This is a genomic window from Nodularia harveyana UHCC-0300, assembly GCF_034931085.1.
In the GTDB taxonomy this organism is placed as follows: Bacteria; Cyanobacteriota; Cyanobacteriia; order Cyanobacteriales; family Nostocaceae; genus Nodularia; species Nodularia harveyana.
The window spans coordinates 115,344-173,014 of the sequence record NZ_JAYGHG010000001.1 but is presented as its reverse complement, the minus strand read 5'-3'; the positions used below and the strand labels follow the sequence as shown (position 1 = coordinate 173,014).

54 protein-coding genes (2 of these 54 cut by a window edge) are annotated in these 57,671 nt (G+C 39.5%); 35 read left to right on the top strand and 19 right to left on the bottom strand.

From position 1 onward, the window contains the following. Positions 1-726: the 5' portion of a radical SAM family heme chaperone HemW gene (hemW, locus tag VB620_RS00790; protein WP_323194217.1), read on the bottom strand. It extends 456 nt beyond the left edge of the window; only the first 726 of its 1,182 coding nucleotides appear in the window; its start codon is at positions 724-726; its stop codon lies off the left edge, out of view. A 243-nt stretch (positions 727-969) separates the two neighbouring features. On the opposite strand from hemW, the gene VB620_RS00785 reads away from it, so the two are divergent. Beyond that, entirely contained in the window at positions 970-2,046 is a 1,077-nt protein-coding gene (locus VB620_RS00785) for a PIN/TRAM domain-containing protein (protein ID WP_323194216.1), read from the top strand. 6 nt (positions 2,047-2,052) lie between these two features. Continuing rightward, on the top strand, positions 2,053-2,235 hold the full coding sequence (locus tag VB620_RS00780) for a hypothetical protein (RefSeq protein WP_323194215.1): 183 nt from the start codon (positions 2,053-2,055) through the stop codon (positions 2,233-2,235). 73 nt (positions 2,236-2,308) lie between these two features. On the opposite strand, the gene VB620_RS00775 is transcribed toward VB620_RS00780, so the two are convergent. Continuing rightward, the gene (locus VB620_RS00775; protein ID WP_323194214.1) at positions 2,309-3,586 is read right to left on the bottom strand and encodes a vWA domain-containing protein; all 1,278 of its coding nucleotides are present in this window, start codon (positions 3,584-3,586) and stop codon (positions 2,309-2,311) included. Next, positions 3,583-4,839 (bottom strand): vWA domain-containing protein, encoded by a 1,257-nt coding sequence (locus VB620_RS00770; RefSeq protein ID WP_323194213.1) that lies wholly within the window; start codon positions 4,837-4,839, stop codon positions 3,583-3,585. Before VB620_RS00770 ends, VB620_RS00775 begins: the two co-directional genes overlap by 4 nt. Before the next feature lie 75 nt (positions 4,840-4,914). On the opposite strand from VB620_RS00770, the gene VB620_RS00765 reads away from it, so the two are divergent. The 5 genes from VB620_RS00765 to VB620_RS00745 all read left to right on the top strand — a co-directional run bounded on the left by VB620_RS00765 (position 4,915) and on the right by VB620_RS00745 (position 7,747). Further along, positions 4,915-5,067, top strand: a complete 153-nt coding sequence (locus tag VB620_RS00765; RefSeq protein ID WP_323194212.1) for a hypothetical protein — start codon at positions 4,915-4,917, stop codon at positions 5,065-5,067. A gap of 107 nt (positions 5,068-5,174) precedes the next feature. Then, positions 5,175-5,837 carry an ATP-dependent Clp protease proteolytic subunit gene (locus VB620_RS00760; RefSeq protein ID WP_323194211.1) on the top strand — a complete coding sequence of 221 codons (663 nt, stop codon included), beginning with the start codon at positions 5,175-5,177 and terminating at the stop codon, positions 5,835-5,837. Between the two features lie 81 nt (positions 5,838-5,918). Then, the gene (locus VB620_RS00755; RefSeq protein ID WP_323194210.1) at positions 5,919-6,512 is read left to right on the top strand and encodes an ATP-dependent Clp protease proteolytic subunit; all 594 of its coding nucleotides are present in this window, start codon (positions 5,919-5,921) and stop codon (positions 6,510-6,512) included. Between the two features lie 49 nt (positions 6,513-6,561). Further along, the gene (locus tag VB620_RS00750) at positions 6,562-6,720 is read left to right on the top strand and encodes a hypothetical protein (RefSeq protein WP_323194209.1); all 159 of its coding nucleotides are present in this window, start codon (positions 6,562-6,564) and stop codon (positions 6,718-6,720) included. A 343-nt stretch (positions 6,721-7,063) separates the two neighbouring features. Continuing rightward, complete coding sequence (locus VB620_RS00745; protein WP_323194208.1) at positions 7,064-7,747, top strand: phosphoribosyltransferase; 684 nt, start codon at positions 7,064-7,066, stop codon at positions 7,745-7,747. Here the strand turns inward: VB620_RS00745 and VB620_RS00740 are convergent. Further along, entirely contained in the window at positions 7,715-8,158 is a 444-nt protein-coding gene (locus VB620_RS00740) for a pyridoxamine 5'-phosphate oxidase family protein (RefSeq protein WP_323194207.1), read from the bottom strand. The two genes, VB620_RS00745 and VB620_RS00740, sit on opposite strands and share 33 nt — an antisense overlap. Positions 8,159-8,365: 207 nt before the next feature. Continuing rightward, on the bottom strand, positions 8,366-8,698 hold the full coding sequence (locus tag VB620_RS00735; RefSeq protein ID WP_323194206.1) for a LapA family protein: 333 nt from the start codon (positions 8,696-8,698) through the stop codon (positions 8,366-8,368). Positions 8,699-8,837: 139 nt separating this feature from the next. Between VB620_RS00735 and VB620_RS00730 the strand changes: the two genes are divergently transcribed. From VB620_RS00730 to VB620_RS00715, 4 genes are all read left to right on the top strand, one after another. Further along, positions 8,838-9,785 (top strand): PRC-barrel domain-containing protein, encoded by a 948-nt coding sequence (locus tag VB620_RS00730; protein ID WP_323194205.1) that lies wholly within the window; start codon positions 8,838-8,840, stop codon positions 9,783-9,785. Further along, positions 9,775-9,951: a hypothetical protein gene (locus VB620_RS20825; RefSeq protein WP_407674170.1), complete on the top strand. Its 177-nt coding sequence runs from the start codon at positions 9,775-9,777 to the stop codon at positions 9,949-9,951. The genes VB620_RS00730 and VB620_RS20825 overlap by 11 nt, the downstream gene beginning before the upstream one ends. 517 nt (positions 9,952-10,468) lie before the next feature. Further along, positions 10,469-10,714 carry a hypothetical protein gene (locus VB620_RS00720; RefSeq protein WP_323194204.1) on the top strand — a complete coding sequence of 82 codons (246 nt, stop codon included), beginning with the start codon at positions 10,469-10,471 and terminating at the stop codon, positions 10,712-10,714. 11 nt (positions 10,715-10,725) lie between these two features. Next, entirely contained in the window at positions 10,726-11,721 is a 996-nt protein-coding gene (locus VB620_RS00715; RefSeq protein ID WP_323194203.1) for a hypothetical protein, read from the top strand. Positions 11,722-11,787: 66 nt separating this feature from the next. Here VB620_RS00715 and VB620_RS00710 read toward each other — a convergent pair whose 3' ends face one another. The 4 genes from VB620_RS00710 to VB620_RS00695 all read right to left on the bottom strand — a co-directional run bounded on the left by VB620_RS00710 (position 11,788) and on the right by VB620_RS00695 (position 15,594). Then, complete coding sequence (locus tag VB620_RS00710; RefSeq protein ID WP_323194202.1) at positions 11,788-12,951, bottom strand: PAS domain-containing protein; 1,164 nt, start codon at positions 12,949-12,951, stop codon at positions 11,788-11,790. Positions 12,952-13,240: 289 nt separating this feature from the next. Further along, on the bottom strand, positions 13,241-14,455 hold the full coding sequence (locus VB620_RS00705) for a glycosyltransferase family 4 protein (RefSeq protein WP_323194201.1): 1,215 nt from the start codon (positions 14,453-14,455) through the stop codon (positions 13,241-13,243). Positions 14,456-14,740: 285 nt separating this feature from the next. Beyond that, positions 14,741-15,280, bottom strand: coding sequence for a transposase (locus VB620_RS00700; protein ID WP_323194382.1), 540 nt, complete (start codon positions 15,278-15,280; stop codon positions 14,741-14,743). A 2-nt stretch (positions 15,281-15,282) separates the two neighbouring features. Then, complete coding sequence (locus VB620_RS00695; protein ID WP_323194200.1) at positions 15,283-15,594, bottom strand: transposase; 312 nt, start codon at positions 15,592-15,594, stop codon at positions 15,283-15,285. Positions 15,595-15,829: 235 nt separating this feature from the next. Between VB620_RS00695 and VB620_RS00690 the strand changes: the two genes are divergently transcribed. Both VB620_RS00690 and VB620_RS00685 read left to right on the top strand, forming a co-directional pair. Further along, entirely contained in the window at positions 15,830-16,777 is a 948-nt protein-coding gene (locus VB620_RS00690) for a glycosyltransferase family 2 protein (RefSeq protein ID WP_323194199.1), read from the top strand. 245 nt (positions 16,778-17,022) lie between these two features. After that, entirely contained in the window at positions 17,023-18,999 is a 1,977-nt protein-coding gene (locus VB620_RS00685) for an ATP-binding protein (protein ID WP_323194198.1), read from the top strand. Positions 19,000-19,136: 137 nt separating this feature from the next. Here VB620_RS00685 and yidD read toward each other — a convergent pair whose 3' ends face one another. Next, the gene (gene yidD / locus VB620_RS00680; protein ID WP_323194197.1) at positions 19,137-19,415 is read right to left on the bottom strand and encodes a membrane protein insertion efficiency factor YidD; all 279 of its coding nucleotides are present in this window, start codon (positions 19,413-19,415) and stop codon (positions 19,137-19,139) included. Positions 19,416-19,478: 63 nt separating this feature from the next. Here yidD and VB620_RS00675 point away from each other — a divergent pair, with 63 nt between their 5' ends. Next, the gene (locus tag VB620_RS00675; RefSeq protein ID WP_323194196.1) at positions 19,479-20,180 is read left to right on the top strand and encodes a diacylglycerol/polyprenol kinase family protein; all 702 of its coding nucleotides are present in this window, start codon (positions 19,479-19,481) and stop codon (positions 20,178-20,180) included. Positions 20,181-20,323: 143 nt separating this feature from the next. On the opposite strand, the gene VB620_RS00670 is transcribed toward VB620_RS00675, so the two are convergent. Further along, positions 20,324-21,223, bottom strand: coding sequence for an alpha/beta fold hydrolase (locus VB620_RS00670; RefSeq protein ID WP_323194195.1), 900 nt, complete (start codon positions 21,221-21,223; stop codon positions 20,324-20,326). Between the two features lie 534 nt (positions 21,224-21,757). Here VB620_RS00670 and VB620_RS00665 point away from each other — a divergent pair. From VB620_RS00665 to frr, 3 genes are all read left to right on the top strand, one after another. Continuing rightward, entirely contained in the window at positions 21,758-22,312 is a 555-nt protein-coding gene (locus VB620_RS00665; protein WP_323194194.1) for a thioredoxin family protein, read from the top strand. Between the two features lie 69 nt (positions 22,313-22,381). Beyond that, positions 22,382-23,110, top strand: coding sequence for a UMP kinase (gene pyrH, locus VB620_RS00660; RefSeq protein WP_323194193.1), 729 nt, complete (start codon positions 22,382-22,384; stop codon positions 23,108-23,110). Then, a complete protein-coding gene (gene frr / locus VB620_RS00655; RefSeq protein ID WP_323194192.1) occupies positions 23,097-23,645 on the top strand; it encodes a ribosome recycling factor in 549 nt (182 codons plus the stop codon). The genes pyrH and frr overlap by 14 nt, the downstream gene beginning before the upstream one ends. Before the next feature lie 175 nt (positions 23,646-23,820). On the opposite strand, the gene VB620_RS00650 is transcribed toward frr, so the two are convergent. The 3 genes from VB620_RS00650 to VB620_RS00640 all read right to left on the bottom strand — a co-directional run bounded on the left by VB620_RS00650 (position 23,821) and on the right by VB620_RS00640 (position 26,209). After that, positions 23,821-24,048 (bottom strand): hypothetical protein, encoded by a 228-nt coding sequence (locus VB620_RS00650; protein WP_323194191.1) that lies wholly within the window; start codon positions 24,046-24,048, stop codon positions 23,821-23,823. Positions 24,049-24,137: 89 nt separating this feature from the next. Continuing rightward, positions 24,138-25,106: a DNA cytosine methyltransferase gene (locus tag VB620_RS00645; protein ID WP_323194190.1), complete on the bottom strand. Its 969-nt coding sequence runs from the start codon at positions 25,104-25,106 to the stop codon at positions 24,138-24,140. A gap of 5 nt (positions 25,107-25,111) precedes the next feature. Continuing rightward, complete coding sequence (locus VB620_RS00640; protein ID WP_323194189.1) at positions 25,112-26,209, bottom strand: HindVP family restriction endonuclease; 1,098 nt, start codon at positions 26,207-26,209, stop codon at positions 25,112-25,114. Between the two features lie 206 nt (positions 26,210-26,415). Here VB620_RS00640 and VB620_RS00635 point away from each other — a divergent pair, with 206 nt between their 5' ends. Together VB620_RS00635 and patX are read left to right on the top strand one after the other, a co-directional pair. Beyond that, positions 26,416-28,191, top strand: coding sequence for an FAD-dependent oxidoreductase (locus VB620_RS00635; RefSeq protein WP_323194188.1), 1,776 nt, complete (start codon positions 26,416-26,418; stop codon positions 28,189-28,191). A gap of 107 nt (positions 28,192-28,298) precedes the next feature. Further along, positions 28,299-28,532, top strand: coding sequence for a heterocyst-inhibiting protein PatX (patX, locus tag VB620_RS00630; RefSeq protein ID WP_323194187.1), 234 nt, complete (start codon positions 28,299-28,301; stop codon positions 28,530-28,532). A gap of 319 nt (positions 28,533-28,851) precedes the next feature. Here the strand turns inward: patX and gndA are convergent, their stop codons facing one another. Next, positions 28,852-30,282, bottom strand: a complete 1,431-nt coding sequence (gene gndA, locus VB620_RS00625) for an NADP-dependent phosphogluconate dehydrogenase (protein ID WP_323194186.1) — start codon at positions 30,280-30,282, stop codon at positions 28,852-28,854. Between the two features lie 286 nt (positions 30,283-30,568). Here gndA and VB620_RS00620 point away from each other — a divergent pair, with 286 nt between their 5' ends. Then, positions 30,569-31,330 carry a Ycf66 family protein gene (locus VB620_RS00620; RefSeq protein ID WP_323194185.1) on the top strand — a complete coding sequence of 254 codons (762 nt, stop codon included), beginning with the start codon at positions 30,569-30,571 and terminating at the stop codon, positions 31,328-31,330. Positions 31,331-31,661: 331 nt separating this feature from the next. Then, positions 31,662-32,438, top strand: a complete 777-nt coding sequence (locus VB620_RS00615) for a DUF5131 family protein (protein ID WP_323194184.1) — start codon at positions 31,662-31,664, stop codon at positions 32,436-32,438. Here the strand turns inward: VB620_RS00615 and VB620_RS00610 are convergent. Next, the gene (locus VB620_RS00610) at positions 32,428-33,555 is read right to left on the bottom strand and encodes a three-Cys-motif partner protein TcmP (protein ID WP_323194183.1); all 1,128 of its coding nucleotides are present in this window, start codon (positions 33,553-33,555) and stop codon (positions 32,428-32,430) included. The genes VB620_RS00615 and VB620_RS00610 overlap by 11 nt on opposite strands. A gap of 178 nt (positions 33,556-33,733) precedes the next feature. On the opposite strand from VB620_RS00610, the gene ileS reads away from it, so the two are divergent. The 5 genes from ileS (at position 33,734) to VB620_RS00585 (ending at position 41,894) form a co-directional block, all read left to right on the top strand. Further along, entirely contained in the window at positions 33,734-36,694 is a 2,961-nt protein-coding gene (ileS, locus tag VB620_RS00605; RefSeq protein WP_323194182.1) for an isoleucine--tRNA ligase, read from the top strand. Positions 36,695-36,977: 283 nt separating this feature from the next. Then, positions 36,978-37,784: an ABC transporter permease gene (locus VB620_RS00600; protein WP_323194181.1), complete on the top strand. Its 807-nt coding sequence runs from the start codon at positions 36,978-36,980 to the stop codon at positions 37,782-37,784. Between the two features lie 25 nt (positions 37,785-37,809). After that, positions 37,810-38,856, top strand: a complete 1,047-nt coding sequence (locus VB620_RS00595) for a class I SAM-dependent methyltransferase (RefSeq protein ID WP_323194180.1) — start codon at positions 37,810-37,812, stop codon at positions 38,854-38,856. Between the two features lie 150 nt (positions 38,857-39,006). Beyond that, positions 39,007-40,224 (top strand): FG-GAP repeat domain-containing protein, encoded by a 1,218-nt coding sequence (locus VB620_RS00590; RefSeq protein ID WP_323194179.1) that lies wholly within the window; start codon positions 39,007-39,009, stop codon positions 40,222-40,224. 161 nt (positions 40,225-40,385) lie between these two features. Continuing rightward, positions 40,386-41,894: an FG-GAP repeat domain-containing protein gene (locus tag VB620_RS00585; RefSeq protein ID WP_323194178.1), complete on the top strand. Its 1,509-nt coding sequence runs from the start codon at positions 40,386-40,388 to the stop codon at positions 41,892-41,894. Here VB620_RS00585 and VB620_RS00580 read toward each other — a convergent pair. Continuing rightward, complete coding sequence (locus tag VB620_RS00580) at positions 41,891-42,613, bottom strand: class I SAM-dependent methyltransferase (RefSeq protein ID WP_323194177.1); 723 nt, start codon at positions 42,611-42,613, stop codon at positions 41,891-41,893. The genes VB620_RS00585 and VB620_RS00580 overlap by 4 nt on opposite strands. A 60-nt stretch (positions 42,614-42,673) precedes the next feature. Between VB620_RS00580 and VB620_RS00575 the strand changes: the two genes are divergently transcribed. The 8 genes from VB620_RS00575 (at position 42,674) to VB620_RS00540 (ending at position 54,989) form a co-directional block, all read left to right on the top strand. After that, a complete protein-coding gene (locus VB620_RS00575) occupies positions 42,674-44,755 on the top strand; it encodes a glycosyltransferase (RefSeq protein WP_323194176.1) in 2,082 nt (693 codons plus the stop codon). 58 nt (positions 44,756-44,813) lie between these two features. Then, positions 44,814-45,545 carry an ABC transporter ATP-binding protein gene (locus VB620_RS00570; RefSeq protein ID WP_323194175.1) on the top strand — a complete coding sequence of 244 codons (732 nt, stop codon included), beginning with the start codon at positions 44,814-44,816 and terminating at the stop codon, positions 45,543-45,545. Positions 45,546-45,572: 27 nt separating this feature from the next. Beyond that, the gene (locus VB620_RS00565) at positions 45,573-46,733 is read left to right on the top strand and encodes a glycosyltransferase (protein ID WP_323194174.1); all 1,161 of its coding nucleotides are present in this window, start codon (positions 45,573-45,575) and stop codon (positions 46,731-46,733) included. Between the two features lie 21 nt (positions 46,734-46,754). Beyond that, entirely contained in the window at positions 46,755-48,197 is a 1,443-nt protein-coding gene (locus VB620_RS00560) for a glycosyltransferase (protein ID WP_323194173.1), read from the top strand. Beyond that, a complete protein-coding gene (locus VB620_RS00555) occupies positions 48,184-49,170 on the top strand; it encodes a glycosyltransferase family 2 protein (protein ID WP_323194172.1) in 987 nt (328 codons plus the stop codon). Before VB620_RS00560 ends, VB620_RS00555 begins: the two co-directional genes overlap by 14 nt. A gap of 399 nt (positions 49,171-49,569) precedes the next feature. Next, entirely contained in the window at positions 49,570-50,616 is a 1,047-nt protein-coding gene (locus VB620_RS00550) for a zinc-dependent dehydrogenase (protein ID WP_323194381.1), read from the top strand. Positions 50,617-50,737: 121 nt separating this feature from the next. After that, positions 50,738-52,075 (top strand): inorganic phosphate transporter, encoded by a 1,338-nt coding sequence (locus VB620_RS00545; RefSeq protein ID WP_323194171.1) that lies wholly within the window; start codon positions 50,738-50,740, stop codon positions 52,073-52,075. A gap of 616 nt (positions 52,076-52,691) precedes the next feature. Then, positions 52,692-54,989 carry an EamA family transporter gene (locus VB620_RS00540; protein WP_323194170.1) on the top strand — a complete coding sequence of 766 codons (2,298 nt, stop codon included), beginning with the start codon at positions 52,692-52,694 and terminating at the stop codon, positions 54,987-54,989. 104 nt (positions 54,990-55,093) lie between these two features. Here the strand turns inward: VB620_RS00540 and VB620_RS00535 are convergent, their stop codons facing one another. Next, positions 55,094-55,285, bottom strand: coding sequence for a hypothetical protein (locus VB620_RS00535; protein ID WP_323194169.1), 192 nt, complete (start codon positions 55,283-55,285; stop codon positions 55,094-55,096). A 641-nt stretch (positions 55,286-55,926) separates the two neighbouring features. On the opposite strand from VB620_RS00535, the gene hetR reads away from it, so the two are divergent. Then, on the top strand, positions 55,927-56,826 hold the full coding sequence (gene hetR, locus VB620_RS00530; protein WP_323194168.1) for a heterocyst differentiation master regulator HetR: 900 nt from the start codon (positions 55,927-55,929) through the stop codon (positions 56,824-56,826). A gap of 534 nt (positions 56,827-57,360) precedes the next feature. Here the strand turns inward: hetR and VB620_RS00525 are convergent. After that, positions 57,361-57,671 carry the 3' end of a hypothetical protein gene (locus VB620_RS00525; RefSeq protein WP_323194167.1) on the bottom strand. Its footprint extends 325 nt past the window's final position, so the window shows 311 of its 636 coding nt (coding positions 326-636); its start codon lies beyond the right edge, outside the window; the stop codon is at positions 57,361-57,363.

Genomic DNA, 57,671 nt, shown 5'->3' with positions numbered 1-57,671 from the left:
GGTCAAAACTTGCTGCGCCATTTTGTACATTTTCACCGTGGTTTCATCGGTGGGTAATGGCTTGTCTCCTGGTTTGTAGTAACGACCGAAAGCTGTACCGACTTCTATGGTAAGGTCATAGATGGAGATGTGAGTAGGCATCAGGCTGACTGCTTGTTTTAAAGAATCTTGCCATTGTTCCAAAGACTGATGCGGCAAACCTGAGATCAGGTCTAAGCTAAATTCGGCTATTCCTACTTGGTGAATTAAGTCCACAGATGTGAGAATATCTTCAACAGTATGCGATCGCCCCGCAAGCTGCAATAATTCCCCTTGAAACGCCTGTACACCCAAACTAACCCGATTCACGCCCACGCTACAATAGCCCGATATATGTGCTAAATCAAAGGTTCCTGGGTCTACCTCCATAGAAATCTCTGCACCAGCAGCGACACCAAAACGTTTTTCTACCGTTGCTAATATCCGTTGTAATTGTTCTATAGATAGTAAAGAAGGAGTACCACCACCAAAAAAAATCGTTTTCAGAGGTTCACCAGTGACCGCCATCATAGCAATTTCTTCACAGAGTACCTCAACATATTGAGAAATTGTACCAGATGTTTCACCCCGCGCGCGATCGCCCACCACAGAAACTGGAAAATCACAATAAAAACACCGCCGGCGACAAAAAGGAATGTGTATATAAGCAGAACTAGCAATTCCAAAACTATTAACTTGGTGATTCATTATGAGCCAGAATTTCAGAACTCAACTAAAGATTAAAAACAGCTAAAATAAGTAATTTTTTCCAAATTTTTAACGTTTGATCACAAAATCATGAAAAATATTAAGAGAAATCACTTTAGTTATAATATTTGCAGATATTCCCTGCTGCAACGCCTAGTGTAAGTCAATATTGATCAATCTCTCTTACCGATGAAAAATACTTGACTTTATAGGGTCACATAATCGCAGGAAAACTACAAAACTATGCTTGATGCCATTATCATTATCTCATTCATCCTCGCTGCTGCGGGAATAGGGTTCTATAGCATTGAACTACTACCCGGTGGTTCCCTAGATGGGGTGACCAACTTAGAAGCTTTACGCTTAGTTGTGGCTGTATTTGCCTCTATTATCGGCGGCGCAGTCGGCTTGACTTTCCAAACGTCCTATCGGCGCTTAGAGTCACAAGTCCGAGAAATGCCCCTAGAAATGATTTTGACTCGTGCCATTGGCTTGGTAATTGGGTTATTGTTAGCTAACTTAATGCTAGCCCCCTTATTTTTACTGCCTATTCCGCCGGATTTTGGCTTTATTAAGCCACTGGTGGCAGTTGTCGGCAGTATTATATTGTCTGTGACGGGGATGAATTTAGCAGATACCCACGGGCGGGGTTTATTACGATTTATTAATCCCAACAACGTAGAGACAATGGTGGTAGAAGGGATGCTAAAACCTGCTCATACTAAAGTTTTAGACACCAGTTGCATTATTGACGGTCGCATTGAATCCCTACTAGAAACCGGATTTCTAGAAGGACAAATTTTAGTCCCACAGTTTGTCTTGCAGGAATTGCAACAAGTCGCCGATGCGAGTAAAGACCAAAAGCGGGTCAGGGGAAGGCGGGGTTTAGAGATTCTCAACCGTATTAAGCAAGATTACCCAGACCGGATTTTAATTAACCCCGTTGACTACGAAGATACAGCCACAGTGGATGCCAAATTAGTCCGCTTTGCCCAGGAAATTAACGGGACACTACTGACGAATGATTATAACTTGTCTAAAGTCGCCAGTGTGCAGAAAGTCCCTGTTTTAAACGTTAATGACTTAGTGAATGCTGTGCGTTCTACTTACTTGCCTGGTGATAATCTTGACCTGAAAATTCTCAAGGAAGGCAAAGAACCCAGTCAAGGGGTAGGCTACCTCGATGATGGAACAATGGTTGTGGTGGAAGAAGGTAGTAATTATGTCGGTGGCGAGGTGCGGGTAGTGGTGACAAGTGCTTTGCAAACCACCGCCGGACGGATGATTTTTGCTAAACCCCAAGCTTCAGCATTGGCGTGAAAGTAAATGTCAGTGAAAAATCGAGTTAAAATTTGCGATCGGTGTAGTCAATCTGCACCGATTTTGTTTAGGGTGAAGTGGGAACAAGCAGGTAACTGGATTTTTGTTTGTCGTCAATGTTGGGCGGGTGTGAGTGAAAATAACCCGTTTTATATGTATGGCGGGACTTGGAAGGCTAGGAAAAAATAGCATTGTAAACGCTGGCTATACAAACAAAGTCCGCTTGCGCGGACTAACCAAAATCAAGGTTTTCAATCTGCATTTATTGCAACACTGTCTTGGATACCATGCGAGTTTTTTTCAGGTCGGCTTCCGAAAGTTCTTCCCCGGCTTGCAGACGAGTGGCGGAGGTTTGTAAGACTGTGGCTGCGGCTTGATCCCCGATTTGGAGGGCGGTGTTAGCAGCAGTTTGTAACATTGTAGCCGCACCGGTGCGATCGCCCTGTTGCAGTTTTGTTTCTGCTAACTGAGTTTGTCGATATTTAGCTAAGGTCAATGTAGACTGCTGCACTAAGGAATTAGGTGCTGGTTGATAATCTCTGACGATATCTGCATATACTGGAACCATTGGCGAAACTAAGTTCTGTTGATTCCCAGAGGGATCATCGTAGCGAATTTGCAAATGTCCGATGACCTGTTTACCTTCTGGTAATTGTCCCAGATAAATATTAGCCAAAACCACCCGTTCCATATCTTGCATCAAATCACCCAGGCGCACGGCAAAGCCGCCATGAGTTTCTGGTTGTATTGGTAACTCAATGGTGTCTGGGGAAACTTGGGCTATGGGTTTAAATTCTGCTAGACGGACATCAGGAACTAGAGATAGTAGCAAGTAGGCATTGGTGAGCCTCACAGACTGAACCCGCCGCAATAAATGCTGAAACTGATCTACTGCTTGTTCTGGACTTTCTATGTAGGCTAAAGTACCGCCACCGGCATCGGCAATTTTTTCTAATAGATCCTGATTCCAATCATTACCAAAACCCAGAGTGTTGATAGTGAGGTTGATTTTAGTGGCTTTATTTGCGAGTTTTAGGCAGCGCTGATTGTCATTTTTGCCAATTTGCAATTTCCAAATCCGCACACCATTTTCTCCATGACCATCTGTGAGCAGAAATGCTTGGGAAACGGCTCCTTTTGTGCCTTTCATCATTTCTGTGATTCCCAGTTCTAAGCCTTTGGCGATGGATGTGCCGCCGCTAGCTTTGAGTTTCTTGTGAATCTGGGCTTTAATCGCTTCCACGTCTTGGACTGTTTGGTGAGGAATAATTATTTGAGCAGACCCAGCAAAGGCTACAACCGAAATATGATCACCTGGTTGTAGCCTGTCTAATAATTGCTCTACTGCCTGAATTACTGTGGCGATGGGTTTACCGTGCATGGAACCACTCTTATCTAGAATTAAGCAGAGGTTGAGTGGTAAATGCTGGTGCAATTCATCAGGAACCGCCGAAATTGAAATAGATAGTTGACGTTGGTTGCTTTCTTGAGCCGCGTCAACATTATGATCATTTAAGGCACAGAGCAATTGAACTTTCATTGGGGAGGAGTATCTTGCAACACGGTTTTGGAGACAATTCTGGTTTTCTTGCGATCGCTCTCAGATAAGTCGCCACCGGATTGGAGTTGAGTGGCGTTGGTTTGTAACACTGTGGCTGCGCCTTGATCCCCCATTTGCAGAGCAGTTTTAGCCGCAGTTTGCAGCATTGTCGCTGCACCGGCGCGATCGCCCTGTTGTAATTTTGCCTCAGCTAGCTGGGTTTGTCTGTATTTAGCTAACGCCAAAATAGATTTCTGTACGCGAGCATCGATCTGTGGTTGGTAAGCAGCAGTGACATTGGCATAGACTGGAATATTCTCAGTCAATAAACCCATTTGATTTTGCGCCGGGTCATCGTAGCGGACTTGGACATTAGCGATCGCCTGTTTACCTTCTGGCAACTGTCCCAGATAAATATTAGCCAAAATTACCCGCTCTGCATCTTTCATTAAATCACCCAAGCGCACTGTAAAGCGTCCGTCTGCTTCTTGTTGCATAGGTATCTCAATGGTTTCTGGGGCAACTTGGGCAATGGGTTTGAGTTCCGCTAGCCGGATATAAGGTTTCAGGGAAATCAGCAAATAAGCATTAGTTAATCCCACCGTTTGCACCCGACTAAACAGGCGGTTAAACTCATCGGCGGCTTGTTCCGGTTTTTGGATGTGGGACAAACTACCTAAGCCAGCATCAGCAATTTTTTCTAAAATATCCTGATTCCATTTGTCACCAAATCCTAACGTGTTCAAAGTCAAATTATAGCCAGTTGCCAATTCAGCAAACTTCAAACAGCGTTGATTATCACCGTGTTCATTTTCGCCATCAGTTAATAAAAAGGCTTGAGAAACAGTTTCTTTTTTACCCTTGGCTAATTCCTCAATTCCCAAACGCAAACCTTCATCAATGGCTGTTCCACCCCCAGCAGAGAGGCTGTTAATTTGTTTTTTAATCTGTTCTGGATGAGCCATAGTTTGATTAGGGACTAAAACTGTAGCTCGGTGGTCAAAAGCCACAACACTCAGGCGATCGCCAGCCTTGAGTTGATCCACTAAACCAATAGCCGCACGCTTCACAGTTTCTAAAGGTTGTCCATGCATCGAACCACTGTGATCCAGAATTAGACATAGATTCAGGGGAATATTGCGGTCGGCAATTTCTGCGATCGCCGAAACGGATATTGATAACTGACGTTGACTGCTTGGTTGATGCGCGTCCAAATTAGCATCATTCAAAATAGGTTGTAAATTGACCTTCATAACCCAAAATTCCTAGTTAGCATATCTATATAAATAACTTCAAACCGCCACATCAGCACTACGGAAAAATTAGCAATGGGGAGTGTGGGGAGTGTGGGAGGTGTGGGGAGTGTGGGGAGTGTGGGAAGTGTGGGGAGTGTGGGGAGTGTGGGAGGTGTGGGGAGTGTGGGAGGTATGGGGAGTATTTTAGATCACAGTCTAATCCAAAATCTAAAATCTAAAATCTAAAATTGATTGACCAATAACTAATTAGCGAGAAATCCACACTTGATGTAGGTTAGCATCGCGTTAGGATGTATTACAGTTAACGGCATAGTTTCAGGCGATCAGTTGCTATGGACAATTCCCCAATCAAGGCTGTACAAGCCCCTTATCAAGGTGATAGTTTTTACCGGACACCGCCGCCAGATTTACCGTCCTTATTAATGAAGGAACGAATCGTCTATCTGGGAATGCCATTAGTGCCGGCAGTTACGGAATTAATTATCGCCGAATTGCTTTATTTACAGTCCGACGACCCCGAAAAGCCGATAAAAATCTATATCAACTCCACCGGTACTTCCGGCTACAGTGGCGAACCAGTTGGCTTTGAAACCGAAGCCTTCGCCATCTATGACACCATGAAATACATCAAGCCTCCCATCCACACCATCTGTATTGGTTCGGCAATGGGTATGTCTGCGATGTTACTCAGTGCTGGTACAAAAGGTTGTCGCGCGAGTTTGCCCCACTCTTCTATTATCCTGCACCAACCTAAGAGCTTCGCTCAAGGTCAAGCAACGGATATTCAAATTCGGGCTAGGGAAGTGCTAATTAACAAGACCTCTTTAGTAGATATTCTGGGTCAAACCACAGGACAGACCGCAGAAAAAATTACCAAAGATATGGATCGTTTGTTATACATGACTCCCTATGAAGCGAAGGAATACGGTTTGATTGACCGAGTGTTTGAAAAAGAAGAACTCGCCAATCCCCCATTACCTGCCAGTGTTCTCTAAGAACTGTGGATAGTCATTATGCTTGGGGAAATTCACCCATAACTAATGACTCATGACTAAATTACAAACGGAGTAACGAAGATGCCTATAGGTGTTCCTAAAGTGCCTTACCGGATGCCCGGAGGACAATATACAGATTGGATTAGTATTTATGATCGTCTTTCCCGCGAACGGATTATTTTCTTGGGACGAGACGTTGATGATGAAATTGCTAACCAAATTATCGCTGTCATGCTGTATCTGGATTCGGATGATCCAGGTAAGGATATTTATTTATACATAAATTCCCCCGGTGGTATGGTGACATCCGGCATGGCGATTTTTGACACCATGCAACACATCAAATCAGATGTGGTGACAATTTGTGTAGGTTTAGCGGCTTCAATGGGATCATTCCTGCTAGCAGCCGGCACCAAGGGTAAACGCATGGCTTTACCTCATTCTCGGATTATGATTCACCAGCCCTCTGGTGGGACTCGTGGACAAGCCAGCGATATCGAAATTGAAGCCAGAGAAATTCTGCGGATTCGTCATCAGCTTAATGGTATTTATGCTGAGAAGACTGGTCAGGATATAACGAAGATTGAGAAAGACATGGATCGTGACTTTTTTATGTCTGCTGCTGAAGCTAAGGAATACGGTTTGATTGACCGTGTAATTGAAGAACGTCCTTGACATACTCCCCACCCCAGAAGGGACAGGGATTCTAGGATACTGGCGGAAAATGCGGACTCAAGCCCGTCTAACTTTTCCTCTCCTACTGGAAAATGCCCTCACCAGTTGGATTATTCCAAACTACCAGAGTTGGTTTGGTAAAATTATGGGAATCAGGGGTAAAGAATTGCAAATTTATTCCTTCCCCATTTCTGAAACAAACTTTTAACACTCCCCCGATTAGGAAAATCAACTTAGCTAAATTTTCCTGGTTGGGGTTTTTTTTGTTCAAATTTTGAGGCAATTTTTGGGCAAATAGCGATGATCGCCAAGAACCTTATCCGAGTCTTAACCCAATCCCAAACTCCCCAAACTCCCCAAACTTCCCAGCTATATCCTCCATTAGATAGATCAGTAAATTGCTCATCTCGCCTCGTTAGTCAGAGGTTATCAAATCCAGGATTTTCTATGATCAATTTATAAACAGTAACAATATTTGTGAAAATTTTTACTTTTGTGTGAAGCGAGAAGAAAAAATCTTACTTGTTAGACAAATATCAGGAGAGGATACCATGCTATTTAAAAATCGCACAACAGGAGGTCAAAGGTTAGCCGAGGAATTAGCAAACTATGCTCATCGCTCAGATGTAATTGTCTTAGGTCTGCCCAGGGGTGGTGTACCGGTGGCTTTTGAAGTTGCTCAAGCATTAAAAGCTCCCTTAGATGTGCTGGTGGTGCGAAAACTAGGTGTACCGGATCAAAAAGAACTAGCAATGGGCGCGATCGCATCTGGTGACGTGCGGATTATTAATCAACATATTGTCAACTCATTGCATATCTCCAAGAAAACAATTATCAAAGTAGCGGCGCAAGAAGAACGAGAATTACAACGTCGGGAACATCTTTATCGAGGCGATCGCCCATTTCCTGATTTACACAAACGCACCGTCATCTTAGTCGATGATGGTTTAGCCACAGGTGCAACCATGTGGGCGGCTATAGCTGCCGTCAAAGGACAACACCCAGCCCAGATTGTCGTTGCTGTCCCTGTAGCTGCTAGCAGCACTTGCCAAAAGTTGCAAAGTGTGGCCGATCAAATCGTCTGTCCTGCCACACCCGACCCCTTTTGTAGCGTTGGTCTATGGTACGAAAACTTTCCCCAAACCACAGATGATCAAGTCCGTGAACTACTTTTTCCATCTCAAACCAGCCAAAACACTAAATTAAACTCCCCAGCTTTGGGGGTGAATACTTGATGGACTATCCCAATAATCAACTTTGTGAATATTCACTTTCAGTAACACCAGATTGGGTTCCTCTAGTCCTTGAGGTAACCAAGTCTGAAGTTCTGGCTGCCATTTTTCTTGCATTTGATCACGATCTTCAATCAGTTCGGCTGTACCTGATATAGAAATATATCGCTGCTGATGAGGTGAAGTAAAACTAATATTTACCTGCTGATTTTGTTTAATGTCATCCACCTTCTGAGTATTAACAGAACTAAAAAACCATATTCCCCCATCAAGGCTAATATCGCCAGTTTTGTGCATCGGACAACTATGCAAGCAGCCATTAGCATCTACCGTGGTTAACATTCCACATTTAATATCTGCACTCAGTTGACGCAGTTCTTGAATTTGTTGTTCGCGGTCTGTAGAAATTATCATTGTTTATTGGTTTATTCACACTTACCACATATCCTACTATTTTCTTAACTGGAGATTGATGCTACTAGAGATAGATTTAATTATGCTTTGAGGTAGATTGTCTATTAATTCATGAATGAAATGTCAAACTGCACATAATCATCAAATCCATTAATTCATCTGCCTTTACTTATTTTATTCAGAACTACTATGAGAACGAAATGACCTTTAGAGATTATTCTGTGAATTTATATGCTTTTCTAAGTTTTCAATTCTTTGACGTTGATGGGTGATTGTTTCTAAAGATTGATTCGCTTCATTCTCTAGTTCTCCCATTCTGGTCTTATGTTTAGCAATTTTCAAATTTCGTTTAACTATACTAGGAATTGACAGGAGTAAACCTATTAAAATTCCCATAGCCAGAGTCCAAATGAGGAGAATTGCTAGTGAAGCCTGAAAATTAATATTGAAAAATGTCAGGCTGATGGGAACGGCATTTTGAAATGCAAACATTACAGCTAATAAGGCGACCAAGACGGCAATCAGGGAAAATATCTGCATTGTTGATGACCTCTAGCTCTATTGAGTAGCTGGAAAATTATTTAACAGGCAATTATCTGAGCTTAATATAAAGACATCAGTATTAAATTGCGAGTACAATGTTATCATAAATCCTTAATCATTGGTAGGTGTTTTTAATATGTCTACGCTATCTCCAGTTTTAAAATACAGTGAGTTGTTAAACCGTTTAGTGCTTGACCGGGACACAGTTGCAGAAGTTGGTCGTGTCTCACGATTTTTACTAGATAGTCAGGCACAAAAAATTGTGGGTTTTATCTGTAAGTCAGGATGGCTGGGTAATCAACAAAAAACCTTCGCCTGGAAAGAAATTGAGGCTATTGGTGCTGATAGCGTGATCGTTAAACATCAGGATGAGCAGACTTCAGGAATCACCGAATCAGTTAACCCGGTGCTGGGAAGTGAGGTATGGACTAATAGTGGTAATAAAGTTGGTAAAATTATTGACTTGCTATTCCATAAAGAAACAGGAGATGTCGTGAATTATATGTTTTCTCCCAATGGTTGGCAGGGATTAATAGAAGGTACATATTTACTTGCACCAATTATGATTTCTAGTGTGGGTGATAAACGCATTATTATCTTAGAAAAAGCTGTAGAAAATCCCCAAAAATATACTGAAGGCTTGGGAGAGAAGCTTAGTCAAGCTACAGAATTTATTCAACAAGACTACGAACAAACTAAACAGAATTTGGAAGCTGCAAAACCAGGATTACAGAAGGCTGTTGATCAGGTAAAATTCAGTGAAAGAATTAGTCAAGCTAGAGAATTTATTCAACAAGATTATGAAAAAACTAAACAGGATTTGGAAGCGGTAAAACCAGGATTAGAGAAAGCTGTTGATCAGGTCAAACTCGGTGATAAAATTAGTCAAGCTAGAGAATTTATTCAACAAGACTATGAAAAAACTAAACAGGATTTAGAAGCGGTAAAACCAGGATTGCAAAAAGCTGTGGAGAAAGTTAAGGGATCTGACAAAATTAAGACCGATCAGGTAGAAGAAAATCCCTCTACCGCCGAGACGAAATTACAAGGAGAACCGCCGAAATCCATCGATAGTGGTAATTGATCAGATTTCTGTATTACCTCTAAGTTCTCGTTTCGCAGCTAGGCGATCGCAATATACAGCCCAGATAAATCCCAACAAACCACTAAGGGAAACGGCGATCGCAGCTGTCCCAGTAGCACTGACTGTCACTAAACCTAATTCGGCTAAAATTTCTACCAGACCCTGACTCGATAGGTCTTCCTGAAAATAAATCTTCCAAATGCTATATACATCAAGATATCAAGAATTGTCATAGACATATCTCAATATATATTTTTATCCGACATATTTAAATTCTATCAATGTCTAAAGGTTACTATCTCTGACTACTGTAATTTCAGAGACATTTGGCTATTAGATAATACGGTTTAATGAAATTATCACAGGCGGCCTTTGATCACATTGTCCAACCAGCATAAAAACCAATTAACTCCAGTGCATGATGAACAATCTAGAAAATTTGGCATAATTTTTTCTAAAAATATGTCTAACTTCTCTATTTAGTACCTCAGAGATATAGAAAAGAGAAAAACTTGAATAGTGATAGTTAACTATATGTATCTCCAATAGATACGCTATTGCTAATTTCCCAATTATTCTGATCCAAACTACTAATAGGAATAAAACTTACAGAAGATACACGGATCAGATTTGATTTGCTTGAATAGCTATATTGATAGGAATAAAATTCACTCTTTTGGATTATGCCTAGTAAAACCATTCATGTTAAGGAATATACTGTCCGGGCGCATAACAGACAGATTCATACTCGTGTGTTCCATTTTGTCTGTAAGCAATGCGACCAAACTACACAACGAGAAACTTTTGGGCCTCGTCCATTATATTGCGAACAATGCCGACCACCACAAGCACCGAAAAAATCCCATCAGTCATCTCCCAAAGCAAAACCTAGAGCCATGACTTACAAAAGTGATATAGATTTAGGATGATTTCTAGCTTAATGAATAATCTATTACCATTAGGAACTCCAGAAGCTTTTGTCTCTCCATTATTAGAATTAAGAGACTACTATACTAGCCTCGTTAAAGAGTATGAAAGCTTATACACACAGGCGCGTGAACAGCTAGATCATGTAGATGCGTTGTTATCTAACTCCTCTAGTTATGCAGATGCTTCCGCCTATCTGACAAAATTTAAGATGCTTCCAGAAGTATCTTCTTCATATCAAGAAGATTCGTTGTTATCCAGACCTGATCAATCTACCGACTCTCTGACTCCAGACTCAGATGATAGGGAAATAGATAATTCACCTGCTACGACTCCAGAGATTGCAGAACCGCCAACATCAGCGACATCTTTAAACAGTCAATATCGATCAAAGAAAGTCTCAGATGTTCCCATGTTACCTGAGTATCAATCTCAAAGTCGCATGACAGCGATCAAGCATTTATTAAAGTCCCATCTTGGTAGTGTTTGTCATATAGATTTTATCGTGCGATCGCTTTATGGAGATTTAGAGCCAACAATTTTTAAAGTTGTCAAAGCTAGAGTTCAATCATCCCTCACACAGGGTCGAGAAAGGGGTGCTTGGTGGGGTATACCTGACGAGCCTGGTTGTTATACTCTAGATTTAAGTTTAGTCACCTCCAACCACACTAAACGTTACTCTCAAAATGGGAAAAACAACAAGAAGAAAACACAGACAATCTCCCAGACAAATTTTATCCCTATGCTGCCAGAATTTGAGGGTAATTTTCTTATAGATGCTCTTTCTGATTTCTTAGAAAAACATTCAGGAACAGTTTTCAGTGTGGCGGAAATCATCACCGGTCTTTATGGAGAACTCGACGATCAGCAAGTGCGAGAAGTGAAAACTAAGGTGCTGAATGAACTATCTAGAGGGTATCGTACTGGGCGATTTTCTAGAGTACCTGACAAAATTGGCTTCTACACTTGGGATTCAAAGTTGATGTTAGCAGTTAGCCGCACAAGATAGATGGGGAAGTGGGGAGAATTAGTTTTTCTTGTTCTTCCTATTCCCTTATATAGCAATTCTTAAGTATTAATATTTTAAAATCAGATATTTTTTAGAGTCAAAACTAATTAAACCTTGTTGTTGAAATTTTCCCATCAATCGTGTGATTGTCACTCTGGTAGTACAGCAAGCACTAGCAATATCTTCATGAGTTAAACGCACAGTTAAGCGAGTTCCTTCTGCGATAGTTTCGCCAATTTGTTGTTTGAAAAGTTGTAATAAATGGTACAGTCTTTCTTCAACCCGACGTTTACCAGCAATCACTAATAAAGCTTCTGTTTGTTGTAAACGTTGATTGATTTTTGGTAATAAAATATGGCTCAATATGGGGTTTAATGTAATCTCTCCTACAGAAATTGAGAATAATTCCACATCTGAGAGGGCTGTGGCTTGATAAATTGGTAACGAAGTCATGTTAGAACCAAAAATCATATTTTGTGTTGCCAATCCGATCAATATTTCTTCGCCAGTTTCACAAAAAGTATTCAGCTTCACTAAACCTTGGCGAACATACCAAACTACTAATGGATTGAGGAGAATACTTTCTCCTTTAGTATGTTTATATATAGGGCGATCTTGAATCAGATCATTGTTATTATTAATTAATTCTGTTTGCTTTTGCTGACGGTCATAAATATTGCGCACCAGCCAACGCAAAGAAATGGCTTTACCTTGTTGATTACGTACTACGGCCACTGTAAAAGCTGCATCAAAAAACTCGCCATTATGTGCTTGCAAACGCACTATTAATTCTCTGACTTTATCAGACTGACTAAGCTGGCTGAGTTCACTGCGAAAGGGTTGTATCTCTTCCAGGCGGACAAAGTTAACTATGGATTGACCTATGAGTAATTGTCTGGAAACTTTGAGTAATTGCGCTGCGGCTAGGTTCGCTTCTTCAATTGTTCCGGCGGTATTAGTGACTAAATAGCCATCTGGTGCTAACTCAAATAAATCTTGGTAGTGTTGGCTTTCAGTTTCTAAATGGTTTTGTGTTTGAATTAGTTGTTCGTTTTGATTATAGAGTTCCTCAGCCGCTAATTGCACCATTTTGGAGGTGCTGTAGAGTTCCTTAAAGGCTTGGGGCAGCATTTCTGGCGGAATCCAAGGTAATACACTAGCTGTTTGGTATAAATCTGCTAAACGGCTGTGTAGTGCTTCTGTGCTTTGAATGAATTGTTCTATATTCACCTGAAATTCCTGCTACTTGCTTGCAGAGGTTTGGCAAAACAATCTACTAGATCAATAGTAGGTCAACTGTACCCATATTCAAAATATCCGATAATCAAACTCGGAATAAATCGCAACTGCTAGCTATAAAAATTAGGACTTACCCATAAGAGTTTATATTTAGTGATCAAAACTTATTTCTACCTTGGATGAGACTATATCGCAGACTTGGCTATATTTTACCTAGCGAAGATAGGAATTAATTCTAGGGAAATTTATAGCATGATGACAGTTAGTCACTCCTGTTTTTTCAATGATTTAATCCTGAACAAACTTGTTCGTAACGTTTTCCTGCGATCGCCCAAGTGAATTGGGTTTCTATCAGTTCTCTACCGTTTTGGGACAATTGTTGGCGTAGTTGGGGACTGTCAAATAGTTGGCTAATGGCGGTGACGTAATCCCTGGGTTGATTGGCGCGTAAGGCGCGGATGGGGGTATCTACGGCTAATCCTTCTAAACCGCGATCGCTGGCTACCACTGGGACACCAGCAGCCATTGCTTCTAAGGTTTTATTTTTAATCCCAAAGCCAGTCCGCATCGGCACAACACACACTGTTGATTTGTGTAAATAATCTACCATTGAAGGCACTTTTCTCGTGACATTAACTCCTGGTTGTTGTGTGAGTGCTAAAACTTCCGGCGCAGGACGAGAACCGACAATATCAAAAGTTGTTTGGGGATAAAGCTGTTGAATTTCTGGTAAAACTTGATTGGTGAAGAAGCAGACGGCATCAATGTTTGCTAAATTATCCATTGCACCGATAAATACTAATTTATATCCTCCGGGATCGGTAGTACGTTTGGGAAATAATTCCAAATCTACACCATTGGGTATAATTGTAATTTCACTATGAGGATGAAATTTTTCTAGTTGACTTTTATCATCTTCTGTAGTGACAACTAGTCCTGAAAATTTCGCGCCATATCTTTGTTCATAACGACGTAGAAGCGGCAAATTAATTCGATCTCGTAGCCTATTTTCGGAAACGCCTGTTGCTAACTGGTTCAGACAACTACCATAGACAGAACTATGAATATTGACTATGGTTCTGAGAGATTTCTGAAAATGCGATCGCACATAAATTTCATTGACGCTATGTTCGCAGGTAATGACATCACATTTTTGCTCTTGGACAAAGTTATCAATCCATGCTTGCATCTGGACTGAGTAGCGGCTAAGTACGCTGGGTGGGGTTCCCTGTTGCCAAAACTTACTCAAGCGTTCTACTTTCTTCAGTATTCCCGATGCAGTTCCAGAATCTGGTGGACGTTCAAACACAACGAGATCATCTACGCAGTCCCGCAATTCTGCAATTTCTGCTTCTGTAACATCGGCATCCCCTTGAGTCACTAAGGTGATAGCATGACGTTGACTCAAATATTTCAGTAAATTAAACGTCCTAACTTGAGTCCCCCCCCGCGTTGGCGGATAGGGAAAGGTAGAAGACAGCATTAAGATGTGCATATAATCAAGTAACCGGAAATCAGACTAAATTAAAATATGACACATATACCATGCCATGATTTCAGAATATATGTCATGATAAATATCTCTTATCTATTTTTTGTAACTTTTTCAGAAATCATAGCCAATCAAAAGGTGAACACTAAATATTTGCAAAATGTCATAAAGTTTGTGTATATTCACAGATAAATTGTTGCTTTTACCGAAGATTATAGATTAATAAATAAATGTTATTGATTATTGTGTCACTTAATCAGGATTTAGCAAGATGAAACCATTTGACATCTAAGAAGAGGCTGCAAGCCTCTGAACCATCAACCGAATAAAACAAAGATTAACCTTGGCAGTCGCATTAGGTAGAGTTCGCTCAAAGTTCTTGACGAGAATTTTGCATCTCTCCATCCAAGCATTTGACCATTCAATCACCCACCTGGCTGCAACCGGAACAAACCCAGATTTCCCTAATTCCTTTTTTTCTTGTTTTGATGGTTTTGGCGAAAGTTGAAACCTGATTTTCGTCATAATCTGGGGATAAACCTTTTTTAATTCCGCCCTCAGATGTTCAGGGTGATAACCGTGATCTAGTAGGATGGTAATTTTGGGAATATTGACAGGCTTGGATTTGAAATAATTGATGTTTTTAGTCAACATCTCAATCAAACCCTGATCATCAGACACATTCGCTTTGGTGCAATGAGTGAAAAAGGGAAACCCCAGAGTATCAACGGCTAGATGCCTTTTAATACCATTCGTCGATTTGTAGAAACAATACCCCTTGGATGCAGCACTGGCATTACAGGTGTTTTTTACCGCTTGAGAGTCGATAATCAGCAGCGTTGTCCACTTGCCTTTTTTTTAACCTGTTCACGCACTTGAGCATGTAAAATGCTCATCAGTCTGTCGAGCGCTCCTTGGGCCCGCCATTGCTTGTAATGCCAATAGACTGTCGAGTAGGGAGGTAGGTCTTTGGGCAAGTCTTGCCAATTGCAGCCATTCTTGAGTTGATAGAAGATGCCATCCAAAATTTCTCGCTTTGTCCAGTTAGGCGGTCTGGTCTGCTTCTTAGAGGGTAATATCTGAGGCAGTAAGGGTTCAAGGATTGTCCACTCTTCGTCTGTCAGGCTGCTAGAGTATGGCATAACTGCTGGATACGACTTTTGCAGTCACTTTACTTCAAGACAGTAAAAGATGTCAAATGGGTTCTATAGCAATCTTAACCCAAACGTGAGAAAAGACTGAGATAAAAATCCTTATTTTATAGGCATTTGAGGTTTATTGAACTCTCACATATCATTTAGGATTGCTATAGCATCTGGGTACTTTCATCATTCTGCTTAGATTGTTGCTTATTATAGTTTTTTAATGGTCAAACTTATGGCTAAAATTAGTATTTGTGTTCCTACATTTAATCGAGAAAATCTCCTGCCTTACGCGATAGAAAGCGTAGTTCAGCAATCTTATCAGGATTTTGAATTAATTGTTTGTGATGATGGCTCAACTGATGGTACACCTGAATTGATGTCACAGTACACAGACAACCGGATTAAATATATCCGTCATTCGCAAAATATTGGTAAAAGCAATAATATGCGCTCTGGTTTTGATGCGGCGCAAGGTGAATATTTTATTAAATTTGATGATGATGATCGGCTAACAACTACTTTTTTAGCCCAGACTGCGGCCATACTTGATAAAGATTCTAGCATTGATTTTGTTGGTACAGACCATTGGATAATTGATATTGAAAATACCAGGAATGATTTAAAGACTCAGGAAAATTCTCGTCGCTGGGGTCGGGCTAATTTAAAAGCAGGTATGGTAGATAATTTATTAGAGGTGGTTTTTATCAACCAAAGCTTCCAAATTGGAGCGACTTTATTTCGTCGTCAGACGTTGCAAGAATTGGGCTTTATATTACCCAATATCCAAAATTGTGAAGATAATGATTTATTTGTCAGGTTGGCTTTGGCTAATAAAAAGGGTTATTATTTATCGGAGTTATTAATGGAATATCGCTACCATGCAGAACAGCAAGGTATTAATCGAGAAGTTCCTTATTTGTTTGATAAAATTCGGTATTTAGAAAATTATCAGTTTGAATCAAAAAAATTAGAAAAAGTTAGACAAAATCGCCTCGCTGAATCCCAATTATTATTGGGTTTGCGTTTGATTGAAAAGGGTGAAACCCGAAAGGGAAGAGAACTCATTTTGGCGGGGAAGTCTTGTTCTACTGCTAAGGCTTGGACTGGTTTAGGTTTGTCGTTTTTACCAGTTGGATTAAGGGGACAAGTTTTTCATGCGCTACGACAAATTAAGGGGTAATATTTGCATAACTAACTGTAGCCAACAGCATAAAATCTAGCTATTATAGAGAAGATATCTCAATTAGTATAATTCAACCGACATTAATTCGGAGTTATGTACCAGCAACCTGAGATACATGAATACCAGAGAGTGAAAATTCCTTTTGAACCTGTATGAATGTGTTAATCATTCATTAAGTCTCAGTACAAACACATACACTCAGTTTTCCTTAAATCACTTTACTCTAATCATCGTAATTAACTATGGCATCTGTAAACGAGATTATTAAGCACCAGATTAATCCTTTTGACGAAGTAAATTACCGGACAGGAAATTTTTGGGTTAAAAACCAAGATCAAAAATCCCTGGTCACTTCAATTCATCAAGAATCCATAGCTGAAATTGAACAAATTCTCCACTTAGTAAGTGCAGATAATTTTAGTCGAACTGTTTTGCTCACTGGTGATTCTGGTTCTGGGAAAAGTTACGTTTTAGGTAGACTAAAAAGTACCCTTAATTCTAAAGCTTTCTTTGCTTACATAGGACCTTGGGTTGATGATGGGTACATCTGGCGACATATCTTGCGTTATACAGTCGATAGCTTAATTCAAGTCCCAGATGGACAGAAAGACTCTCAGTTAATTCTCTGGCTAGAAAGTGTATCCAATTTCATTAAGAATGATCTCAAAAAGAAACTTTTTAATGATAATGTTTGGGATTTATTACTCAGCGATCGCCAAAAATTTGTTAAACATCTCACCGAAACCTATCAAACTTATAATATTTATCATCCAGAAACTTTTTTTGGAGTTCTACATGACCTCACAAATCCCAAAATTCATACCCTAGCCTGTGAGTGGTTACGAGGAGATAATTTAAGTGAAGAATCAATGCAGGCTTTAACTGTTGAAAAGTGTCTGGATACAGAAGATGCAGCTAAAAAGATATTAGCAAACTTTGGCAAAATTTCTACAGCAACTCAGCCAATTGTTTTATGCTTCGATCAGGTAGAAAGCGTCCCAAATTGGTTATATAATCCACAGGCAATATTTAAACTCAACACCACTGTGTATAATGAAGCCATCCAGAATTTTCTGATGATTATCACTATAGCAACAGAACCTTGGCAGAAGATTTGGAAACAGATTGCACCCTCTGATAAAGCTAAAATTGATAAACTAATAGCACTGAAAAGCATTGATATAAATCAAGCTGAAGAACTTTGGAAATATGTATTGCAGAGAATACACAAAGACGCTACACCTCCACCAGAATCACCTATCGCCCCCTTAAATCGGCAAATTTTAGAAAAATGTTTTCCAGGGAGTAAAACTGATCCCAAAAATGTATTACTTTTAGGTAGAAGTCAATATCAGAAATATAAAAGTAAAATTATCGGTACATCTGGGGGAGGAGAACTAGATCCTCAAGCAGAGTTTAAATTATTATGGCAGCAAGAATATAAAAAAGTTCAGGAAAAATTCCCCAAGATATCTTTGCTATCATCCCCGGAATTAATTCGGATGTTACAAGTCGCTTTAGAAGCATTACAAGTAGGATTAGTCATACCTAAATTAACATCGGGAAAATATGCTAGCTATTCTTTGAGTTACCAGCAGGTAGAGAAAGCGGAAAAAATAGGCATAATCTGGACAGAAGACGCTAACATGAAGAGCTTACTTGATGTTATCGATACCTGTCAAAGAGCAATTCAACAAAATCTCTGCCAAAAACTTTTCTTGCTGAGAATGGATAATTTAGAAAAGTTAAAAAACAATAAAACCTACAGCCAAATTTTCACCCAAAATCAGCATCTACACATTCAACCAAATCTTGAATCAGTTCATTATTTAGCCACTTATAATTATTTAGTTAATTCTGCAATATCACAAGAATTGGTGATTGGATATAAAACCATTAATTTGCAGACATTGCAAACTTTAACTCGCAAGTGTCAAGCTTTCCAGAATTGTCTTTTATTGCAGGATTTAGGAATTGTACGGAAATCTGGAGGTGATAATAATTCTCCAGTCAAAGATTTTCTCTTAAATCTAGTCAAAACTCAATCTTTCATGGGTCTGACTACTTTAATATCTCAAGTAACTATTGAGTTTAATGATGTTCAAGAAAGTGAAATTCAACACTTAATTGGTATCTTGTGCGAGGAAAAGCAGGTAAAACTTCTTAACCCTAAAGCTAAGTTGGAAGACCAATTAATTTCTGTGATTTCTAAAGCTTGATTATGTGTGATCCATGCCTGGTTTGACGTAAAGTTTAGGAATCAGGTTTGGTTTCTGAGTTTATTTGTAGAGGTAGGGAACAGGGAAGAAGGAATATATGTACCTTATTTACCTGCAACCTGCTGTAGTACAATTCTCTAGTGCTTCTGATCTTTGGTCTGTTTCCCAGAATCAGAGAGAGTATGATCACAGCAATGCTTTGTTGTCTCTGGAACTGGGTCATAACCACCAGGATGGAAGGGATGACAACGCAAAATCCGCCATGTAGCCATCCACCCACCGCGCCATACACCAAATCTCTCGATGGCTTCAATCGCATACATAGAACAAGTGGGTTGAAAGCGACAACTGGGGGGAAACATTGGCGAAATAAACATTCTGTAGCCTTTAATTAAGGAAATAAATAATAGTTTCATCCTAATCACCCAAAGTCTTATAAATTAGTAATAAAGCTGAAAAAGTCCTATCTAGTAGTTTCTTTGTTATCTCTACTTCTCGATTCCACCTTAATTTCACCCTTGTGGCCGCAAATTACCCTAGTTGCTGCTTGGGTGTCACTCATCTTGCTTTTAGCATGGACAGTACATCGCTTTACTCAGGCTGAAACAGAAATAGTCAGAAAAATAGTGCATATTGGTACTGGTAATGTGATTATGCTGGCTTGGTGGCTTGATATTCCGGCCATTTTAGGGATTACAGCTTCCATTGTTGCCAGTGTGATTACCTTATTATCATACCGATTTCCCATCCTTCCTGGTATTAATAGCGTGGGTAGGCAAAGTTTAGGAACTTTCTTTTATGCTGTCAGCATGGGCATTTTAGTCGCTTGGTTTTGGCAGATAGAACAACCCCAGTACGCTGCTATTGGTATTATGGTCATGGCTTGGGGTGATGGATTAGCCGCATTAGTGGGACAACGCTTTGGTCAACATAAGTATAAAATCTTCGGCGCTCAAAAAAGCTGGGAAGGTTCTTTAACTATGGCGTTGGTCGGTTTTGTAATCACCAGTTTAATTTTACTGGGTGTAGAAGGTAACGTCTGGCAAACTTGGGTAGTATCTCTGGCTGTGGCTGTGGCTGCGACTAGTTTAGAAACTATTTCATTTTTAGGTATTGATAATTTAACCGTGCCGTTAGGTAGTGCGGCACTGGGATTTTTGTTGATTAATATCCTATCTTAGCACTGAACTGTGTCTAGATAGAAAACTATATAATAGCTAGTTTTTTTCAGCAAATTAATATCATAAATGCTGGGGAGGCGATCGCCAAGTTTGACAAACTAGATAAATCTGCAATGGAAATATTCAATCGCCTGGACGAAGCTTTAGATTCCTGGGGATGTCTCGTTAATCCAATCCTGTAAAATGGGGTTGACTAACTCTGGTGCTTCATCCTGGGGGCAATGTCCCACTCCTTCTAAGGGAATAAATTTCAACACTTGGGGATAGTTGGCTAGTTCTCTACCTAAGTTTATCGGTTCCCAAGGGTCGGCTGTTCCCCAAAGAATAATCGCAGGACAAGGTAGCAATGGCAACAGGTCTTCTGCTAGGGGTCCTGTGGAATAAGATGTAAAGGCGAGAAAAACTGCTACAGCCCCTGGGTCTTTTGCTGGTGCTGTCAGCATATCGACTAACTCATCTGTAACTATCTCTGCGTTAGCGTAAGCTTGCAGTAAAATCTTGCGTACTGTTTTCGGTTTAGCAAGTTGATTGAAGAAAAACTTACCAACTGGTTTGATAGATAATATTTGCTGGAGAATAGGTGCGCCGAAGCGCCGAGACCAGGATAGAGTTTCCCGTTTGCGATCGTGCAACAACCGTAAGGAACAGTTAATTAAAGCCACTCCTAAAGCTATCTCCGGGTTGCTAACTGCGGCTTGTAATACGACTATACATCCAATGGAATTTCCTACTAAAAAGGCAGGTTCACCCACTACTTCCCGGCAAAAGTCGGCTAACTGTTGTCCCCAGGTTTCCAAAGTGTAGGTCATTTCTCTCTCCGGTTCCGGTTTTGCTGAAGCACCAAAGCCAATCAAATCAATGGCATAAACGCGACAATTTGTGGCTAGGACGGGGATATTTTTCCGCCAGTGACCCCATGAAGCACCAAAGCCATGTACTAGAATAATTGAGGGTCCATTGGTTCCTTGAGTCTGATAGCAGATGGGGAAACCTTGCCAAATCCAAGTTTTGCTGGAGGTAAATGTGTTTGGAGAATTTGTCATCAGAAGTTGGTGAATATATAAATACAAGTAATCAGAAAAAATAGCTTTTTGGCTAGACTCAAAAGGCATAATACTGACAAATATGAAAATATATGGCAGTATTAAATCATTGGGTAAATCTCACATCTCGGCTATTAACTGTGAATTATTAAATGTCAATAGCTGTGATATAGTGTTGCTTTTTGGAAACTAGGAGATTATATCTATGATAGTTGACATCTTGTCATGTTGCTGGATATCAATAATCAAGATTGGCAATATCCGTCGAAACATTTTATCCGGAACTAAAATCTATATTTACACGACAGTCAACAACTCCTGTCTTTTTTGAGGAAAATTTTTAGGCTATGATTTTGTGAGATGTTATGCCATGATAGTTGTTAGTAAATTCAGTAATTCTACAATTTCCCTTATCCTGATTGATCGATAGGATGAGAGGCTATGGAGGATTGGCTAACAATTGGTTGACAGGTAAAAAACTTCCCCTAAATCTCAAATTAACTGTTTTTTCTCGGTTCCCTGCACATATAGAATATGAATATACTAGAAACGATTAATACGCCTATTGGTAACTATGCACCAGATTTTGAGCTTCCCGGAATTGATAATCAAGTACATCATCTCAGCCGTTATTTAGAAAAATTTCGTGCAGTCGCTGTGATTGCTATGTGCAACCACTGTCCTTATGTCAGCTTGTATTTAGACAGACTGAAAAAGATTCAAAGGGAATTTGCGTCAGAGGGCTTTACATTAATTGGGATGAATGGTAACAGTGCTACCCAAAACCTCAGCACCAGTTTTGACGAAATGAAAGCTTTTGCTGAGGCTCAACAGTTAAATTTTCCTTATATCTGGGATTCAACCCAAGATGTGACTCGGAGCTTTGGTGCGAGTAAAACACCAATGGCTTTTCTGATAGATAAAAATGGTATTGTGCGTTACAAGGGACAAATTGATAATCATCCCCAAGAACCATTATCTGTGGGAGAAGATTATTTACGCAATGCGATCGCTTGTCTGTTAAAAGATCAAGCAATTAACCAAGTAGAGACAGAGCCAGTAGGGACGACATTGATTTGGCGAAACTAGACATATATAGTCGCTGTACTGCTATCTTAAATTGGAGGCAATTGCAACTTTTTTGATAAGCGTAACTTGATGGGAACGAATTACCGACGGGTTTTACTTAAACTAAGCGGTGAGGCCCTAATGGGCAACATGGGCTATGGTATCGATCCAGAAGTGGTGAAAGAAATAGCCGAGGAAGTAGGAGAGGTAGTAGCCACCGGCGTTCAAATTGCCATCGTCGTAGGCGGCGGCAACATTTTTCGTGGCATGAAAGCTGCTTCGGCGGGCATGGACAGGGCAACAGCTGACTACATAGGGATGATTGCCACAGTAATGAATGCCATGACGCTACAAGATTCCTTAGAACGAATTGGGGTACAGACGCGGGTACAAAGCGCGATCGCTATGCAAGAATTAGCGGAACCGTATATTCGTCGTCGCGCCATCCGCCATTTAGAAAAAGGGCGGGTAGTGATTTTTGGTGCTGGTTCAGGAAATCCCTTCTTTACGACCGACACCACCGCAGCCTTAAGAGCCGCAGAAATTGATGCCGAGGTGATTTTTAAAGCCACCAAGGTAGACGGAATATATGATGCTGACCCTAATGTTTATCCAGAGGCCAAGCGTTACACCAGTATCACCTACTCGCACGTTTTAGCTAAAGATTTGCGGGTTATGGATAGTACTGCGATCGCCTTGTGTAAAGACAACAATATCCCAATTCTAGTTTTTGATTTAACAGTGCGGGGTAACGTCCGCCGGGCTGTTTTGGGAGAAAATATCGGCACCCTTGTGGGAGGTTCATGTGAAATTATCTGAAGCTGAGAGTACGATGCAAAAGACCGTTGAGGCCACTCAACGAGCCTTTAACACAATTCGCACTGGTCGCGCCAATGCGAGTTTACTAGATAAAGTGTCGGTGGAATACTACGGTACACCCACATCCTTAAAATCGCTGGCAAACATTAGCACACCAGATGCTAGCACCATCTTGATTCAGCCTTACGACAAAGGCAGCTTAAACCTAGTAGAGAAAGCTATTTCCCTCTCTGACATCGGTTTAACACCCAATAACGATGGTTCTGTAATTCGGTTAAATATACAACCTTTAACTAGCGATCGCCGGAAAGAATTTGTCAAAATGGCTAGTAAGTATGCCGAAGAAGGTCGCGTCGCCATTCGCAACATCCGTCGTGATGTCCAAGACACCATTCGCAAAGAGGAAAAAGCTTCAGAAATCTCTGAAGATGAATCCAAAGACCAACAAGATCAACTGCAAAAACTCACAAATAAGTACACTGCCAAAATAGATGACCTGCTAGCAGAAAAAGAAAAAGACATTACAACCCTCTAAAGCTGTTTGCTGATCAAAGAGTAGAGTATTATTAACTTTAAAGGCTGGAGAATCTGATCTAAATTCTTCAGTCTTTCTCTATTGCATTCTACAACGCCCTGTATTTGATGTTTTTTAGGTTGACTTACTTATCACGACTTGGCATCTAGCTTTTTTGTCTCTGAGGAAGACTATTTCATACATAATCACCAGGACGACGTAAAATCATAAATGGATTACCATCCTTAACGGTATAATTAGGATATTGATTTTTAGCATTTTCTACAGCTTGTAACCATTCAGGATGATCATCTTGCCATAATGGATGACGTAAAATAAGGATAGTTTTACGCCTTTTATCTCTATGTACATAACCTGTTAAAGTTGCAAATTGAGTTGGTGATTCATAACCCAAATTTTGCAATGTGTTAGTAATTGGAGAATTATTCCCTTGATATAAACTAACCCAAGGATTTTGTCTCCCCGTCAGGCAATAAACACAATAATTATAACTCAGATAGCTGTCAATGAAGCAGGATATATTTGGTATTTCTTCTGGTCTTGAATATACATCAACAGACATTTAGCAATATATTCTGCTAACTTCACAGGTACAGCGTTACCAATCATCTGTTCCAAGTCTGTTTTGGAACCTGTAAAAATAAAATCATCGGGAAAAGTTTGAATATAGCTTCTTTCACGAGTAGTTAGGGGACGTGAACTAGGTGTTAGTGGCGCAGCATCTCCTGGATGTTGTTGATAATTTTGTGGTATTGGTCTATTCACACCTCTAACCGTGGGACTGGGTTCGTCAATACTAAAAATTCCTCTTCTTTGATAAGTTCTAGGATGTCTATAATAATATTCAAGCCCTAAACTATTTCCAAGATAATCTCTAATAGTTTTAGGTTTTGTAGACAAATTAGCGTCTAGATAAGGTTGTAGCTTTTCGTCTTCACCACCAAGTTCTCCTATGCAGAAAAATCTTTTCCTCTTTTGTGGAACACCGCATAAACTCGCATCTAATACTTTTTCTGTTAAACCATAACCAGCAGCTTTAAGAATTTGACGTAATTCTGTATATTTATTAGTTTTATTAAACCTGGGGACATTTTCCATCACAAACCATTGGCTACGAATACCAGATATTATTTTAGCGAATGTAATACTTAAATCGCCTCTACCTAAATCTTCATTCCTCTTACCAGCACTAGAAAAATCCTGACACGGTGGACCACCAATAATCACATCAGGCAAGAATTTATTAAATAAGGCATAATTACTGTTTACCTGACTCAAGTCATATTCAAAAATTGGGTGCTGAAAGTTTTGCTTGTAAACATTAATTGCAGATAGCCAATTATCAAAAGCAGCTACAATTTCAAATCCAGAGTTTTCAAATCCTAATGATAAACCGCCACATCCAGCAAATAAATCTATCACTTTTAATGCTGAAGACTGCAATAAAAAATTTTCCTGCATACTAATCACACATCCTTTAATTTAGCATCAAAAATTTCTGGGTTACTCAAGATAATGGCATCAAACCTTCTTTCAGGACTGAGAAAATTTTGTCCTCCGCCTAAAATTATGTTATTGATTTCTTCTTTGCTAATTCTGGGTTTAATTAAATTATCACAAATCATATATGGACGAGTTTTAGATCCACTTAAAGCGAAAGCTTTATCATTTTTTGTGTTGTATGTTAATGTATCGATAACTAATTTATGATTTACTTTACCATCAAGTGCAAATTCATATAACATTTTTGTAAGCCATACCACCGAACGCATAGGTCGTTGTATAGTCTCTTCTGTGGCTAATCTTTTACATATATCGAAGAATAGTCTAGTAAAGCCAAAGTTACTCCAAACAAAAATATCTAAGCAGTTTTGATAAAGTTTTGAAGTTTTGCCAACAGTTTTCCATATAGGTTGCATAACTAATGGAGATTGTAGTTCTAGATTATCCGCCAGTAATTTATCCAAGCACTCTACAAGTGGGGAAATGACAGGTAATACCTGACGTATACTTAACCAATCTTCAATCTCACTGCAAACGGGATGAAGATAATTTAGTAATTTGTCCCTAGAATTTTGAAATTCATAAGCAATACTCAGAGCAAGATAAACAATAGTATCTGGTCTGATTACAATTTCACAACCATATTGATTATCTGGTAATTTATATGTAGAACTATCTGGTAATGCTGTTAATTTAATTTCCATCCTTCCCAAACAAGCATTATCTCTATTCATATCATGAGTAACTAGGTCAACTCGTGGAAGTTTACCTGTAACTATTTTTCTATAAGGTACATAATCACTTTCAAAAGAAAAGAATAAATTTGGAGAAAGAGGAGAAGTTCCCAATATTTCACTCACATCTATTTTTTCATGCTTGATTTTTAATTGTTCATCCAAAGTTAAATAATTCAGCCTTAACCCTTGACTATACATATAACAAGCCAATGAGATAGGAAAAGAATTATTAAATTGATTTTTACCCCAGCTTTCTCTTTGAGAAAAATCTCTATTAGAATGATTTAAACCAAATAAACTGGCTTCTATTTTTTGGGGGTTCATCAGATTTGTCTGGGCAATGTTAATGTAATCAGATGACAATTTTAGTATGATTTTCTCACATGAGACAACAAGATTTCCAATTTCCAACTCAAAGTGAAAACTCAAAAAAAACTCAGCGTACCTTTGCGCTCACCTCAGCGTACCTCTGCGTTTAAAAAATCCCCTCCTATTCCCTCTCCCCAATCATCTTAAAAACTCAGATAAAAATGACACAACCAACATATACAGCCGATGTCCTAGTAGTGGGTGGAGGAACCGGAGGAACAGCAGCAGCCATCCAAGCAGCGAGATGGGGAGCAAAAACCATCCTAGTTAGCGAATTTCCGTGGTTAGGGGGAATGCTGACCTCTGCGGGAGTATCCGCACCGGATGGTAACGAATTAATGGCATTTCAAACCGGATTATGGGGAGCATTTTTACAGGAATTACGGCAACGTCAACCAGGAGGCTTAGATCATAGCTGGGTGAGCTTCTTTAGTTATGATCCCCGCATTGGAGCCGAGATTTTTGCAGATTGGGTGGAGGAATTAGCAAATCTGCATTGGATTTCTGGACAAGTGCCTTTAGAAGTATTGCAGGAAGGTAATTGTATAACTGGTGTCCGGTTTGCAGACTTCACAGTTACAGCCAAAATTATTCTGGATGGTACTGAACTAGGAGATTTATTGGCTTTGGGGGAAATACCTCACCGTTGGGGCTGGGAGTTGCAATCTAAGTGGGGAGAAAATAGCGCCCCAGCAGATTATAATCATATCACACAGAGTTATCCAGTGCAAGCCCCGACTTGGGTGGTGGTGATGGAAGATTTTGGAGAAGATGTTGCTCCGGAAATTCCCCCAGCGCCTAATTATGATCCAAGTCTATTTGCAGGTGCGTGGGATAACTATGGGGCTGAGAAATTCCTCAACTATGGACGCTTACCAGGGGGTCGATTTATGATTAATTGGCCGATATGTGGTAACGACTATGGCGAAGGTGTAGGGCGATTAATCGAGTCAGAAGCAGCTAAAAATGATTTTTTGCAAGAATGTCGCTGGCATAGTCAAAATTTTGCCCATTTTATCCAAAAAAACTTGGGTAGACGCTATGGTTTAGCTGAGTCAGTTTTTCCAGGTAACTCTGGCGGTTTTGCATTGCATCCTTATTACCGGGAGAGTCGCCGCTTGGTGGGACTAACTACGGTGCGAGAACAGGATATTTTGCCAATGGCTGGGGGTAGGGTAGCGTCTCTGTTCCCGGATGCCATCGCTGTGGGTAACTATGCCAATGACCACCATTATCCTGGGTTCAACTTACCATTGCAGCCGAAATCAATCCGTTGGGGGGGACGTTGGACTGGTACACCCTTTACTATTCCCTACCGTTCCCTAATTCCTGCCGCAACAGATGGTTTTTTAGTCTGCGAAAAGAATATTTCTGTATCTCACATAGCTAATGGTGCAACTAGGTTACAACCTGTGGTCATGGGTATTGGTCAAGCTGCGGGAATGGCTGCGGCTATGTGCGTGGAGTTGGACTGTCAGCCGAGAGATTTGCCTGTGAGGGAACTACAAAATGCTTTGTTAAATTCTTTACCAGATTCTGCTATAATCGTCCCTTTATTAAATTTAGATATATCGCCCAAAAATCCGGAATGGCTGAATTGGCAAGTGTATTACTTAAATAACCCCCAAGCCTATCCATTAAGTGGCAATTATCCTAGTCCGTCGCTTTCTCAGTATAATTACCAAGAAAACCGACAGGTGATGACACGTCAAAGCGACTGTTTTACAGGGATGTTGCGGCGGAGGGATCAGGAAGATTACTCCTTTACGATCGCAGCACCAGAGGCCTATCATGGACAGACTTGGCAAATTGTGACTTGGCGATCGCACATCGAAGCGCAACTACAAGGGATTGTGCATGAGCAACTGGTAAATATTTGGGGTCAATTAAATCATGCTGGTAATTGGTTGTTAGCTGAAAAGCTTGACATACCGTAAAAGTAATATTTTTTCAGTAAAACACACTACTTTTTGCTCAATTCTCCGGACACCATACCACAAAATCAGTAGCAGTAGATAAGAGAGTTCTAAAATAAACATCTGTTATGCGAGCTACGATTTCACTTTTAGTTTCGAGTTTGGTCTTCAGTTCCTTAGCTTTTAACTGCCAAGCAAAGGTAAATCGCTTATCTCAGATGTTCCTATCTTCTTCTGGTTCACAACAGTTAAACTTAGAGTCATCTCAATATCAAGCGCAACTGAGGGAATCAGAAAGCCCAATATTACATCGGGGTAGTGGAAGGATCAGCTTCATGGAAAAGTCCGGTAATCGTGCTTAACTTCAAGTTAGGCTATCTGTTCGTGTCATATCTTTTGTACAGTCAGCAATTATCTAATTTTCAGGGAATCTAAACTACCTCTCTCGCAGAGATATAAAATTTAAATATTCAACCTATGCCAGAAAGACTGTGGCATTGCTAAACTGATTCCAAATAAATTATCAGGCGACGGCTTCGCGGCCTTCGGTACCAGCATATTCCATGCAGTGATGAGATGAAACGCTTAACTATAAAGAGAGTGACTCTGAATTTCAGAGTCACTTTTAAATCTCTAAAGCCTTGAAACTTTCACAATCTGCCCATATTCAGGCATGAAAGTTTACTTTTTAGCTTCAGCAATGGGAACCCATTCAGTGTGGAATGTTCCTTCTTTGTCAAGACGCTTGTAAGTATGTGCGCCGAAGTAGTCCCGTTGTGCTTGGGTGAGATTTTGGGGTAGGCGATCGCGGCGATAGCTGTCAAAATAATCCAAAGATGCACTAAATGCAGGTACTGGAATACCCACTTTTGCTGCTGTCATAATTACTTCCCGCCAAGCATTTTGTCTGTCAAGAATAGTCTGCTTAAATTCGGGAGCCAACAACAAGTTAGGCAAAGCTGGATTTTCGTTAAAGGCCTTCTTAATCTTATTCAAGAAGCCAGCCCGAATAATACAGCCACCTTTCCAAATCCGCGCCATTTCGCTGAGATTCAAATCCCAGTTATAGGTTTTGGAAGCTGTAGATAACAGCGCCATACCTTGAGCGTAAGAACAGATTTTAGAGCAATAAAGAGCATCACGAACCTTATTAATAAAGTCCTTGACATCGCCATCAAACTTAGCGCTAGGGCCTGTCAAACTCTTTGATGCTGCTACCCGTTCATCCTTAATAGAAGACATAATCCGGGCATTAACTGCGGCGGTAATTGTGGGAATTGCTACACCCAATTCCAAAGCAGTTTGGACAGTCCAACGACCAGTTCCCTTTTGACCGGCTGCATCCACAATTAAATCCACCAAGGGTTTTTTGGTTTCAGGGTCAACGTAAGGGAAAATATTCGATGTAATCTCAATCAAAAACGAATTGAGTTCATCTGTGGTGTTCCATTGAGTGAACACTTCATGTAGCTGAGTTGCATTTAATCCAGCCACATTTTTCAGCAAGTCATAGGCTTCTGCAATTAGCTGCATATCGCCATACTCAATGCCGTTGTGTACCATTTTGACATAGTGACCAGAACCACCAGGGCCAATATAGGTAACACAAGGGCCATCATCAACTTGGGCGGCAATTTTGTTGAAAATTGGTGACAGATACTCATAGGAACTGGGAGTACCACCGGGCATAAGTGAGGGGCCATTGAGAGCGCCTTCTTCACCACCACTGACACCCATACCCAAGAACCGCAGTCCAGCAGGTTCTAATTCCTGAGTACGTCTTTCTGTGTCTTCAAACCAAGAGTTACCACCGTCAATAATGATATCGCCTTCATCTAGAAGGGGTTTGAGTTGGGCAATCACCGCATCCACTGGCTTACCAGCTTGCACCATCACTAAGATTTTACGGGGACGTTCCAATGAAGCGACAAAATCTTCTAGGTTAAAGGCGGCTTTGACGTTTCTTCCTGGGGCGCGTTGCGCCATAAACGCATCCGTTTTCTCTCTGGAGCGGTTATAAACTGCAATTGGGAAGCCATTGCGCTCAACGTTAAGCGCTATATTTTCGCCCATTACGGCTAATCCAATCACACCAAAGCTTTGTAGTGTCATAAATTATTTTTGGCTAACTCTTGCAGATCCTTTTATCTTTAGGGTAGACCGAGATTTTCGCTTCTCTCCTAAAGAAGACCTTAAGAGTTGGATAAACTGCAAAAATTTACAATTAACACAAGAAATTAGTTGTGGCAAGTCAGTCTGGTCATACTTAAGTGTATCTCTTTGCATAGAATCGGAAAAACGCTACCAGTAACCGATGAGTAAGAGGCTGCTTTTAGATTAAGCTAAATGAGCAATTAAGTTGCAAAATTGAAATATCTAGGTAAGGAGTAACCAAAAAATGCTGGCATATATTCTAGCTTTGGTGGTGGGACTGGGTAGTTTAGCTATTTATATAGCAGCCTTCTTTTTTCCAGAAATTCACCGTAAGAATGATTTTATCTGGAGTGGTGTGGGACTTTTCTATGCTTTAGTGTTATGGGTATTTGCGCCCCGCATTTCTGGAGGTTTATTACTCGGTCATGTGGCTAGTGTGGCTCTTTTGGTTTGGTTTGGCTGGGAAACTCTGTCATTGCGTCGCCAACTCACCCCGCAAATGGAACAAACCCCAGTACCCAGTCCTGAGACTATCAAAACTGGTATTCAGGAGAAAATTGGTAAGTTATCTTTCACAGATAAGCTGGCTCAGGTGCAGGGGACTCTGGGTAATATCTTGAGCGGCGGAAAAAATAAGGTACAGCAGGCGATCGCCAAGAAAACCCCTGAAACCCCCAAAACAGAGACAAAGACCTCTGCAACGCCCCAGAAACCTGATGCTGAGATGATTGATCAAACTTCTGCGACAGTAGAAGCACCAGCCGAGGAAAAAGTTGCAACTGAGGATGTAGCGGAAGTTACTCCTAGTTCTCCACCTGCGGAAGCGGTAGGAAGTGATGAAACAAAATCTGCAACTGAGGATGTAGCGGAAGTGGTAGCAGCAGTCCCATCTGAGACGGAAGAAAAAGCACCGATTCCGACTGAAGAAATTCCACCGGATACAACACCTGCGCCCCCAGCAGCAGCGCCACCGGAAAACATACCACCGAATAATCAGGCTGATTGACTTGGATTAAACCCAGCGTTGTTTAATATGGCGTTGGGTTTTAGTTAATTTGTTGAAATTCTTTACCACAAGTCAGCAGCGACAAATCTAGACAGGTTCAATCATGTATACCAACTTGACCACGCAACAAATTATATTCAGGTATATCAGATATGAGTGCTATTACATCTAGTAACTTCGGTGTATTCTGACTCATTTTTTATAATCTTCATGTATGAAAACAATAGTTCCAGTGATTCTTTTATTAAAAAGTCTGATATAATATAGTACGTATGAATTATAGAATTTGACAATAATTTACAAAATTAATAATTATTAAGGTTAAATAATCATGTCTAGTATACACACAGGTATTGAATGGACAGATAAAACTTGGAATCCCACAACTGGGTGCAACAAAATTAGTCCCGGTTGTTTACATTGCTATGCAGAAGCTCTTACTAAACGGTTTCCTAATAATTTCAAGAATGGGTTTGATTTAACTTTACATCCAGAAAGGTTGGCAGAACCCCTAAAGTGGCGAACTCCCAGCAGAATCTTTGTGAATTCAATGAGCGACCTTTTTCATGAAGAAGTTCCGCTAGACTTTATTCAAGATGTATTTAAAGTTATTCAGGCTACACCTTATCATATATATCAAATATTAACAAAAAGACCTGAACGCTTAGTTGAGTTAGCACCTAATTTAGAATTTCATAAAAATATTTGGTTGGGTGTATCAGTTGAAAATCAAAACTATGTTCATCGGATTGATTTCCTGCGCCAAGTTCCTGCATCGGTGCTTTTTCTGTCCTGTGAACCATTGTTAGGTTCCTTAAATCTTAACTTAGAAAATATTGATTGGGTTATAGTTGGGGGAGAGTCTGGTCAAAAACATCGCCCAATGTCAATTGAGTGGGTTGAAGATATTCGTGACCAATGTCAAAAAGCAGAAGTAGCTTTTTTCTTCAAGCAAGTTGGTGGTAGAACTTCTAAAGCTGGTGGTAGGTTGCTAGATGGGAGAATATGGGATGAAATGCCTGATGCTTGGCAACAACACCACAACAAATGGGGTGCATACCCACAAAAGTTAAGAGTTAAAAAAGAAAGTTTGGGGCTTACTGCTTAGGTGGAAATGTCACTTTAACTGAATCAGCAAAGGTAATTTCACCTTTACTTTTTCGTCTTTTGTTAGCAGATGGTTCTGCGGTAATTTTACCTTGGTTTTCCAGATTATTAAGGGCAGTTTTGTAATTCTTGCTAATGTAGCGTTTACCAACATTATGCTGTAAATAAATTTCTTTCATGGTGATTGTTCTCCCAACAAATTCCTCTAGTAGCATTTGTTCTAATTCGTCTAGAGGACGATAAAGTTCAAACAGCAAGGGTTGCATAGAAGTAGCTGGATTATATTCAAAAGAAGGTACACCTTGATTTTGCTCAGAACTCTCTTTTGCCATTATCTCTTTCATAATCTCATAGCCCTTGAAGTGCTTACTGACGAAAATTAAATGATGGCTAGTACGGTTTCCATTTTCATGTTTAAAACGAAAAGGTAGGACGTATTCGCCACCCATTTCTTGCAGAGCTTCACAAATAGCCTCTACAATTGTTAACTCCCTTTCTTCTGGCTTAAGTGCTTGCAGTCGTCCACGTAATTTATCTGCTCTTGTTTTTTCAAATAGGGCATTTATATGTTCTTCAACTACTGTATTACCTAAACCCATGTTGATACGATTATAATTAAAAAAGAAAAGGCAATCACAGCCCCAGTTTTTGACAACTGAGTTTATAAGTTGTAATGATAATCCCTTGTATCCCCAAGGATCTACAAAAAATAATGTCGGGACTAATTTTAGCTGATTAAATGTTTGGACAATATTTTCTCCAACTTCGTAATTGATTACGTTAGGTTTGTATTTTAAATTTTCAATGCCAGGAATTGAATTTATAGAATCTTGAAGAGAATGAGTATGTTCGGAATTAGCATCATTAAATAATGTTTTCAGCATATTTCGCATATCTGGATCAGAAATTGCCGTTTCTAAAACTTTTATGGGTGTTGAGCTTGAACCATCTTTATATCTACCCGGACCAGCAAAAAGGTCTATGTAGGCAATTTTATTACCTGCTTTTTTAGCAGTTGGTATAATTACTTTTGCCCAAGCCCAAAAATATTTTTCAACAATTCTAGCTTTTATTAAAGATTGCTCTTTCTGTTCATCAAAGAAGGAATCGTTAGCCATACGGAATTACTCTATGTTATTCTAAGTATAGTAATGTATAAATTGCTGGATGTCTAGAAATGCAACTGAGCGTAGCATTCAGCTAATTTTAAGCGATCGCATATCGTTGTAACTAGCCTTCATCCCATCTCTTATAATTGATCGGATAAACTGCACATATAATCTTAGGCATGAGACTGTGACAGAACCTGGAAGCTACAAAGATACGGTAAACTTACCCAAGACTAAATTCGATATGCGGGCTAACGCTATCAAGCGGGAACCTGAAATCCAAAAATTCTGGGCGGAAAATAACATTTACGATCGCCTTTCCCAAGAAAACCCCGGCGAATTATTTATACTCCATGATGGGCCTCCCTACGCCAACGGCTCATTGCATATTGGTCATGCCTTAAATAAAATTCTCAAAGATATTATTAACCGCTACCAATTACTACAAGGGCGTAAAGTTCGATACGTGGCGGGCTGGGATTGTCACGGATTACCCATTGAGTTGAAGGTTCTGCAAAATATGAAGTCGGCAGAACGCCAAAGTTTAACGCCTTTAAAACTGCGGCAAAAAGCCAAAGAGTTTGCTCTAGCTACCGTAGACGACCAACGGGAATGTTTTAAACGCTATGGTGTTTGGGGTGACTGGGATAACCCTTATCTGACTCTGAAGCCGGAATATGAAGCGGCTCAAATCGGTGTTTTCGGTCAGATGATGTTAAAAGGATACATCTATCGGGGTTTAAAGCCGGTTCACTGGAGTCCTAGTTCTAAGACGGCTTTGGCTGAGGCTGAGTTGGAATATCCAGAGGGTCACACTTCCAGAAGTATCTATGCGGCTTTTCCCATTACCGGGCTGTCTGAGGCTGCTAAACCTGTGTTGGGTGAATTTTTACCCCATTTGGGTGTCGCTATCTGGACTACTACTCCTTGGACGATTCCGGGGAATTTGGCTGTGGCGGTGAATGGTGATTTGAATTATTCTGTGGTGGAGGTGTCACGCAGAGACGCAGAGGCGCAGAGAGAATATCTGATTGTGGCTACTGATTTGGTGGAAAGGTTGGCTGGTATTTTGGATGCTGAGTTGACTGTGAAGGGGACGTTTAAGGGAGAGGTTTTAGAACATTCTACTTATCGTCATCCTTTGTTTGACCGTGAAAGTCCGGTGGTGGTGGGTGGTGATTATATCACTACTGAGTCCGGTACGGGGTTGGTACATACTGCACCTGGTCATGGTCAAGAAGATTACATTGTGGGTCAGCGTTATGGTTTGCCGATTCTCGCGCCGGTGGATGATAATGGTAATTTTACCCAGGAGGCTGGTGATTTTGCTGGGTTGAATGTTTTGGGTGATGGAAATCAGGCGGTAATTGATGCGCTGACTGCTGCTGGTTCTTTATTGAAAGAGGAAGCTTACGCCCACAAGTATCCTTATGATTGGCGGACGAAGAAGCCGACGATTTTCCGGGCGACTGAACAGTGGTTTGCTTCGGTAGCTGGTTTTAGGGAAGAGGCTTTAAAGGCGATCGCTAGTGTAAAATGGATTCCAGCCCAAGGGGAAAATCGCATCAGGCCAATGGTGGCGGAACGTTCAGATTGGTGTATTTCCCGTCAGCGTTCTTGGGGTGTACCCATTCCGGTATTCTACGATGAAGCCACTGGGGAACCATTGCTGAATGAGGAAACTATCAACCACGTTCAAGCAATTATCGCCGAAAAAGGTTCCGATGCTTGGTGGGAAATGTCGGTAGAGGAATTATTACCAGAGTCTTACCGCAATAATGGCAAGTCTTACCGCAAAGGTACAGATACTATGGATGTCTGGTTTGATTCTGGTTCATCTTGGGCGGCTGTTGCGAAACAGCGTCCAGAATTACGCTATCCTGCTGATATGTATTTGGAAGGTTCCGACCAACATCGGGGTTGGTTCCAGTCAAGTTTGCTCACCAGTGTAGCCGTAAATGGCATTGCACCTTACAAAACTGTCTTAACTCACGGCTTTGTTTTAGATGAACATGGGCGAAAAATGAGTAAATCTGAGGGGAATGTGGTTGACCCCCAAGTGGTAATTAATGGCGGGAAAGACCAGAAAAAAGAACCCCCTTATGGTGCGGATGTGCTGCGCTTGTGGGTTTCTTCAGTTGATTATTCTGGTGATGTGCGCTTAGGAAGTAACATCATTAAACAATTAGCTGATGTGAGGAACAAAATTCGCAATACAGCTAGGTTTTTGTTGGGTAGCTTGCATGATTTTGACCCGGAAACAGATGCAGTCCCTTTTGAAGATTTACCAGATTTGGATAAATATATGCTGCACCTGATTCATGGGGTGTTTAACGAGGTGACGAAAGCTTTTGACTTAGAAAAAGGAGAGGAAGAAGGTTATAAACCTTTTCAACTATCGCGTTTTTTCTACACGGTGCAGAATTTCTGCGTGGTGGATTTATCCAATTTCTATTTAGATATTGCTAAGGATAGACTCTACATTAGTGCGCTGAATTCTTTCCGTCGTCGCAGTTGTCAAACAGTTTTGCACATTGCATTGGAAAATTTAGTGAGAGCGATCGCACCTGTTTTGTGTCACACTGCTGAGGATATCTGGCAATTTATCCCTTACCAAACTCCATGCAAATCAGTGTTTGAAGCTGGTTGGTTGCAGGTAGATGAAACATGGCGGAATCCTGAATTAGCAGAATTTTGGGAAAAACTGCGGAGACTTCGCTACTCTGTGAACAAGGTTTTAGAAAAAGCTAGGGGAGAAAAAATGATTGGTTCTTCCCTAGACGCAAAAGCTTTGATTTATGTGACTGATGAAAACGAAGAGTTCCGTAATGCTATAAAACCTTTAAATCCTGTTAGCGGTAATGGTGTGGATGAACTGCGATATTTATTCCTTACATCTCAGGTAGAACTGTTAGATTTTTCTAACAAAGATCAACTGAAAACAGTGGAATACAAGTTATCTGTTAACACCGATCCTGATATTGATAACCGTCTCCTCCGAGATGAAGATAGCTGGGAAGTTGGGGTAGTAAATGCAGAAGGGAAAAAATGCGATCGCTGTTGGAATTATTCCACCCATGTGGGAGAATCCGCAGAGCATCCCCTATTGTGTGAACGCTGCGTCCCAGCCTTAGCCGGAGAGTTTTAATCCAATCCACAATCTAACCCCAACCCCTTCTCCTCTAGGGAAGGGGCTAAAAATCTACAACGTGATACAAAATAATAGTTTTGTTAAGCCTCTCTCCTATCCATATCCGTCTTAACATGACTGTAAGCTAGATAGTTTTAACTTCCGTCCCACCAAATATATCTACTTCTGAGTTCCCTATTCACACCACTAGAATCTCTCAGGGGAGGGATGTTCGCCTTTAGAGACTTATCCAAAATAAATTAATCACAAAAAAATTAAGAGTGTATGGTATTTTTTAAGAATGAAAATTTCACTTCAAACTAATTGGAATTGGTTACTAGTGCGCCGCTATTGGGAATTGCTACAAGTCCTAGTATCGCGGAATTTAAAAGTCCGTTATCGAGGCTCATTTTTGGGCGTTTATTGGTCGCTATTAAATCCATTACTCATGACAGGATTGTACTCAGCGATATTTGGGACAGCATTTGCATCCTATTACCAGGATTCCATACTCAACTATATATTAGCAGCCTTTACCGGATTGGTTGTGATCAATTTTTTCTCTGCTTCCACTTCTCAGGCATTAAGTAGTATAGTGAATAACGGCTCACTATTAAATAAAATTTCCCTCCCATCAAGTGTATTTCCCTTATCTATAATTACCTCAAATATATTCCAGTTTTCTGTAGGAGTTCTGCCTGTTTTGGCAGTAATTACCTTTGTATACTCCCAGAGTTTAGTCAATGTGCTGGCGCTGTTATTGCCATTTTTAGCTTTAGTTTTAGTTTCTACCGGCGTAAGCTTTTTTGTTAGTGGATTATATGTATTTTTTAGAGACTTACCTTACTTTTATGAGTTAATTGTATTTGTGATTTGGCTTAGTAGTCCCATATTTTACCCAGCCGCAATTGTTCCCCCACAGGTCAAACAGTTTTTGGTGTTGAATCCATTGTCACCGATTATTGAAAGTTTGCGTCAAATTACATTATCAGGAACATCCGCAGATTTGGGTTTAATTTGGGGTGCATTACTCAGTGGTATAATAATTTTGTCCTTGGGTTGGGCTTGTTTTCACCTCTGGCGCAATCAATTTATGGATTTGTTATAAAAATTTCCCTTGCCATATTAGATATATGACTATTTTTCCTAATCCCTTAGTCTGGATGCCTTTATCTGAGGAACTCAGTGGTTTTCGGAAATACTGCTATGGTATTGTACTCAATGCTGGGTCTGGACAAAGAAGCATTCAATTAGGTGAAAAAGATTTAAATATTGATATTACTGAGTGGAATAAACCAGATATCCTGGCAGATTTACATCAGATTCCTTTACTAGATGAATCAGTAGATACCATAGTTTCGATTGCTGTTTTAGAACATACTCGATATCCCTGGCAAATTGCTGAGGAATTTTATCGCGTCCTCAGACCAATGGGATATGGAATTATTGCCGTTCCCTTTCTCCAACCACAACATGACTTTCCTGGAGATTACATTCGATTTACTGAAAACGGTTTAATAGAAATCGTTAAATATGCTGGATTTGAAGTTATTGAAACCAGTTATGTCCATCATTTTGGTCAAACTTTAGCCTGGTTGTTATGGGAATATTTACAGTTTCATCCACCTAAAAAATTTACTTGGTTCTTTTGGCAAAATCTGATTCGTCAACTTTCTTTAGGGAATTTGCTTAAAGGGGATAGTCCCAATACTCACAATACTCATTATATTGTGGTGCGGAAGCCTGGAAATATCAATATTAAACCTCATTATATCCAAGCTTTGACGCAGAAAAATGATCAGGATTGGTTTTTTCCGCTTCTAGCTTGTCCCATCACTAAGCAACCGTTACATCTGCAAGACAATTCTTTGGTGTCTGCAAATGGCAAATTTATCTATGGATTTCAACAAGGTATTCCCTATTTAGAAGCTTCATATAATCCATTTGATTCTCCTCAAGTTAATTCTGATAAATTAGTTTCTGAACCAGCAGCATCGGAGTCTGATATCGTATCTCAATTAAGCGAAGAATTATCTAATTTGAGATTGCATATCAAAAATCTGGAGTCTAAGGTTGAATTATCTAATAATACAATTAACCAGATTCAATCTAGCAAGTTTTGGCAATTAAGACAAAGCTGGTTGAAATTAAAGGCAGCTTTGGGTTTAATGAAGTATTAGAAATTTTAATCCTTTGTTAATACATTGTCGGTTACAGGCAATATTTTTGGGACGAATGATTTTTTGGTTATGTAAAGTATTTATTTTCTTTTTACACATAATTTAAATAGGCGTTAAACTTATACTCAGTAAATACGAAATTACTTAGTTATGAGTCATTTTGATCTAAATGGTACTATTTCTAAAGCATTAGATACTTATTATGTACCCTTCCCCGCAATAAACATCGCTGAGGTAATTGGTAGTGATATAAATTTTGAGACGGGAGAATGGATTGCAGTAGGCGACCGCGATGTTGATTTTTTCAAAATCAATTCTCCTAGAGCCGGGATTTTAGAGCTTGATATCATATCTTATGCTGATCTGAGCATTATTTACCCAGTGGATGCCATGCTCTTTCTCTACAATAGCACAGGTGATCTTTTAGCTTTTAACGATGATAGAGAGCTATCTCTAGATATATCTTTAGATCCATTTTTACGCTATCAAATTAACGCTAATACAGATTACTTTGTAGCTGTAGCTGGTTATGATAATAGTCTTTTCAATCCCGTTGAAATAGGCAGTGGGTCATCGGGTGATGTGGGAGAGTATAGATTTAATAGCAGACTATTACCAGTGCGGCAAATACCAGATTTTAATGGGGATGGTCAAACGGATATCCTCTTAAACAATCCCAGTCAAGGATGGAATACAGCCTGGTTAATGAATGAAACAACCTACACAGGATTTAGTAATCTCTTCGGTTCTGCTGGCTATCAACCAGTCGCAACGGCTGACTTTAATGCAGATGGTAAAACTGATTTAATTGTTAGCAATCCTAATAATAATTTTAATGCTGTCTGGTTTCTGGATGGTCCTGACTACTTAAATGGTGTAGGTTTACCCACAGCAACAGGTTGGGAGATTAAAGGAGCCGCAGACTTCAATGGTGATGGTAATGTTGATATTCTGCTGAATAATACGACAACCAATTGGAATACAGTTTGGTTTTTAGGTGGTGATAATGGTGCTACTTACACAGGTTATGGTAACTTACCTGTGGCTGATGGTTGGAATATCACTGGTGTTGCAGACTTTAACGGCGATGGTCAAGCAGATATCCTCTTGAATAATCCCACCGAAGGATGGAACGCAGTCTGGTTTTTAGATGATACAGATTACATTGGCTATGCGAATTTACCCAGCGCACCGGGTTGGCAATCTTTAGGAACCGGAGATTTTAATGGCGATGGTAGAACTGACATTATTATGAATAATATCAGTGAAGGCTGGAATTCAATTTGGTTTATGGATGGGACTAATTATACAGGTTTTGCTAACTTGCCTAATACCCCTGCTGGTTGGGAAATTGCTGGTATGGCCTAGATAAAGTTATTTTTTGAGAATTTTGTGTGTAATTTTTTTTGATACAGAATTATTATAGCAGCGTAGTTAAAATCACCTGTTTATAATAATTATTGGTATGATCTAACTAAATGTTTCTATAGCATTTAGCCAGAACTGTATCAAATTAACAACTAAAAAATATGTCAGATAATACACCAAATACAGCCTACAATGTCGGAAATCTAACGGATGCTAACGATTTTAATCAAGTCGCTGGTGTAGAACCAGTTGATTACTATGGATTTTCGCTTTTAGAAACCAGTGCAATTAGTTTGCTATTAAATGGATTTACTGAAAGAGCTATTGTAGGCAGTATTATTTACGACAGAAATAATAACAGATTACTAGATAGCGGAGAAACAGTTTATAGTCAAATTGCTGACTTAAATAGCAATGGCACGATTAATACTACCTTGGGTGCTGGTAATTACTTAGTTGAAGTGAAACCCTACAGTCTGAATAGTAATATCGGTTATAACTTTTCTTTAGAGCTAAGAATTACACCTTCTCCGGGTTCCATTGCTTCCAATCCTGGTAATACTCTCAATACCGGCTATAATATAGGCAATCTGACTGGTAATAGGAGTTACCAAGAATTTGTGGGTGTTGTAGATCCCGTCGATTACTATAAATTTTCCCTTGCAGATACCCGTCAAATTAATCTGGAATTAAGTGGAATAACTGAGAGTGGTCTGATAACTAGTATTATTTCTGACCAAAATAATAATGGCTTAATTGATAGCGGAGAAAGACTTTATAGTGATACTGCTGAGGTAAATAGCAATGGTAGGATTAATGCTACCTTGGGTGCTGGTAATTACTTTATCGAAATTCAAGGCGATCGCGCTAATATCAATACTAATTATTCTTTAAGTTTATCCAACTTCACAATTCCAAGCCCCAACGCACCAAAAGACTTCAATCAAGATAATCAAACAGATATCCTTTTAACTAAACCCAATGAAGGATTAAATAAAGCATGGTTAATGGATGGGACTAACTATGTGGGAGAAATGAATCTTCCTGGTTTAGCTGGTTATCGACCAATGGCTACGGCTGATTTCAACAAAGATGGTAATGCAGATTTATTGGTGAATAATCCCAGCAATGGATGGAACTTAGTTTGGTTTCTCGATGGGATGAATTATCTTGGCGGTGTTGGTTTACCCACAGCAACAGGTTGGGAGATTAAAGGAGCCGCAGATTTCAACGGTGATGGTAATGTTGATATTCTGCTGAATAATACTGCTAATAATTGGAATACAGTTTGGTTTTTAGGTGGTGAGGATGGTTCTACTTACACAGGTTATGGCAACTTACCTGTGGCTGATGGTTGGAATATTACTGGTGTTGGAGATTTTAATGGCGATGGTAACGCGGATATTCTCTTGAATAATCCCACTGAAGGATGGAATACAGTCTGGCTTTTAGATGGTACAAACTACACTGGCTATGCGAATTTACCCGATTCACTGGGTTGGCAATCTTTAGGAACCGGAGATTTTAATGCCGATGGTAAACCTGACATTATTATGAATAATATCAGTGAAGGCTGGAATTCAATTTGGTTGATGGATGGGACTAATTATACAGGTTTTGCTAGTTTGCCTAATACCCCGGCTGGTTGGGAAATTGCTGGTATGGCTTAAGGTTCTAGCTGAGATTTTAATTTCTCTAACTCTAGATGCATTTGCCATTTGACGGCGGCGATCGCACTCAGGTATGTTTTAGGATGCACCATTGCTAAATTATGCTCACCTTGATCAAATTCTCTGGCTAATAAGGGATATTTATCTAGGCAACTTTCCTTAACAAAAATTAAGAGATTTTGAGCATACCAAGCTTCAACTTTTTCATTACTCCAGATTTTTCGGCGTAAGCAATCAATGGCGACATAACCATACTTAGTGAAAATCTCACCCCAATATTCTGGCCATTGTTCATTCAGATGATTCAGACCACCTTGATGGGGAATTGCTGCGGAAAACAGCACGACATTCCCCAGATTGGTTAATGAATGAATAAATATTTCTGCACACTGTTCGGGAAGATGTTCCGCAACTTCTAAAGAGACAACTAAATCAAACTTTCTCTCAATTTCTAGAGGTTGCTTTAAATCAAAGCAGATAAATTTACTGGGTGCAATTTCCAGCATATTCACATCTACATAATCTCCATCTATTCCCAAATAGTCCTCTATCCCAAAATCCTTAAATACAGCCAGCCAAGTTCCTACACCACAACCAATATCTACTAAACTTTTGGGTTGGGTTAGTTCCATAACTAAGGGAATAACTACTTCCGCAGAAAGTCGTGAACCTGCGCGCTGAGATTGGTAAAAGTTTTGTGTATATGGTTGCTCATTCACAGGAGTTTATTGTATCCTTTATATCACTAAGATTATGAAACAATCCAAATAACTTGACTAATGAAAATAGCTTATATTTCTCGTGAGTTTGGCCCCATTACCGGAGGAGGAATTGGGACTTATATTGCTAATATTACTAAATATATGGCAAAAAGAGGCCATGATGTTTATTTAATCACTGATTGCTTTTCTGAGTCTAATTTACATTATTTACCTCCAAATGTCACACTAATTAGGACTGAGCCAGCAATAAGCGATCGCCATTTTTTTACCTACAATCAAAACTATTCAGATAGAGTATATCAAACTCTCAAGTTACTCAGTCCTTTTGATATTATTGAATTTCCTGAATATAATGCCGAAGGCTTCACCACCATTAGAGCCAAAAAACTGTTAAATGAATTTGCCAATACTCAACTAGTCGTTAAATTACATACACCCCGCTCTCTGTTAGTCAAAATAGATGAAGAAAAGCATACAAATACTCAAACCCCCATCGATATATATTTAGAAGATTACTGTGTTAAAAACGCCGATATTGTTACCTCACCTTCCGCCTCCCTAGCTGAATATTTTAGCCAAAGACTGAATTTAAATTCTATTGTCAGAAGTCCTTATCCATTATTATTATCTCATATTAATCCTGAACGCAAATTTATTAAATCAGAAATTCAAAAAATTACATTTCTTGGCAGTATTCAAGTTAGAAAAGGCGTAGATACATTCATTGAAGCGGCTAAAATGATTCTGGCTAAGGAGCCTAATTTTGTCTTTGAAATTTATGGCAGAGATACCTATTCTGCACCCTTTCAACGTTCTTATACAGAATATCTCAAAAAACGTATTCCCTATGATTTAAAAGATAAAATAGTCTTTAAAGGAGCCGCACCCTATGCAGAAATTCCAGAAATTTTATTAAACACTTGTTTTTGTGTATTTCCCTCACGGTGGGAAAACTGGGCTAATGTTTGTTTAGAAGCTATGTCTTTGGGGTGTGTGGTGATTGGTAGTCGAGAAGGTGGGATGTCAGAAATGATTGAACACGAAAAATCCGGCTTTTTAATTAATCCCTCCCATCCTGAAGAAATTGCCCATATCATCTTAGATAATTATAGAAATATTGCTTATTTAGAGGAGATTTCTAAAAATGCTCAATCCAGTATTAAGAAATGGTGTGATCCTGACTTAGCTTCTCAAAAAGTGGAAGAAACTTATAAAATTGATAATTTACCTAAACAATGGCTAGTTAATCAAGCAGCTAAAATCTCCGTAATTATTCCTCTTTATAACCAAGGAAAGTATATTGCAGAAGCCATTAACTCTATTCAAGTATCTACTTATAAAAATGTAGAGATTATAGTTGTTAATGATGGCTCTACTGATGCTGATACCAATGAAGTATTTCAAAATTTATCCGGTGTAATTAAAGTATTTAAACCGAACGGTGGCTTAAGTTCGGCGCGAAATGCAGGACTAAAAGTCTGTTCTGGTGAATTTATTCTGCTTCTAGACTCAGATGACAAAATTCACCCTGAATATATGGAAAAAGCAGTGATGGCTTTGATAAATAATCCAGAACTTAGCTATGTAGGTTGTTATACGCGCAATTTTGAAGCTTATGAATATACCCAAGCACCTGTAGGCTTTATTCCAGAATTGATGCTTTTTAATAATACTAACGTGGTAAATAGTACAAATTTATATCGCCGAGAAGCGATGGAAAAAGTAGGAGATTTTGACGAAGAGTTAATTTCTTATGAAGATTGGGATTATTTTATTAGCTTATATGAACATGGCTGCGCTGGTGATATTTTACCAATAGAATTATTTCTTTATCGTCGTCACTACGATTCAATGGTATGGACAACAGCACAGCCTTATCGGACAAAATTAATTCAGTATATGTTGGGTAAACACCAAAAAACTGTCAGTTCATATTCTCATGTAATGGTGCTATATCTGACGCAATTATGGAAAGATCAGGAAATAGCAAATGAGAGGGGAATTTCAGGAAATGATAGTTATGAAATCTATGAATTAAAAAAGCGAATTTCGGCGATGGAATCATCTAAATTTTGGCAGTTACGAAAACTTTGGTTTAAAGTTAAATACAAATTAGGTTTATCTCAAGAACTAGATTAGGGATATATTCTAACCCATTTGTTGCTGAACTTTCTAGATTTAAAGATATTTAAAAAATATGGAAGTAATTCGCCTCAATGAAGTTTTTCTCTGGCGACGAACACAAGAAGAATTTTCTTATGATATGAAGAAAACCTTTTTATCTTTATTAGAAGGTAAATATCGTCAGCCAGCAAAGAGATTAGTCCTAGATAACATTGATTTGGTGATTGAACAAGGTGAAAAAATTGGGATTATTGGCGCAAATGGTTCTGGGAAATCAACTATTTTAAAGACAATTTCGGGTATTTTACAACCTACCAGTGGCACAGTTAGAGTCCGGGGTAAAATTGCTCCTTTGATTGAACTAGGTGCAGGTTTTGATCCAGAAATTTCTGTGATGGATAATATTGTACTTTATGGTGTGCTATTGGGTTTTTCAAGGGCAGAAATTAAAAAAAGAGCGCAGTCTATTTTGGAATTTGCCGAATTGCAGGAATATGAATTTGTACCTGTTAAGGGTTTATCTTCGGGAATGGTAGCACGGTTAGGTTTTGCTATTGCTACGGATGTCCAGCCAGATATATTGATATTAGATGAAATTCTTTCTGTTGGTGATGAAAGTTTTAAAAATAAGTGTAAACAAAGAATTGAAAGTTTTTGGCATGAAAAAACTACGGTTTTAGTAGTATCCCATGATTTAGATTTTGTGCAAAAGTCTTGTGAGCGTGTGCTGTGGATAGATAAAGGTAAAATTATGTTTATTGGTGAAACTGAAAAGGCGATTAATTGTTATTTACAAAAGATTTAAAATCAGGGAAAATGAGTAGAGTTAATTATGGAAAACAAATTATGTAGCCAAGAGTGCGATCGCCTAATTACAGAAAAATCCCAACTAAAGCAGGAATGTGAATCTCTCCTGAAAGAAATAGAGCAGTTAAACCAATCTCATAATTCATTGTTAGCAGAACTTGCAGATATTAAAAACTCTCGCACATGGTTAGTTCTGACGAAATTGAAGCAAAACGCAAGTTTACGCACCATCGGCAGATTATTACTAGACTTATTGCAGTTACAGTTTATCAAAAATTCCTTTCTATCCCAGAAATCAATACAGCAAACTGCGATAAATACAGAAAACCATACATATCAATTTTCCCAGCCAATTACTTTACATAAATATCAAGTAAATACACCGATTTCTCTGGTGATTATCTGTTATAATAAATCTCAGGAATTACCTTTTGTGATTAGTGCGATCGCCAAAAATACACTGCAACCAGATTTAATCATCTTGTGTGATGACGGTTCAACAGATAATTCCCTAGCCGTATTTATTGAACATTGCAATATATACAATCTCAATTACAAAATCATTCAAGAACCAACAACTAAAAACGCCTTTCGACTAAATACCCTGCGTAACAAAGGCGTTTCAGCTTGTCTCGATGGTTTAGTCATCATCATAGATGCAGATCATGTCCCATCACGCACACATATAGAAGCACACGTAAATCTTCACTTGTCAAATCCTCACCCTGTGCTGTCCACAGGGCCACGACTGGAATATGCAAACTCAGATTGTAGTGGTGCTGTAAATTTTCTTTGGGGACATGAACCAGTCAGTATGATGCAACCTGCTGCTGATAAACCCATAGCTAATTGGACAGGAGTGCTAGTTTCTAATATGGGAATGTCTAAGCAAGCCATTATTAATTTAGGAAGTTTTGATCCTATCTATGATGGTAATTATGGTTTTGATGATATTGATTTTACATACAGAGCTTGGTTAGCAGGTTATTTTTTTGCTAGTTGTTTTGAAACTTACATCATACATATTCCCCATCCACCGTCGTTAGGTAATAGAAATAATGAAATCAATCGACGCAAGTTTGAAAATAAGTATAACATTAATCTCAAATATCCTCATGTTGTTGAGAGACTAACCAGAACATCTTGGCATAATTACCTGGATTATCTGCACAATGAGAATATTTAAAGTATCTAAAAATATCAATTTATGTACATAGTTTTTCCCACTCTCGAAATCGCTCCATTTGTTAATGGAGGAATAGGTCAGTACATTTCACAAGTTATTCAATATTTACAAAACTCAGAATATATACCCTTAATTTTATTATATGGTATTCCTGAAATTAAGGCTATCCAAGCTAGAGAATATTTCAACTCATCCAGCTACAAATGTGAAATTTATCATATTAATGAATTGGCTGAAACGCATCTAAATTCCGAAGATATTGATCATATCGAAAAAACTTCCCTAGCATTAGCCGAGGGGTTGAAAAAAATCATTACAGATAAAAATATCGTGGGTGTAGAATGGTGTGAACATGGTGGAATGGGATTTCATACATTACAAGATAAACATTTTAATCCTGATTCAATCTTCCAAAACCTACCTATGTGGGTTCATTTACATGGTGCTAGAGAAATTTGGGATTTAACAGACCGTTATCCTGTAGCTTTAGATGTTAGTAATGACTATATATTGTCTAATTATGCAGAGAGATTTTGTTTAGAATTAGCAGATGCTTGGAAAAGCCCTTCTGAGGCTGTAGCAGATTGGTACACTAGCTATTTCGGCATTCATAATCATGTGTTTGTCTCTCCTTTACCTTATCGTCAGCTTGCAGAACTAAATAGCCACTGTGTAATTAACCAGCCGAACTTTCCTCTGAAAATTCTCTGTCCAGGAAGAATAGTACATTTGAAAGGTACGGATATTATAGCTGGTGCTTGTGCAGAAATTTGTCAGACTTTTTCTGAGCAGATTCATGTCACTTTTGCAGGATATAATTTAGCTACGACAAACTCAAAATATAAGTCTTATCTAGATGAAGTGAAAAGTGTTATTCCGGCAAAATTCCTGAAACATTTTGCTTTTTCTGGGCAATATTCAGCAGAGGAATACTTGAAAATATCTCAAGAATCACATTTAGCAATTTTTGCCTCTCGCGTGGAAACTTTTTGTTTAGCAGCCCATGAACTTAATTGGTTAGGAGTACCTCTAATTTTGCCGGATATTCCCGCATTTAAATCACATTTTCAGCATGGAATTAATTGTTATAAATTTGATGGTTCTGTGGAGGGACTAACTGCACTTTTAACTCAAATTATCGAAAATCCAGGAATGCTGCATGATATTAAATCACAACCAATTTCAGACTTTGATGTTGATATATTTACACAGTTGATTAAAGTACCACAAGTCTCCAAAGTTAATTCTAATTATTTTTTATTTACACGACTCCAAGAAATTAATTTAAAACCAGGAAAAATATATGACCATAACTTTAAAATTTTATCCGGTTATCAACTGAAAACTTTATTTTTAGCAATAGTTTGGAAAATTATTAAACGCTTTGCAGACAAAATATATTTATCTGCATCAATAAGGATTTATATAAAGGGGTTTTTAAAGAAAAATAATGTATTGCAGTAGTTTATTAGAAGCGGGAGTAAACCACAATCAAACAATATCTATTGTTATCTGTACGGCTGACCGTCCGATTTCTTTAGAGAAGACACTACTAGCCATCAATAATATGACTTATTCATTGTGTGAAGTCATTGTGGTTGATGCTTCCTCAAATAGTGAAACTAGGGAAATGTTAACTGTGATCTCCAGCAGTTTTAATCGACTAATCAAATCCGCAACTGTGACAGAAAAAAATATTAGTATCTCTCGCAATGTGGGGATAAAATTAGCATCAGGTAAGATTATTGCTTTTATTGATGATGATGCAATTCCACCGCCTGACTGGATAGAAAAACTTTTATCTACATACCTGTTATATGGTGATAAATGTGCTGGGGTTGGTGGTGTTGTGCGAGATATGACATCTCCTGGTTATCCTTTACAATATCATCGTGGCATCACAAATCTGATAAGTAATACACATCCTATTTGTTTGGCTGGTGTGATTGACTATAATCAAACTCAAGGTTTTTGGTATAACTGTTTGATGGGTACAAACTCATCTTACCGCAAAGATTTATTAGAAAAAATTAATGGATATGATGAGTTTTTTGATTATTTTTTAGATGAAACTGATGTTTGTTTACGGCTGATTAAAGCAGGTTATGAAATTCACCATTGTGATGTGGTTGTAGATCATTATCCTCAACCTAGTCACAATCGCTTAGATCAAAAACATCTCACTTGTTGGTATTCTCTGGCAAAAAATACTACCTATTTTGCGTTGAAACACGCTTTTAATCAAGTGCCGTTTCCGGTGTTAGTTATCCGCTTGACTCTACTATTAATTTATCGCTGCTTTTTGAGAATTATTCGCCTAAGATTTACTCATAATATTTCCTATAAGATTTTGTGGAAATATATCCAGGAGTCGATAAACGGTATTCGTGTGGGTTGGACTAAAGGAATTTGTTTACATAAATTCAATGTGGGATGACTTTCCACAAATATAGGGAGTAGGGAAGAAAGCGTTTCTTTCACGTTCATTTTTAACGATGACGATCAGCTGTTACGCTTTGAATTTACATATCAAAGAAGAGCATTTTTGCCATCACCCAAAAGAGTTATATTAAATTTGGATATTATACAGAATTTTTCCGTATAAAATCCCTATTTAGAGTATTATGAGGAATTTTACCGCAAAACATTATCAGGAGCAATTATTCAAAAATTATCTGGCGTACATCAACTTTTAATTAAGTTGCTCTATAGTTGCATTCGTCGCATTCCTCACCAAGCGATCGCAAACTCGACAATTCCTGCTTCATTGACAGCTATCTAAATTATGATGATTTCGTTTATTACATCTAATAATAACGAGTGGGGAAAAACCAAAGTGAAAGCACAGGTATTTAGAGGCGTTAATCAACTGTCTTACGAAGAGATCCCAGTCCCGACGCTGGAACCAGATGAAGTGCTGGTACAAGTGGGAGTTGTGGGTTTGTGTCAGTCGGATATTAAAAAAATTCGTTATCCCCTGTATGAACCACCACGGATATTTGGTCATGAAACGGCGGGAACGATCGCAGCTATAGGTTCTGAAGTAAAATCTTGGCAGGTGGGACAACGGGTGGCGGTAATGCACCATATTCCTTGTATGCGTTGCGCCTACTGCATGAATGATAATTTCTCGATGTGCGATGTCTATAAAAATATCTCGACCACAGCCGGTTTTAATGCTAGTGGTGGCGGTTTTGCTGAGTATGTCAAGGTTCCCGGACATATTGTCCAGAATGGCGGGTTGATTCCTATTCCTGATGATATTAGCTTTGAAGAGGCGAGTTTTGTTGAACCAACTAATTGCTGTCTGAAAGCTGTGAAAAAAGCCCAAATTGCTCCTGGTCAAACTGTTTTGGTGACTGGTGCGGGACCCATTGGGTTAATGTTTGTGATGTTGGTGAAGTATTTTGGGGCGAAAGCGATCGCCACTGATTTATTACCCTCTAGAATTGAAAAAGCCTTGGATATCGGTGCAGATGCGGCTTTTGATGCCCGTGATCCTGATTTATCTGCCAAAATTCAAGCCTTGACTGGGGGGATGGGTGTTGATGTGACGCTGCTAGCTGTTCCCAGTGACAAAGCTTTTTTTCAAGCCCTGGAATGTACCCGCAAAGGTGGTAAGATTTTATTTTTCGCAGAATTTCCCGATGAAGTAGAAATCCCCATTAACCCGAATATTCTTTACCGTCGGGAAATTGATTTGATGGGTAGTTATAGTTCATCCTATCGGCTGCAAAATCTCTCGGCGGATATTGTGTTTAATCGCCGGATTGATGTCTCAGCCTTGATTAGCGATCGCTACCCATTACAAAACTTATCAGCAGCTGTAGAGCAAGCGATCGCACCAAATCCCACCACATATAAAATTTTAATTTATCCGTAATCCGGGCAAACAAAATAACAGTAGAAAATATTTATAGCGCTTCTCGATATTTTACGATAAGCCCTTGCTTGTGATTCATCTGAGAATAGCGCTATTTTCTTTCCATCTACCCCCACGCTAAATGTCCATCACCTTAATTCTCATCGCCCTTCTAGCCTTCTACGTCGCCTGTAATCTCGGCGCTAACGATGTCGCCAACTCAATGGGAACCTCCGTAGGTTCCAAAGCCATCACTCTGACACAGGCGATCATGATTGCGGGGATTTTAGAGTTTACCGGTGCTGTATTATTCGGGCAGGAAGTATCCCAAACCTTAGCCACTAAAATCGCTAATCCTATTTTATTCGCTGCTACACCGAAAGTTTACGTAATTGGTATGGTGACAGTGTTAATTACCTGTGGGTTATGGTTGCAAATCGCCACATCACGAGGTTTACCTGTCGCATCATCTCATGCAGTGGTAGGTGCGATCGCGGGATTTAGTTGGGTAGCTGTGGGAGTAGATGCAATTAATTGGTCATCAATCGGTTTAATCACCATTGGTTGGATTGTTACACCGATCATTAGTAGTGCGATCGCCGCCTTACTTTACAGTCAAATCAAACACTGGATTTTAGATCAACCAAATCAAATAGCACAGCTACAACAATGGATTCCCTGGTTGAGTGTCATTCTGTTCGGAATATTTGGTGTCATTGTCCTACCCTCCTTAACCCAACCCCTAACTAATTACTTAAATCAGGAAATTGGTTTAAATTTACCTAATTACGACATTCCCCTACTCACAGGTGCAGTTGCAGCTATTGCACTCACAGTAACGAGTTGGCGACAGCTAGAAGAGGCAGGGGGGCAGGGGGCAGGGGGCAGGGGAGAAATGTGTTCCCAATCCCTGTACACTGAGCGACTTGTATTGAGCGAAGTCGAAGTAAGTCGAAGTGCAATCCCCAGTCCCGTAGAACCCCTATTCGCGCGGTTTCAACTTCTGAGTGCTTGCTTCGTCGCCTTTGCTCATGGTTCTAACGATGTCGGTAATGCGATCGCACCTTTAGCCGCAATTATCTATATTAATCGCACTGGTAGCGTACCTATAAATGACATCACCATCCCCATTTGGATTTTAATCCTTGGTGGTGTAGGTATTGTCACTGGTTTAGCTATCTGGGGTAAAAACGTCATAACCACCATTGGCGAAAACATCATCCCTTTACAACCCAGTAGTGGATTCTGTGCCGAACTCGCAACCGCCACCACCATCCTCCTAGCCTCTCGCCTGAGTTTACCCGTCTCCACCTCTCATGCACTTATTGGCGGAGTTATCGGCATTGGAATCGTGCAGAACATCAAATCAATTAAATTTTCTACCCTACAAGGTATTGCTTTAGCCTGGTTAATTACACTTCCCGCCAGTGCAATCTTCAGCGCTGCTATTTTTAGCACTTCTAGAATTTTATTCCTCTAAAATTTATGCTAATCAATTGATATTTATCTAGCTTTTTTCTCAAAAGCCACCCGAAGACCTGAAATAAACCCCTCTGTTTTCTCAAAGCAAAGTTTGTTTCTGCACAATAGCAGTTAATTCATTAAAATAGTTGATAGAGGATCGTCTCACTTTAAAATCCTGCGGAACACTAGCTTAATACCTATTTAAAAATGTAAGCTGTCACCAAAGCTACATTCTGCCAAAATTGGCAAGCCAGCCCATAACCTTGATAATTTTATTATCGCCATACACTTATTCATAAGATTTTGATTAATACTCTTCCTACGAAAAAATAGTATCTATATTGAGGATGATTTTTATTTACCCATCAACTCTCACTAGAGAACCCTTAATTTAAATAAGTCCAATTAAAGACATTTCTGTAATCCTGAAAATAACACAGTATATTAGGGCTGTTATGCAAATAAATGAGATACTTTGCCAACCTTGTACTCAGCATGACAAAATTACATTTATGTCCGCAAATCCTGCCAAAATTTTGAGATGATCTGAGAAAATACAGAAAATCAGTATGAGTGCCAAGCAAGTTTACGGAAAGCAGCTTTATCTTCAAGGTGTTAGAGGTTAGAAGCTAATGGGGCGATTTGAGAAGCGACCAGACAACCCGCGAGTCAGAGGCGACCTATCCAGAGCAGCAGAAACAGCTTTATGGGCTGTCGTGGAGGATTTAGAAAGTCTCCAGCAAAATGTCCTCAGATCGTTACAGGAAGAAATCAAACGGCTTCAAGCCGATAAAAATCGTTTGTCTGACGAAATCCAACAGTTGCGAGAGGAAAAGGAACACTTACAACAAGTACGACAAATCACTGAACAACAAGTTTTGATTCGTCAGTTATCAGAAGCTTTAGCCAAACATATATCTTCCCAACTACAATCATCACTGACAAGTTTAGTCAGCAAATCAGTAGAAAGTAATTCCCAGCCAGCAGGGGATAACAATCAGAAAGCTGAAGAAATGCTGGGTACTTTGGATGATACCCTGACCATTACCTTTAACTCTTTACAACAAGAACTCAAAAATTATCAGAATAATCTTTCCCAACAGTTGTCTCGGATGCAGAGCCAACAGCAGCAGGGAGAAACAATTGTTGAGGATTTTATTAATCATCTGCGCGGTGAACTAGTAAAAACAACAAAAGAAATTTCACTAGCAACAGTCAAACCATCACCGCCTACTGTTTTACAACCCACGGAAGAACAGCCACCTCGTTCCTCTCAAACAAATTTACAATCAGAGGTCTTTAAAACCAGTGACATTGAGAGAACTTCCAGAACTACTTTATTTGAAAGCAACGATCCTCCCGCGTCTACAATACCATTAGCCCCGGAAACAAGTCAGCCACCAACCACTGAACAAAATTCCTTTATTAGCAACGATTTATCTGGTGATGAGATCTACTCTCCCCCAGAATCACGCGAAGCTAGGGAAGAAAATTCCTTTATTAGCAACGATTTATCCGGTGATGAGATTTATTCTCCCCCAGAATCACGCGAAGCTAGTGAACAAAATTCCTTCATTAGCCCTAATTTATCCGGTGATGAGATCTACTCTCCCCCAGAATCACGCGAAGCTAGGGAAGAAAATTCCTTTATTAGCCCTAATTTATCCGGTGATGAGAGTAAATCTTCTCCAGTACCACCCAAAAGTGAACCAATTTCCGTCATTAGCACTAATTTATCTGGCGGTGAGAGTAAATCTCCTCCAGTACCACCCAAAAGTGAACCAATTTCCGTCATTAGTAGGGAATCATCTGAACGCAAAACTAAACCCCTAAATTCTCAGCTAGCAACTGAGCCAAAAGCCAAACTAACATCATCACAATCATCTAGCTCTCAAGGGTTGTCACCTGTTCAAATCGGTTTCTTGCTGATTGTGTTGTCAACGGTGGTTTCATCGCTGTATAACATCGCCATCAAGGGGATGTTTTTTAAAGCTTATGACAATTTTGGAGTTCTAGAGATCCAGGGAATTATTTCGCCAACACTGGGAAATATACTCTTAATTTTGATGCTGCGGTTAATAGTAGTTGTGCCACTAATGTTACTTTTGGCTCCGATGATGCATTCCCAAGTGTGGGAAGATATACAAAGTATTTTCACATCATTACGTGGCAATTCTAGTCGCAATCCTAGTGCTAAGAAACAAAGTATTTTACAGTTGTCGATCGCCAGTGGTGGCTGTTTGTTTTTATCTCAAGTGCTGATCTACCTAGCCATCGGTCAGATAGAAACGGGAATGGCGATCGCATTGTTCTTTATCTACCCCATGATGACCGGTCTCCTCTCATGGTTATTTTTCCGTCATCGCCCTAGTGGATTTCACTCGGCGGCGATCGCAGCTATTTTCTGCGGTCAATTATTGGTTTTAGGCGGTTCTGCAAGCATTGGTATGGCTAATTTCTCCCTGGGAAGCAGCAGCGCCATCTTTGGAGGTGTAGCTTTTGCTTGCTACGTGATTTTAACTCGGCTCTCAGCCACCCAACTACATCCGGTATCTTGTACCTTAATTCATTTCACCACCATGCTGGTGTTGAGTTTTATCTGTTTGATGATCCCCTTACCCAGCAATTTGAGCATTGTTGTTGAACAGTCGAATTTACTAGAACTGATCTTGAGCGCTTTTATTCTAGGTGTCCTCACACTACTAGGCTATGTCCTCAACAATATTGGTTTTCGCAAATTAGGTGCGTTACGGTCAGCAATTATCGGAGCAGGTGTCCCCCTCTTAACCGTAGTTTTTGCTGGCTTGATACTTCAGGAAACCTTAGCAGCAGTACAAATTATGGGAGTATTATTCGTCAGTTTTGGGGTAGCCGCTTACAGCTTTGAGATCAAGCGCACTCAGCCTAAACCTTCTAGTTCTCAAAAGTAAATTAGTAGTGGCGCAAATAATTGACCAAGCCTGTAGATTCAGACAATCCAACGGCTATAGTCTTTTGACTTGAAATTTCAGCCATGTCTGCCTCAACGTCAGTACTACTTGACATTACATCCATCGGCGACGAAACTTAAACCGATATGGAGTAGGTAAGCCGGAAAAAACCAAACTAAATTACGAAAAGTAAACACACCGGAAATCCTTACCAATGAGCAATGACGACCCTTATTAATTAACTTTCTTTCCGCCCACTTACTTGTCTCTATCTGCATCACAGATTTCCGTACCATCCCCTCACCACCAACAAACTAATTAACTGAGAACTCGTAGTGTTACGTAAAACATCAGAGAATCTTGATAAATAGTTGCATACCAAACATTTACATGGTAAAGGTGAAAGTATTGTCAGTAGTATACTTTATACAAAATTAATAAAAAAACGGACAGAAATAGAATATCATGTTGTAAGAAAATAAAAGGTAATTTGAATCTGGAATTGTCCCCCTTATTTAAAGTGGATAATTGTTACTCCAGTCAACTGCCAATACTACCAACCAATAACCGGAAGTTGTAAGCAGAATATTCTATTACAAATTCAGGCCAAACCTAACCATATTTCTTAGGTTATTAGGTAACCTACTCCTAAATCACTCCCAACCACTACCGCAAATCTGGACACAATCAACAGTTCTTCAAAGCCTAATAAAAAGTAATTATCCCGAAAAGGTATACTTATTGTGAAAGCCAAAAGAAAGTTTTTGTATTCAGACCCCGCCGATCAAGAGTAATTATCATGTTGAAATCCCGATGACCTCGGAGTAAAACATCAGATATAACGTTGGGATTCAAGAAAATGGTACTAATTGGGTGTATACTACTTGTTTCTGTGTGAATAATAAATCTGTAAACGTGCTATTCAACTGTCTGTAATATGAGTAACGACATAGATCTGATCAAGCGTCTTAGCCCCAGTGCAATGGATCAGATCATGCTTTATCTGGCTTTTAGCGCCATGCGGACGAGTGGGCATAGGCATGGAGCATTCTTAGATGCAGCAGCAACCGCAGCTAAGTGTGCAATCTACATGACCTATCTAGAGCAAGGACAAAATCTCCGGATGACCGGTCACTTGCATCACCTAGAGCCAAAACGAGTAAAAATCATCGTAGAGGAAGTTAGACAAGCACTGACCGAAGGTAAATTGCTTAAGATGCTAGGTTCTCAAGAACCCCGTTATCTGATTCAGTTGCCTTATGTCTGGATGGAAAAATTCCCTTGGCAACCTGGAAGATCCCGTGTTCCTGGGACAAGTTTGACAAGTGAAGAAAAAAGACAAATCGAGCAGAAACTACCTAGTAATCTTCCTGATGCTCAACTGACCACTTCTTTTGAGTTTCTAGATTTAATTGAATTTCTGCACAAGCGATCGCAAGAAGTCTTGCCACCTGAGCATCGAATGCCATTGAGCGAAGCCTTAGCAGAACATATCAAGCGTCGGTTACTTTACTCCGGTACAGTCACCCGAATTGATTCTCCTTGGGGAATGCCCTTTTACGCTCTTACCCGTCCTTTTTATGCCCCAGCAGACGATCAAGAGCGGACTTATATCATGGTAGAAGATACTGCCCGGTATTTCCGGATGATGAAAAATTGGGCAGAAAGGCGACCAAATACCATGCGCGCCTTAGAGGAACTTGATATCCCAGCAGAAAAATGGGAGCAAGCGATGGAAGAACTAGATGAAATAGTTCGCGCTTGGGCTGACAGATATCACCAAAGCGGTGGTATTCCCATGATTTTGCAAATGGTGTTTGGGAGAAAAGAAGACTGATAGTTAAGGTGTTATAACATTAACACCTTGTATTCAGCAAAGCTAAAAGTGAATACTATAAAATCAAGCACTTTGCATCTAAGGAATCACAGATAGAAATATTCCATTATTTGAGGCGCGGAGGAAAAACCAGCAACAAAAACAACAAGTTCTCTGGAGTGTGTAACTACTAAAATTAATTTCCGGCGAATCCCTGAAAAATCTGGGCTTTGACTTCTACCCCACGATACTAGGGAACATATCCAGATAAAATCTAATATTTGGTTAATTGAACATCAAGAGATTAAAAAAAACCGCTCAATCTCCTGCTGATAAAACAAGGTATTTATTTACCTTGCTTCGGCTGATATAGTAGCATTTGCATTTTGTCATTAGACAACTATATATCTTGGTTTAGCAGCTGAGGTTAAGTAAACGTTAAGCACGCCAAATCTATAATTTTCTGCCTAAAAGCAGCTTTTTTTGATAGACAAAAAATTAGGCGGGCTGTAGAGCCAGCCTAGAGAAAATTGATTAATGGACAACCCTTATATTTTATTTCCTACCTGGATCTCCAAGAATTGGAGTCACCTCAAAAGACGGACTAAATTGCGTAAACACTTTATCTTGCGGTACAGATGCAGGAGAAAAGCCACTCACACGGTCACGGGCATCGATACAAGTATCCATAGCCTGGGTAGGTGTAATATTAATCTCACTACCTAAACCCACTACACACTGAGCAAAACGCTCAGGCAACAAACTACGGCCACAATAATTCAAAACACTTGTGTGAACAGCTGCTGGAATATTCTTGTTGATCCCAACTACACAAGTCGATAAATCTTTAGGTCGCCGAGCTTGCT

Excerpts from the sequence above, each read along its gene's own strand:
- VB620_RS00695 (WP_323194200.1), bottom strand. The coding sequence starts at position 15,594 with ATGCCATACTCTAGCAGCCTGACAGACGAAGAGTGGACAATCCTTGAA.
- VB620_RS00750 (WP_323194209.1), top strand. The coding sequence starts at position 6,562 with ATGCGGACTCAAGCCCGTCTAACTTTTCCTCTCCTACTGGAAAATGCC.
- VB620_RS00730 (WP_323194205.1), top strand. The coding sequence starts at position 8,838 with ATGTCTACGCTATCTCCAGTTTTAAAATACAGTGAGTTGTTAAACCGT.
- VB620_RS00570 (WP_323194175.1), top strand. The coding sequence starts at position 44,814 with ATGGAAGTAATTCGCCTCAATGAAGTTTTTCTCTGGCGACGAACACAA.
- VB620_RS00780 (WP_323194215.1), top strand. The coding sequence starts at position 2,053 with ATGTCAGTGAAAAATCGAGTTAAAATTTGCGATCGGTGTAGTCAATCT.
- VB620_RS00705 (WP_323194201.1), bottom strand. The coding sequence starts at position 14,455 with ATGCACATCTTAATGCTGTCTTCTACCTTTCCCTATCCGCCAACGCGG.
- VB620_RS00735 (WP_323194206.1), bottom strand. The coding sequence starts at position 8,698 with ATGCAGATATTTTCCCTGATTGCCGTCTTGGTCGCCTTATTAGCTGTA.
- VB620_RS00760 (WP_323194211.1), top strand. The coding sequence starts at position 5,175 with ATGGACAATTCCCCAATCAAGGCTGTACAAGCCCCTTATCAAGGTGAT.
- VB620_RS00745 (WP_323194208.1), top strand. The coding sequence starts at position 7,064 with ATGCTATTTAAAAATCGCACAACAGGAGGTCAAAGGTTAGCCGAGGAA.
- VB620_RS00555 (WP_323194172.1), top strand. The coding sequence starts at position 48,184 with ATGTATTGCAGTAGTTTATTAGAAGCGGGAGTAAACCACAATCAAACA.
- VB620_RS00600 (WP_323194181.1), top strand. The coding sequence starts at position 36,978 with ATGAAAATTTCACTTCAAACTAATTGGAATTGGTTACTAGTGCGCCGC.
- VB620_RS00720 (WP_323194204.1), top strand. The coding sequence starts at position 10,469 with ATGCCTAGTAAAACCATTCATGTTAAGGAATATACTGTCCGGGCGCAT.
- VB620_RS00640 (WP_323194189.1), bottom strand. The coding sequence starts at position 26,209 with ATGAACCCCCAAAAAATAGAAGCCAGTTTATTTGGTTTAAATCATTCT.
- VB620_RS00685 (WP_323194198.1), top strand. The coding sequence starts at position 17,023 with ATGGCATCTGTAAACGAGATTATTAAGCACCAGATTAATCCTTTTGAC.
- VB620_RS00770 (WP_323194213.1), bottom strand. The coding sequence starts at position 4,839 with ATGAAGGTCAATTTACAACCTATTTTGAATGATGCTAATTTGGACGCG.
- yidD (WP_323194197.1), bottom strand. The coding sequence starts at position 19,415 with ATGAAACTATTATTTATTTCCTTAATTAAAGGCTACAGAATGTTTATT.
- VB620_RS00645 (WP_323194190.1), bottom strand. The coding sequence starts at position 25,106 with ATGCAGGAAAATTTTTTATTGCAGTCTTCAGCATTAAAAGTGATAGAT.
- VB620_RS00765 (WP_323194212.1), top strand. The coding sequence starts at position 4,915 with ATGGGGAGTGTGGGGAGTGTGGGAGGTGTGGGGAGTGTGGGGAGTGTG.
- VB620_RS00585 (WP_323194178.1), top strand. The coding sequence starts at position 40,386 with ATGTCAGATAATACACCAAATACAGCCTACAATGTCGGAAATCTAACG.
- VB620_RS00715 (WP_323194203.1), top strand. The coding sequence starts at position 10,726 with ATGAATAATCTATTACCATTAGGAACTCCAGAAGCTTTTGTCTCTCCA.
- VB620_RS00615 (WP_323194184.1), top strand. The coding sequence starts at position 31,662 with ATGTCTAGTATACACACAGGTATTGAATGGACAGATAAAACTTGGAAT.
- VB620_RS00595 (WP_323194180.1), top strand. The coding sequence starts at position 37,810 with ATGACTATTTTTCCTAATCCCTTAGTCTGGATGCCTTTATCTGAGGAA.
- VB620_RS00610 (WP_323194183.1), bottom strand. The coding sequence starts at position 33,555 with ATGGCTAACGATTCCTTCTTTGATGAACAGAAAGAGCAATCTTTAATA.
- VB620_RS00690 (WP_323194199.1), top strand. The coding sequence starts at position 15,830 with ATGGCTAAAATTAGTATTTGTGTTCCTACATTTAATCGAGAAAATCTC.
- VB620_RS00670 (WP_323194195.1), bottom strand. The coding sequence starts at position 21,223 with ATGACAAATTCTCCAAACACATTTACCTCCAGCAAAACTTGGATTTGG.
- VB620_RS00785 (WP_323194216.1), top strand. The coding sequence starts at position 970 with ATGCTTGATGCCATTATCATTATCTCATTCATCCTCGCTGCTGCGGGA.
- VB620_RS00665 (WP_323194194.1), top strand. The coding sequence starts at position 21,758 with ATGAATATACTAGAAACGATTAATACGCCTATTGGTAACTATGCACCA.
- gndA (WP_323194186.1), bottom strand. The coding sequence starts at position 30,282 with ATGACACTACAAAGCTTTGGTGTGATTGGATTAGCCGTAATGGGCGAA.
- VB620_RS00565 (WP_323194174.1), top strand. The coding sequence starts at position 45,573 with ATGGAAAACAAATTATGTAGCCAAGAGTGCGATCGCCTAATTACAGAA.
- VB620_RS00755 (WP_323194210.1), top strand. The coding sequence starts at position 5,919 with ATGCCTATAGGTGTTCCTAAAGTGCCTTACCGGATGCCCGGAGGACAA.
- VB620_RS00635 (WP_323194188.1), top strand. The coding sequence starts at position 26,416 with ATGACACAACCAACATATACAGCCGATGTCCTAGTAGTGGGTGGAGGA.
- VB620_RS00575 (WP_323194176.1), top strand. The coding sequence starts at position 42,674 with ATGAAAATAGCTTATATTTCTCGTGAGTTTGGCCCCATTACCGGAGGA.
- patX (WP_323194187.1), top strand. The coding sequence starts at position 28,299 with ATGCGAGCTACGATTTCACTTTTAGTTTCGAGTTTGGTCTTCAGTTCC.
- VB620_RS00545 (WP_323194171.1), top strand. The coding sequence starts at position 50,738 with ATGTCCATCACCTTAATTCTCATCGCCCTTCTAGCCTTCTACGTCGCC.
- VB620_RS00590 (WP_323194179.1), top strand. The coding sequence starts at position 39,007 with ATGAGTCATTTTGATCTAAATGGTACTATTTCTAAAGCATTAGATACT.
- VB620_RS00560 (WP_323194173.1), top strand. The coding sequence starts at position 46,755 with ATGTACATAGTTTTTCCCACTCTCGAAATCGCTCCATTTGTTAATGGA.
- VB620_RS00540 (WP_323194170.1), top strand. The coding sequence starts at position 52,692 with ATGGGGCGATTTGAGAAGCGACCAGACAACCCGCGAGTCAGAGGCGAC.
- hetR (WP_323194168.1), top strand. The coding sequence starts at position 55,927 with ATGAGTAACGACATAGATCTGATCAAGCGTCTTAGCCCCAGTGCAATG.
- VB620_RS00620 (WP_323194185.1), top strand. The coding sequence starts at position 30,569 with ATGCTGGCATATATTCTAGCTTTGGTGGTGGGACTGGGTAGTTTAGCT.
- VB620_RS00535 (WP_323194169.1), bottom strand. The coding sequence starts at position 55,285 with ATGGTACGGAAATCTGTGATGCAGATAGAGACAAGTAAGTGGGCGGAA.
- pyrH (WP_323194193.1), top strand. The coding sequence starts at position 22,382 with ATGGGAACGAATTACCGACGGGTTTTACTTAAACTAAGCGGTGAGGCC.
- VB620_RS00775 (WP_323194214.1), bottom strand. The coding sequence starts at position 3,586 with ATGAAAGTTCAATTGCTCTGTGCCTTAAATGATCATAATGTTGACGCG.
- VB620_RS00740 (WP_323194207.1), bottom strand. The coding sequence starts at position 8,158 with ATGATAATTTCTACAGACCGCGAACAACAAATTCAAGAACTGCGTCAA.